We start from the raw sequence: 57671 nt of genomic DNA on the forward strand, positions 1-57671 counted from the left end.
GAGCCTTCCACGTGGCCAAGGTTTCCGACCTGTTGCCGGAACTCCAGGGTCGCCTGCCGATTCAAGTGAACCTGGATTCGCTGACGGAGGAAGATTTCTACCGCATCCTCGTCGAGCCACGCAACTCGCTGATCAAGCAGAATACGGCCCTGCTCGAAACCGAAGAGGTGGAGATCCGATTCACGGAGGACGCCCTGCGGGAAATCTCGCGCATCGCCTTCGAAGCCAACGAGTCTCAAGAGAATATCGGCGCCCGCCGGCTCCATGCGGTCATGGAAAAGGTCTTGGAGGATCTGTTCTACGAGGCCAGCGAGATGCCCGGCCAGGGGGTCGAAATCGACCGGGATTACGTGCTGAAGCAGATCGGCGACGTCACCGGTAACGACATGAAGAAGTACATTCTCTAACCCGAGATAAACGGTGCCCGCGCCGGTTTCGAGCATCTTCGCCAACTCGAATCCGGCGTTCGGGTCGGCCGCCCACATCGGCGGCCGGCCAGCGCGCCGATGCCGCACGGAGGCTTTCATGAAACTGAGCAGTGTCATGGGCAACAGTCAGAAGCTCGACGGTGGCGCCATGTTCGGCAACGCCCCGAAAGCGCTGTGGACCCGCTGGGTCGCGGCGGACGACCTGAACCGCATCGATCTGGCCTGTCGCGCGCTGTTGGTGGAAACCGAAAACCACAAAATCCTGTTCGAAGCCGGGATCGGCGCCTACATGGAACCCAAGTACCGCGATCGTTACGGGGTCCAAGAGTCGGAACACGTGCTGCTGGAATCCCTGGCCAATCTGGGCCTCGGCCACGAGGACATCGACGCGGTCGTGCTCTCGCACCTTCACTTCGATCACGCCGGTGGTTTGATGGCCGCCTATGAACCGAACCAACCGGCCCGCTTGCTGTTTCCCAACGCCCAGTTCTACGCGGGCCGCCAAGCCTGGGCACGGGCCCGCGATCCCCACCCGCGCGATCGCGCCTCCTTCGTCCCGGACTTGAATCGACTGCTCGAGGAGAGCGGACGCCTGAACCTGGTAGACATCTCCGACGTGCTCCACTTCGACGAGCTGTCGGTCCGATTCCACATCAGTGAAGGGCATACCCCGGGCATGCTGCTGGCGGACCTGCGCTGGAGCGATCGGCGCCTGGTCTTCGCCGCCGACCTGATTCCCGGTCGCCCCTGGGTGCACCTGCCGATTACCATGGGATACGACCGTTATCCGGAGCGGCTGATCGACGAGAAGCGCGAACTGCTGACCTCGCTGAACGCCGACGGCGGCTATCTGTACTTCACCCACGACGCCGAAGTCTGCGCCGCCAAGGTCGCCTTCGACGAGACGAAAAAGAAATTTTCACCGGTGGCTCAGGTCACCGCACTGGAGCGCGGGGAGCTGTAGTCTCGCGCAACCTGGTTCCGAAAAGCCCACAAACGGAACAGAGCAAAAAGCACACGAAGACAGTCATCCTGTGATTCGTGTGCTTTTCGCCTATCTAGGACCGAGTTTCCAAAGAGGCCGGTGGCATACCGGTGGAGCGCTCGGCATGGTTGTGGGGCATGTCAGAACTGGAAGCTGACTTGACCCTCGAGCCAGGCGCCACGCTCGAGGACATCCCATGGAAGACGTTCCAAAATCCACCATGCGGGAAGCGTAGGCTGATTGCTGGCCTGAATCTCGATGAGCACGAGCAGTGCACGATCGCGAAAGGGAGAAAGGGTTTGACCGAAAACGAGTTCCGTATAGTCGAACCGGGTCGTGTCACCTTCGTTCTTGCTGTATCGGATCTCTAGAAGTGAACCGTACCGCGCGGAGGTCAACTGATAGGCCACATCGCGGGTGCGGAATTGAGCATTGGACTTGAAAAGGGGGTTGTCGATGGGCTGCACCTGTTCAACATTCCCATCCTGCTGGGACCAGGTGACTTTGCTTTCCCAGGTACCGTGATCCATTCCCACTCGGACCTCGGTGGACCTATTCTCGTTTTTATAGAAGCCCTCGTTGACGTACGCGCTGGAGGGCGTCTGCAGGTATGCTCCAAAAACATCGTGAGACGCGTAGGGCCGGTAATCGAAATCGTCGGCAAACTCCAACTCGATACCGACAACTCCAAAGCGGGCCGAAGCGAAATGCTGCTGTACCACGCCGGAGTGCTGCTCCTCTTCATGAACACCCAACTTGGTCTGAACGGCAAATCGCTGATCTTCACGTTGATGGTCACCGGTGACCCATAACTTCGCCGAGGTGAAATCCCCATTCTCTACGGTGAGATAATCGACCTCCGAAGCCAAACCGAGCATGGCGTTGTCACGATACTTCCAGATCGTGTCAAAACTTGCCTGGCGAGCCAACGGGTTTTGGTTGCGTTGCCAGTCGCCGAAGCGAACCTGGTGGGAAATGACTTGACCGAGGAGATCGTAATCCAACTCCTGCTCAAGCCGTAACTCTCGATGCCGATCGGTGAACGCATGGGTATCGATCAGGGATACCCGCGTATTGGCCACGACCTGATCGCCGAATCGACCTTCCAGATGGAGCCGCTCGGTGCGACCCGGTAAATCTTCCATCTCGTCGCGGATGGTTTCGGCCTCGAGGCCGATCGAAAAATCCTGACCCGCGTAATCGACGCCGGCCATGATTTGGAAGGATTCGGGTAGACCGTCGGCGCGCCGATCGTTTCGTAACGAGGAGTTGACGGAAACGGCATCGGTCACCTGGGTCACCAACATCACGGTGGCGCGCTGTTCGTCGCCGTTCAATCCCTGACGGGCACCGGTGGTGACTTTGGCGGTGAGGCTGTCGTCGACGATCGAGGAACGGGGAATGGGTCCCAACGGACTGCCGGTCTTGACCAGGGCGAGCCCGTCGAGCTCGCGATAGGGATCGCGATTCGCCCGCCGAATCATTCTTTTCAATTTGTGGCGTGTCTGTTCGTTCTCGGAAAGATCCAGCTCGAGGGGTAGGTCGTGGCGCAGGGCGATGGTTTCGCGGTTGTAACGCAGCAGCGCCTTGGTGCGCACCGGCAAATAGCCTTTCTTCAAAACGAAGAGCTGATATTGACCTGGTTCCAGGTTGAACTGGTATTGACCGTTCCGATCGCTGATGCCCCGCTGCACGAGGATGTGTGCCATCTCGTGGAAAATCACGATCTTGGCGCCACTCAACGGGCGTCCTTCCTCGGTTTGGACGAGTCCCGTGATCGTGGCACCGAAACACGGCATCAGGCCGGCAAACGCAATGGCCAACCACTTCAACATGCAACCCCCCGGGATTGTTTGCGCAACCAGTTTGAAGGATAGACTGGATCCAACATTAATATAAATGAAAGGTAAAAAACATGCAAACCCTGGCAACCGTAATGAGCATCTCATTTAGAACGACAGGGTTAGCTTGGATCACCAGGGTTTGGCGGCCCTGGACGACAGGTGTCGATCCGGGTCTCCGGACCCCCCTGAGACTGCCACAACCCTTTTCCGTTCAAGCAGTTGCCGAAACCGTCAGGAATCTCCCAACTTTTTCAGGTTCGCTTTTTCCGCGATGAAGGTTCGAATGCGTTTGTCGCGGAAATGGACACTCACTCGCTGGCTCGAGCCGCGACCCATGACCAACGAAACGGTTCCCACGCCAAAACTGGCGTGTTCCACGATGTCACCGGATTGTAGCGAAACGGTGCCGGAAGAGTCCTGGCCACCGCCGCCGTTCACGACGTTGCTGAAATCGGCCTTGGCGCCCAGGGCACTGAGCTTGGCCTCCATCTTCCCGACCTGATCGTCCAACGAACCCCAGCGACCGCTGGTCCGCGGGCGCCCGGTCGATCTCGCCGGCTCCTGATCGGGATTGACGATGGGTTGTTTGAGAAAGCGCGACTTGATGTTGCGGTTGACCTTGCCATAGGTCTGGCGCGACCGGGCATAGGAGAGGTACAGCCTGCGTTTGGCGCGGGTCACGGCCACGTAGAACAGCCGCCGCTCCTCTTCGAGGGAGTTGGGATTGTCGTCCAACGTGCGCTGGTTGGGAAAGACGCCGTCCTCCAACCCCATCACGAAGACGGTATCGAATTCCAGACCCTTGGCGGCGTGGACCGTCATCAGGTTGACCCGCGGCTGATCGGGATCCACGTCGTCCTGATCGTTGACCAGCGCACTGAAATCCATGAACTGGGACAGGGTCTCGATGCCCTGCTTCTCCTGCTCTTCCATACTGGTCAGCAATTCCTCGAGGTTGTCGATGCGGCTTTCGATGCCGACGTCGTCGAGCCGTTCCAGGTAATCCTTGTAGTCCAGGGCCTTGACCAACTTACCGAGCCAGACGCTGGGTTTGTATTCCTTGGACCAGGCCACCAGGTTGCGGTAGAGCGCCTCGAAGGCCACGAGCCCCTTGTACCCGCGACCGCCGAAGGCCTTGTCCTCGATGGCGCGGGCCATCACCTCGCCAATGTCGAGGCCCGAATTGAAGTAGGTGTAGAGTTTGTCCTGGGATTTGGCGCCGATGCCCCGTGGCGGCACCCCGATGGCCCGTGCGAAACTGGTCCAATCGCGAGGGTTGACGACGATCCGCATGAACGACAGGATGTCCTTGATCTCCTTGCGATCGTAGAACTTCAGCCCACCGATGAGCTGGAACGGGACGCGGTACTTGCGGCAATTTTCTTCCAACATGCGCGACAGCGCGTTGGAACGGAACAGCACGGCGAAGTCGCTGAACTCCAGATCGTGGCGACGGCGAAGTCCCATGATTTCCTGGATGATGTTCTCGGCCTCGATCCCGCCGGAATACTCGTCTCGAATGCGCACCGGCAAACCCGTTTCCTGATCCGTCCACAGCTTTTTGGGTTTGCGCAACTTGTTCTGATTGATCACCGCGTTGGCGTAATCGAGGATCGGCTGGGTACTGCGGTAGTTCTGCTCCAGCTTGAACACGCGCGTGCCGGGATAATGGGTGTCGAAATGGAGAATGTTGGTGATGTCGGCGCCGCGCCAGCCGTAGATGCTCTGGTCTTCGTCGCCCACCACACAGAGATTGCGGTGCTCGCCGAGCAACAGGTTGATCAGCTTGGACTGGATTTGGTTGGTGTCCTGATATTCGTCCACCATGATGAATTCGAAACGGCGCCGATAGCGCTCCTGAACCTCGCCGAAGTTTTCCAGGATCTGACAGGTCAGGTGCAGCAGATCGTCGAAATCCATCGCATTCTGGGCCAACAGCTCTTCCTGATAGGCCCGATAGATATTGTGCTCGATTTCGTTGCTCAGCCGACCTTCCATGTCGCCCGTGTTCTTGATGTAACTGATCTTGCCGCGCATCTTCTGGGCGGGATAGTGTTTCTCTTCGAGGTCCATCGAGCGAATGACGCGCTTGAGACAGGTGGTCTGATCGGAGGTGTCGTAAATCACGAAGCTCGAATCGCGATCCAGATGGGCGATCTCGCGCCGCAGGAACAGCGCGCAAAAGGAGTGGAAGGTCGAAATCGTCAAATCGCGCGCATCGCGACCCACCACCCGTTCGACCCGCGACTTCATTTCCTGGGCGGCCTTGTTCGTAAAGGTCATCGCGAGGATTTGATAGGGGCTCACCCCTTTTTGAATGAGGTGCATGATGCGGGAGGTGATGACCTTGGTCTTTCCGGATCCCGCACCTGCAACCACCAGCACCGGACCGTCGGTCGCCTCGACCGCGTCGCGTTGCTGGGGGTTGAGCTCATCGAGAAGCTGATCCATGTTTCGCTCCGTGGGAAGTGATCAAACGAGCGTAGTCTTCCAGCGCGATATTGCCCCCGGATAAAATGATCACCACCGTTTTATTCTTGAACTGATCGCGGTGACCCATCAGGCAGGCCAGCCCCAGGGCGCCGGAGGGCTCGACGTACTGCTTGGTGAAGGTGGCCAATTCGCGCATGGCCTCGACGATCAGGAATTCGGGCGCGGCCAAACCGCCGTCCACATGGCGTCGAATGATATCCCAATTGAGGTTGCCGAGACAAAGATTGCGGGCGCCGTCGGCGATGGTCTTGGCGTATTCGATACGCTGCAGTTCGCCACTGGCCAAACTGGCGCGGGCATCGGCGGCCAGCTCCGGCTCGCACGCGAAGATCTGGGCGTTCCTTCGCAACGCCTTGAGGGCCAGCGCGTTGCCCGCCAACAATCCACCACCGCCGGTGGGCACCAACAGGGCGTCGAAGGTGGGCAGCTCCTCCACGATTTCCAGTAGGACGGTGCCCTGGCCCGCAATGATGTGCGGGTGATCGAAGGGCGGCACGACGAGGGCGCCGGTTTCCGCGGCAAACGCCTCACAGGCCGCCTGACGGTCATCGCCGGACAGGCCCGCGAAGCGAACTTCGCCGCCGTAACCGCGCACGGCGGCCACCTTGGCCTGGCTCGCGTCTTCCGGCATGAACACGACGGCCTTGCGCTCGAATTGCGATGCGGCCCAGGCCAACGCCTGGCCGTGGTTGCCGGAACTGTAGGTGGTCACGACCGGGTTTCCGGTCTCCTCGCGGGAAAGAAAATGACATACCCCGCGTGCCTTGAACGCGCCTACCTTCTGCAGTGATTCGGCCTTGAAATACAGGTCGCAACCGAGCAATCGGTTCAACTGTCGCGAGCGGAGCAGGGGCGTCTTGTGGACCAGGTGTTTGATACGAATGCGAGCCGCGAGAATATCCTCTAGGATAAGGTTCAAGCGCGTCCTCCGATGGAAAAGGATACCCGCCCGACGGGAATGGGTCTCATCATATCACAGGCCCTCCCGTCAGCCGGGGGACGAGCCGAGACCTTAAAAACGTGGTCGATGGCGCGCTCGAAAGTCGGTATTCGTCGGGGTCGGTTCGGCTCTAGACAGCGTCGGACTCGCGCTCGAGATTTTCGAAATCGGCGGTGTTCGCCAGGTTCAGGCGCTGCACCGCTTCCAAGACAATGTCGGTTTTGAACGGTTTGCGCAGGATGCCCTGCACCCCGGGCCAGTTCAGCATGTTGTATTTGTTGGTGTCCGTGACACGGGTGACCAGAATGATGGGAATGTGATTGGTTTCGGGACGGCGCGCCAGATATTCGCAGATCTTACGGCCCTTGCCTCCGGATATTTCCGGCTCGAGGAAGAGTATGTCCGGCATGATCTGGTTGATCTGACCGCTGATGTCGCGGGCGTGCTTGACATAGAAGACGGTGAAGCCCTCTTTGCCCAGGATCCTCTCCACCATGAAGTGAGTGATGTTTGCGGAATCCGCAACCAGTATCTTTCGCAATCGATGCCCCCCTGTGCATTAGCACCCATTTCCCTACATGTTGTGCCATCCCGGCAAACACATACTATATGTCGAGATGGAAGGACACTAAAAACGCGGTTTCAGTAAAGTGTAAAATGATGACGCCCGATTTCAAAGCATTAATATGCGAAAAAGTGAAAAAAGAAACGGAACCAGGGTTGACATGTAGGATAGAGGCCGTCCCAGAAGGAGACACAACGCGTCAAGATGACCTCGATCGGCACATAATTTCGAACCTTTTGGCATTATCAAAAGGCCGTCCACCGATCGATTGTTTCCACATTCGGTACATCGAACACGTGGTCGGACCCGTGCCTGGGCGGACCCATCCCGGCTATTCGGTAGGTGGGGATGGTCGCTTTTCGCGGTTCACCGAACGCCGGGGATGGTGACCATCCGAGCATTTGGTCGATCGCGGACCATGCCCATCTCCTGCCACGTCCCAGTTACGACTGGGCTCCCATCCGGCATCCGTTCCCAACCCGTATCGGGATTGACCACGCACGCGGACCATCCATCGACGGGTTCGATCCAAACGTAGGCATACGCCCGCGGCATCCGCAAAGCGCGGTCGATTCATTCGATGTTCACCGCCGGAATTCCCGGTGCCGCGCACTGCGCCTCAGTTCGCCTTGAAACGCAGGGTGGCCTTGGTACCCTTGCCCGGTGCCGAATCGATACGCAGGGTACCGCCGTTGTTCTTGATGATCTCGCGCGTGGCGTTGAGGCGAATGCCAGGCAACGACTTGCGGTCGTCGAACACCGGATCCAGGATGCGGTCCAGTTCCTCGGGCGCCATGCCGTTGCCGTTGTCGATGATCTGCACCAGCACTTCCCCATTGGCGAAGTGGGTACCGATCGTCAGCTTGCCGCTGGGCCGGTCCTCGAGCGATTCGATCGAGTTGAGCATCAGGTTCAGCAAGCCCTGTGTGATCTGCTGGCGATCGAGGAGCAGATTGGGCATGGAGGGGAACAGTTGCGCCATCCAGGCCACGTGGCGCTGGGCCATGCGCGCTTCCAAAAGGCTTTTGGCGGTCTCGATCAACTGATTGATGTTGGTGGGTTCCGTCATGTTGGTGAGCGGCTGGGCCAGGCGTCCGTACTCGTCCAGCACCGGCGATACCTCGTCCGGCATCTCCGGCACGTTCTGGCGAATGGTCTTGAGGACATCCGGCAGCAGGTTGACCACACCCTCGTAACGCTGCAAGGCGTACAGCAACGCGTTCATCTTGGTCATGAACGACAGGTCGCGCACGATCGCCGTAAAGGCCACGATCGTGTTGTTCTGGTTCTTGATGGGCGAGAAGGTGATGTTGACCGGAATGACCTCGTTGTTCTGGGCCTTCAGCTTGGTCTCGAAACCCCGAACGACCTTGCCGCTGACCACGAAGGTGAGCACGCGGTTCAGGTCCGCCATCGACTCGTTGGGGAACAGAATGTTGATGTTCTGGTTCAGCACCGCTTCGCGCTGATAGCCGAACAGTTCCTCGGCCGCCTGGTTCCAGTTCTGGATCAGCCAAAGCTCGTTGAACGTGATGATCGCCTCACCGGCGAAATTGACGAGGCTTTCCAGAAAACGCCGAATCTTGAGGTTGTCCGAATTGGACTTTTCCAATTTTTTATAGAGCTGGTTCAGTTCCTCGTTTTTCTTGGCCAGCGCTTCCTTGCTCTTCTTCAGGTCGCCGTAGAGCCGCGCCGTGTCCATGTTGGACGTCAGGGCCTTCTTGAGGAGCTGTTCCTTGCCTTCTTCGTCGTCCTGATCGATGTTGTGCGTGTACTTCAGGACCGTCCGGCCCGTCTTCTCCGCGCCCGTGCTGGCACTGTTGTCCACGTCGGGAATCTGCGGCTTGCTGCGCTTGCCGACCACCTGCTTGGCATTGGAGAGCAACGAGGTCTCCAACTTTTCGATCACACTGTCGATATTCTTGATGCCCTTGGAGAGCTGGTACTTTTCAAAAATGTAGCGAACGGTGAGCTTCACCGTTTCGGAGAATGTCTCCAAAACCCCTTCGCCGCTGATGGCCACGGCTTCGAAGGACGGCACGTTGCGGAAATTGAGCTTCTGGTTCAGTTGGTCGACCGGAGCCGCGTTGGGCAAATCCCGCTTGTTGTACTGCAGGACCAGCGGCACTTCCTTGATGTTCAGCCGGTTGGCCTGCAGGTTGTGGTGCAGGTTGTTGATGCTCTGCACGTTCTCCTGCAACTTGGCAGGATCGGAATCGGCCACGAAGACCACGCCGTCCACGCCGCTCAAGACGATGCGCCGGGTCGAGTCGTAATGAACCTGACCGGGGACCGTGTAGATCTGGAGCTTGATGGAATTCCCGTAAACGTAACCCAGGTCCATCGGTAGCAGATCGAAAAACAACGTGCGATCTTCCATCGTGTTCACGCTGAAGAGATCGGTCCGCTGATTGGGAGTCATCATCTCGTGTAATTTTTGAAGGTTGGTGGTCTTCCCGGAGAGGCCGGGCCCATAAAACACAATTTTGACAAGTATTTCGTTGTCTTTAGTATTGAACTGAACCATGAAGGAACCTTAAAGCTGGAAAAGTTTCTTAACGTGTCGAATCTGTAGCCAATATTCTTAAGGCGTTATCGTGCCAATTCGCGAAAGAAATTGGTGAGAAAAAAAGAATGGCCCTAATCCCCACACGGCGAAACCCACACAACGAGATTCCGGGTGGGTGGATTCGCAAGATTTGGAAGAGGAACAGTTTGGTCTGAACGTGAGCGCCAGATGAAGGATCGATGTACCTGGTAGCGGCAACCATCCAATTTGCCAGTCTTTTGCATTTGAGTCAAGTAGATATCAGCTCCGTCGAGACACTCGTGAGCGGCGGTGCGAAACCGACGAAAACGCGACATTTGGTCAAGGCATCGTCGCAACCGGTCCCAAACGCGAGCAAACCGACCGACACGCCTGACCGCATCGGCCGCCGCCTCCACAAGTAAACCAATCACGGGCCGTGAGAGCAAGCGGGTTCTGGTCACAAAGCGCTCACGCGTTGGTCGAAATGCGCTCATGACACCCAGATCTTTTTCCTCTATAATGGCACGCCAATTTAACCCGCCGCGCCCGAACGAAGAATCGGGGCGAGCGACGGGCCGCGCCAGAAGAGCCGAGGCATCTGAAATCAATGGGGATATTGCCTTCGAAAACTTTCGCGCGAACCGTGGTTCGAACGTGATTTTCCGGGCTTGGCGGCCGGATCGCGACGACAACGAGGGGGAGTCGGCGCGATCGATCTTCCCGAACATAAAAGAAGGTGATCCATGCAAAAGGATTGGCATCTGGATTCGTGGCGCGACTTTGCCGCCGCACAACAACCCGAGTACCCGGATCCGAAAGAAGTCGAGGCCGTACTCGCGGAGCTTCGCCAGCAACCCCCACTGGTGTTTGCCGGCGAATGTCGCAAATTGAAGGCGAAACTGGCTCGCGTCGCTGCCGGCGAGGCGTTCCTGCTGCAAGGCGGCGATTGCGCCGAGCAGTTCAGTCAAAACCACGCCAAGATCATTCGTGAAAAACTTCGCATTCTGCTGCAGATGGCCGTGGTTCTGACCTACGGCTCCCTGAAACCGGTCGTCAAGGTCGGCCGCATCGCCGGCCAATACGCCAAGCCGCGGTCCAGCCCGACGGAGCGGATCGGCGGCGTGGAAATGGCTTCCTACAAGGGTGATTCGGTGAATTCCTTCGAACCCACGCCGCAGGAACGCATGCCGGATCCCAACCGCCTGTTGCGGGCCTACCACCAATCGGCCTCGACCCTGAACCTGCTGCGGGCCTTCACCCACGGCGGTTATGCCGACCTGAACATGGTCAACGCCTGGAACCTGCAATTCGTCAAGAACAGCCCGCTGGGTCTCGATTACGAGGATCTCGCCACCGAAATCCACCGCACCCTGAAGTTCATCGAAGCCTGCGGCATCGATTCGCGCCGCTTTCCGCAACTCAACCAGGTGGATCTGTACACCTCTCACGAGGGCCTGCTGCTTGGGTACGAGTCCGCCCTGACCCGTTGCGACTCGCTCACCGGCGATTGGTACAACGTCGGCGCCCACATGGTGTGGATCGGCGATAGGACCCGTCAGTTGGACGGCGCGCACGTGGAATACTTCCGCGGCATCAACAATCCCATCGGCCTCAAGGTGGGTCCCACCACCGATGGACCCACGCTGGTGGAGCTGATCAAGGTCCTCAATCCGGAAAACGAGGCGGGACGCCTGGTCCTGATCACTCGCTTCGGCGCCGCCAAGATCGAGGAGCTGCTTCCGCCCCTGATTCGCGTGGTCAAAGACAACGGCTTCCAAGTGGTCTGGTGCTGCGATCCGATGCACGGCAACACCTACAAGGCCGACACGGGCCACAAGACGCGCCACTTCTCGGACATCCTCCAGGAATTGACGCTGTTCTTCGCTATCCATCGCCAGGAAGGGACCGTTCCCGGTGGCGTGCACTTCGAGCTGACCGGCGCCAACGTGACCGAATGCCTCGGTGGTGCGGCGGACCTCAAGGAAGAGCATCTCGCCGAGAGCTACGAAACGGCGTGCGATCCCCGTCTCAACGCGGCCCAAAGCCTCGAGATGGCGTTCAAGATCGCCCACATGCTCCGTCAGGACGAATCCTGACAGGACGACCTCGCCCCAAACATCCCCAAAAACGGATGTCCGGCGAGCGTAAATGCCCGGCCACCGCGCCGGGCATTTTCGTTTCTCGGCGGGTGCGTCGCGATCGTCATCGCGTAGCCCGCACCAGCCTAGGGTAAAGAAAAAGAGAGAAGAAAAAAGAACCTTACCGAACCGTGATCGGGCGCCTGATGGCCGCCACACGAGCACCGAATCGCGCCGAGAGTTGTGCCTTACTCCCGCCCTACATGGGTGCTAGAATACCGCCGTACCCAATCCATCATCCAGGGAGTGACGACCATGTCGATTCAGCAGGATCTAGTGGCGCGTGCCGCCAAAGCCAACAAGAGTGTGGCCTTTCCCGAGGGAGACGATCCGCGTGTGGTCACGGCCGCCTACGCGCTCGCCAAGTCGGGCACCGTGCGACCCGTCCTGCTCGCCAAACCCGAATCGTTCGACGAAGTGCGCCGCGACCTGGGCCTGGCTGAACCCGACTTCGAAGTGGTCGATCCCAACCACGAGCAGGATCGCTACGTGGACCTGTTGCTCGAGATCCGCAAGAAGAAGGGCCTGGAGCGGCAACAGGCCCTCGACATCGCGGCCGATCCGCTGTTCAAGGCGGCCCTGATGGTGCGAACCGGGGCGGTGGATACCTGTGTCGGCGGCGCGGTGCGCACCACGGCCGACACCGTCAGGGCCGCGATCCAGTGCATCGGCCCGCGCGACAAAATGGTCTCCAGTTTCTTCTTCATGATCCTCGATGCCGGTCGTCGCGCCCTGCTGTACGCCGACTGCGGCGTGATTCCCTTGCCCGATGCGGCCCAACTCGCCGATATCGCCGTGTCTTCGGCGCAGAGCTGGCGCCAACTGACCGGCACGGAACCCAAGGTGGCCATGCTGTCCTTCTCCACCTACGGCAGCGCCCGCCACGAAAGCATCGATGTCGTGCTGGAAGCGCTGTCGCTGGTCCGCGAACGGGAACCCCACCTGGCGATCGACGGCGATCTCCAGGCCGACGCCGCCCTGGTCCCCTCGATCGGGATCCGCAAGGCGCCCGGATCCCCCGTGGCAGGTACGGCCAACGTGCTGATCTTCCCCAACCTTCACGCGGGCAACATCGCCTACAAGATCACCGAGCGACTGGCCGGCGCCACCGCACTCGGCCCCATTCTCCAGGGCCTCCAGAAACCGGTCAACGATCTGTCGCGGGGATGCAAATCCGAAGATATCGAACTCGTTTCCGCCATTTCGGCCATTCAATGCGGATGAGTGCGCCCACCTCCACGCGTCATTGGGATCCCCTACCGGCCGATTTCTACCGCGGAACCACCCTGGAAACCGCCCGCGACCTGCTCGGCCGCGTCCTGGTCCACCGCCATGAAGACGGGCTCTTGGCCGGCCGCATCGTGGAGGTGGAAGCCTATCATCAGGACGGCGACCAGGCGGCCCACAGCTACGGCGGCCCCACCAACCGCAACCGTGTCATGTTCGGCCCGCCGGGACACCTCTACGTCTACCTCATTTACGGTATCCATTTCTGCATGAACGTGGTCACCGAAACGGACGGCACCGGCGCGGCGGTCCTGATCCGGGCCCTGGAGCCCTTGGAGGGCGAGGCCCGTATGCAGCAGTTTCGAGGCGCTCGAGTGACCCGACGCAATTTGACCAACGGTCCCGGCAAATGTTGTCAGGCCTTCGCCATCGATCGCCGCTTCGACGGCATCGATCTGCGACGAGGTCCGATCGAACTCCTACAGGGCGAGCCCGTTCCCGACTCGGCGATCACCTCCGGTCCCCGCATCGGGATCACCAAGAGCGCCGACCTCCCCTGGCGCTTTTGGTTGGAAGGCAACCCCTTCGTTTCGCGTTGATCAAACAGAGTCGCAGCTCAGGCCGAGATCCGGATTGTAGGTATTCGGATTGCCGAACCACCGGCCGCTGGGTCTCAGGTCAGGGACTAATCGAAGCTGGTCGCTTGGGAGCTCCCGCATTCGCGAGAGGGACGTCATGCCAGGCAGGTGTGCGGCCTTACCGACCCTGCCCGCCGCACATTCCGAAGCTCCTGTTTCATTTGTCCGAACAACTCAATAATGTGCTTCCCTTTTTCAAGCTCCGTATCTGCGCAGAATGAATCACTTCGGCAAGTTCATCCGGCGGGCTTACCGCCCCTGATGCCCCTACCTGGCACGACGAATCTCTTGGCATTCGGGCACTCCATGCGAATCTGTTTCAAGAGAGTTCGACCCGACAAATTCGGCCCCGCACGAGGCGGGCGAAACTACCCGAGACGTACCGGTCGGCCAAATCACAAAATCCACATTCCCACCATCGGGAATCTCAAGATTACGAGCCCGAAGCCGTTGGATAGAGTAACGGTATTGCATAGGATCGCAGCGAAGACGGATCGTTGACGTTCCCGCCAACTGCGATCAGGGTGAACCTCTGGGGGGCAACCGCAATGGGGATCAGCGACGCCTGGAAAGCGGCTCAACAAGGGGACCAGCCGCCAAACGACAGGGATGGAGATCATCTTTCCGACGACCCCGGCTTCGAGGAACGAGGACAATTGGTCGGCGGCCGTTACGTCATCGAACGCGTGTTGCAGGAAGGTGGCATGGGTCGTATCTACATGGCCCATTACAAGCACACGCCCAAAAAGGTGGTCATCAAGACCGTCATGATGGAAGATCTGGGTCCCGACCGCGAGTACCTGATGACGCGATTTCGGCGCGAGGCCAAGGGACTGTTACAGTTCAGCCACCCCAACATCGTCGAGATCCTCGACTACAATCTCGAAGCCGAAACGCCCTATATCGTGTTCGAGTTCATCGAAGGCGCCACCCTGCGCGAGTACCTCGAAGACTATCCCCAGGGGTTGCCGGTCACCGTAGGGCTTTCCTTCATGGCCCAGCTCTGCGGCGCGCTCGGCACCATTCACCAGAGGGGCATCGTTCACCGCGACATCAAACCCACCAACATCATGGTGATCGACGACCCGGTCAACCCCACCGTCAAGATCTTGGACTTCGGCCTGGTTTTCTTCGAGCAGGTCATCAGCGAAACGTTCAAGGCCAAGCTCACCCGCAAAGGGCAGCTCGTCGGCACACCGGCCTACATGTCACCGGAACAATGTGTGGGTCGTTCGGTCACCCACCACTCCGACATCTACAACCTCGGGCTGATCGCGTTTGAAATGATGACCGGCCGACCGGCCTTCGAGAGCCGCAACCTGCAAAAACTGCTGCTCAAGCAATTGAAGGAAAAGCCGGCCCACGTTCATCTGTTGCGCACCGAGGTGCCGCGCCACATCAGTTACGCCATCAATCGAGCCCTGCAAAAGGATCCGCTGCAACGGTTCGAATCGACCAACGACTTCTGGAAAAGCCTGCGCGGCAATCCCTGAGCGGCATCCGTTACGCAAACCCTGCGACCGACCCACCCACAGGCACCGACGACCCGGAATTACCGATGCCGGACCCTTGGCCCCATCGACCGCCTTCCGGCCCATTTCCCGACGGCCTTCCGCCCGTGAAGACAGACGCGGGTTTCTCACGAGACCGATACGATCAAATGCTTTAATGCATACTATCCGGGTTGGACGATCGAGTGACCACCATCGTTTCTGCTCGAGGAAGGGGCGTTGGCCAAAGAACGGCCCCTTTTGCGCGGGTCGCTTCCGGATGTCCGCCCGAGCGTTCGCTCGCGTCAAACCACAGCATCCTCGATTTCGAGGCGAGGGAGATCCAACGTGAAGCAGACAATCAAAGATTATGTGGCCGCTTCGGGGCTCGGCACCTATGTGGATGGCGTTTCCCTCAAGGGCGATTTACCGATGGCCGGCTTGAGCAATCCCTGCCTCGTTCTCAGTCATCGCGGCCTGTTTCTCGTGGCGACCAAGGTCGGCATGCACGGCTGGCATCACCAAATCCAGGAAGGCGAGTTGCGCTTGGAAGAACGCCTGCTGGGCGACCAGATCCACTGGAACGGGAACACCTATGCCATCCCGCGCGGTTCCGGCGACAAAGTCAAACACCTGGTCGCAACCGCGCGTCTGGGTACCGTGCATCGACCGCCGCTCCCCCCACAACCACCGCTACGACACGTAGGCGCCATCTCGGCCATCGCCAAAACCTGGCTACAAACCTGGCTGGAACCCGGGGAAACGATTCTGGTCTGGCTGGAGAGCGCCGATGCGCACAAGTTTTCCGAGGGCCCGCTGCCCGAGACTTCCCACTACTGGCATTTCCTGCTGACGGATCGTCGCTCGGCGCGGGTGGCCCTTTCCAGTGTCGGCGATGTGGCGGTTCACCTTCTGCCACCGCTGGCACTGGAGGTGGCGGACGGCATCCGAAATCCCGAAGTGCGATGTGGTTCCGAGTCGTGGCCCGCGAGTCTCAACAATGCCGGGCTCCATCGCGAGATCGCCAACCTCCCGCTCCACGGTCCGGCCTCGCGCCGTTACGAGATCGCACGCCTCAACAAGGTACTCGGCAGCAAAAAAGAGCGCCACGCCGCCACCGAAATGCTTGCCTCGGCCTACACCGGTGGAGAGCCGCGAGCCGGCCTGGCCCTGTTCCTCCTCGACGAGCAGGAAGATCGACGCCCACCGGTTTCCGATTGGTTGGCGCAGCTTCCGAATACCGACCCGGAGGGTCTGGGCCTGATCACCTTCAGCGAGCTGTGGCAACTCGACCTGGACCAACAACTCCTTCTGCTGGATACCCTGCTGGCCAACGAGCATCTGCCCAAGATCTGGTCTCTCCCCTTTCACCGCCACGTGCACGAGGCAGACTTGGCCAGGGAAAAGGAACCCTTCCGCCAGGCTGCGCTGGATATCGCGTTCGGCGCGCACCTGATCCAGGCGGGTCTCGCCGTGGAGGCCGGTCCCTTGCTCGAACGCAGGTTGGCCGAACTTCCCAGTGAAGAGTTGGCCGAGCTGTTGCCCCCTCACGAGGAAGGTGCGCGTCAGACCTTTCGCGTTCGGATCCTCGAACTGCTGTTGAAGATTCATCGCGAAAACCGGGAGCGACATCTCGCACTGACCCAGCGACTCGTGACGCTTCAACCGCTGGATCGCGCGCGCCTGCACATCCTCGCCGAGCCATCGTCCAGCCCGGCCTCGCACATGGCGCAAAACGTTTTGGCCCTGCTGCAGAAAGGCGGATTGTCCCGCCAGCCGGAAAAAGAAGCGCCCCCGGCCGAGGCGCCACAGCCCCTGGAAGAGGAGGTGTGCCTGAACGTCCTGCAGCATCCGCTGGTGCGCGAAGGAGGCACCCTCAACAGGCTGCAGAGCGCGCTGGCCAAGATCGAGGTGCCGGATCGCAGTGCTCTCCGCGATTATTGTGAACGGTTGCGCCAGGTTCGGGTGCCGGCCGTGGAGGCTCTTCAAAGTGCGGTCAGCGACGCGGCGCTCATGATGGGCGTGCCGGGCCTGGAAGTCTATGTGTCGCGGGGCGAGAAAAGCATCGGCCTGCGGTCCTTCGAAGGTAAGCCGCCTTTCCTGTTGGTGGGCGGGGATCACGTGGATCCCGATTCCGACCTGTTCATGTCGGCTGACGAGATGCGATTCGCGATCGGCTCCGAAGTGGCCCATATCCGCTTCGGACACAGCCGAATCACCGCCTCGGACGTCTGGGCCGGCGCTTGGGACAAGGGCAAGACAGGCGTCGACATGCTCCTGAGCCTGTTGCCCATGTTCAAGAGCGTGGACATCCTGAACAAGTTCCGCAAGGTGGTGACCAAAGCGCAAGCCGGCCGTATCGGCAAGGTGCTGGGTGCGGTCGGCATGGCCGAAACGGCCGTGACCAAAATTCATGAGACCGGCCTCCTGAACCGCGGGGAAACTCCCAAACAGGACTTGTCTCCCGAAAACGCCGAGCTCTTGGCCGCCCATCGCGTCTTCCAGTTGACGGCCGACCGCGCCGGCCTCCTCCTCTGCGACGATCCACGAGCGGCCATCCGGGCCATGTTCCTGGTGCGATCCGACACCCATGCCGAGTTACCGCTATTGGAGCGGCACGGTCTGGAATCCTTTTTCTCGCGTCGCGACGAGAAAGGCGAACTGTTTCACGCCGACTTGGCCGTCAGGGTGGCCGCCCTGCTTTCGTTTTACCTGTCCGACGATTATCGGACCTTGCGTTCGGCCGTCTCGTGCGAGGCCGTGGAGATCACGAACCTCGAATCGCGTACCACATGACGAAAAGGGGCCCGACACCTTTCCAGCCTTCGTGGAAGGATAGGTGCCGAGCCCCGGTGCCGAACCAGAATCCGTGGGAACTCAGAGAAAAATGGGAATCCAGTCGCTGTATTCGGAGGAACCACAGTCGCTTACGGCGCGAGCCCGCACGTATTGGTAACCACTGTAACCTTGAACGAGGAAGTTGGTCTGACGAGATTCGCCCAAATCGGCCCAGGTACTGCCGGTCCAGATCTGGACTTCGTAGCGCGTGGCCCCGGTCACGGGCCGCCAGTACAATCGCGCCGAACCGCGCCCCGCTCCCTGATAGTAGAGACCGGTGGGTTTGTCCAGATCACCGGTGCAAGCGGATTCGAGTACCACTTCCAACCAGGAACTGTAACTCCCCGCGCCGCAGGCATTGACGGCACGCACCTGGACGTATTGGGTACTGCCGGTATTCAGCCCGGTGAAGCTGAAGCGAGGGGTCGTGGCGGTGCCGGCATCGGACCAGCCGTACCCGTTCCAAAGTTGTAGCGCATATCTCTCGGCACCGTCGACCGCACCCCAGGTGAGATCGAACGAAGTCCGCGAGACATTTTCGGCGCGCAAGGCGGTAGGTGTGCCGGGCGCACCGCTGCAACCACCGTCGAGCACCACATGGATGTAGTCGCTGTAGGTAGAGGCGCCGCAGGCGTTTTCGGCGCGGACCCGAGGCCATTGCTCGCTACCCGCTTCGAGCCCGGTGAAGGTGAAACGTGCGGCGGTGCTGGTGCCCGCCTCGACCCATTCGCCTCGAGGATCGCTCCAGAGCTGGAGCCGGTAGCCGGTGGCCCCCGTCACGGCGTTCCAGGCCAGGTCGAACGACGTCGATCCCACGTCGCTCGCCTCGAGGCCGCCAACCGTGGCCGGTGCGCCGTCGCAGCCGTCGTCGTCCAGTTTGACATAAAGGTCGTCGCTATACTCCGATTGGCCACAGGCGTTTTCGGCGCGCACCCGGACCCACTGCTCGCTGCCCGTTTCGAGGCCGGTGAAGGTAAAATCGGCAGTGGTACTGGTACCGGCTTCCACCCAATCGTCTTGGCTGCGACCCCACAACTGGAGCCGGTAGCCGGTGGCCCCGGCGACGGCGGTCCACGCGATGCTGAAGGACGTGGTTCCGTGGCTCGTTTCGGCTAGTCCGCTCGGTTTGACCAGGTTCGGGTCGCAATCGTCGCCGAGCCGTACTTCGAGCGCGGCGCTGAAAGGGCTGGCCCCGCGATCGTTGAGCGCGCGAACCCGCACGCGTTGGGTGCTGCCCTCGGGAAGCCCCGAAAAGGCATGGTGCGTTTCGGTGGTGCGCGCCTCTTGGCGCCACTGCCCGTCGACCTCGCGTTCGACCTCATAACGATCGGCACGGTCGGCGGTCCGCCATTCGAGAGTGAATGCGGAGGCGGAAATATCCCGAGCGCTCAAACCCTGCGGAGTTTCCGGCTCCTGTGGATCTCCGCCACCACCGCCGTGGACCACGACGGTCCAGCTCACGCTCGCCTTCAGGTCGTCGTTCGGATCCAGGCGAACCTTCTCGGTGAGGTCGGCGGCTTCGGCCAGGAGGCTGTGATTCCCCTCGGACAGACCCTGGGCGGTCAGATCGAACGAAGTGCCGGTGCCGCGCTCGAGGCCATCCACCAGCCAGCGAACCTGAATGGTGTCGCCCCGAGTCCCTGGCACCTCGACGGCGAACCTCATGGTCTCGCCGTCATTCAACTCCACCTGATTCCGATCCGGCGTGCGGCCCGTTATCGGCTGAATGAACTGGTACATGCGCAGAATCAACGCTTCTTCGTTGACCGCGTGGAACGGGCGCCCCAGGGTGCGCATCATCGAGTTGTCCGTGGGCCGGTATATGCCGGTCGTACAGTAACGGCCTCCTTGGAACAGCCCAACTTCGGCGCCGCGGTCCCCGGTCGTCGGGATCGGCGTGGAGGCGTCGATCCAATGGTTCCACTTGATGGCATCGCGACGGGTTTGTGCGGTGACGTTGCGCTCCGAGGGCTCGCGTCGGTCACAACGCTCGGAGTTGTAGGTGTATTCGTCGGCCAGCCGGCCGAAGCTGTGGCCGATCTCGTGAAGGGCCAGATCGACAGTCTGGCCATTGGTGGAGATGACCGAGACGGCGCCGCCGGACCCACCGTACTCGTCGTCGTTGACGATCACGATCAAGGTGTCGCGAGCGTCGGCCGCCAATACCCGGCCGGCCACGGATTGGACCTCGTTGGTGTCGACACAGATCAAGCGTTGGACACCGCCGCAGTTGTAGGTGCCTTCGAAAGCGGTGTCGCGGTACTGGCCGAGTTCGGGATGGTCGACTCCCGACTGATTGCTCACCGCATCAACCCGCAGCACATTGAAGAAGTCGCGATAGCTGCGATAGGGCTCCGTGTCGAAGTAGCTCTGGATGACGGTATCCACGTCGCGGGCATAGTCGCCCAACTCGGCACGGGTGTAGCCATCGCCGAAAAACACGATATCGATGCGATCCGAGGAGTCGCCGTTATCGATCACGCGAACCACGTCCGGATCCGCTTTGCCGAGATCCATGCGATCTCGCGTGGGCTCCCGATTCAGATCGTAGGTGCGGACATGCTCGAGCTGGTACGCGTCGCCCTCGAATCTGGGGCGATAGACCACCAGGTGATCCAGACTTTCTTCGTCGGGCAGCACCAGCGTCAATTGCCCGCCGGTTCGCGTTACCGTGCGACGCGTGACGAAGGCACCGGTTTGCGGATCGAACAGTTCGCCCCGCACCAGATTGGGGTCGGCCACCACCTGGCGGTGTATTTCGCGGCCTTCCGCATCGACCGCCACGACGACCAACTCCGCTTCGGAGATGGGTTCGGTGGGCCGGACCAAGGGCCCGCCACCGCGTATGATATTGCGCTGCAGAATGGCACCGGCTTGGGTTTTGTTCAGGCTCGGGCCGGGCAACTCGAGAACGAGTTCCAACCGGTCGGCCGCAAAGGCTGTGATGAACGACAAGAGACAGCCAAGGAATGCGATGTGTTTGAGACGCATCTCTCCCCCTAGTTCCAAAAACATTTTTCTGAGGTGTGAAGAACCGCCGAGAACACAGCTCGAAAAACCTGCCAGAAGGATGAGGAAGCGAGATGGGATCGAAAAAACGCCCAATCGAGGCAATAAAACGCGGGCCCGTCGCATGGAGAGGACGTGCGGTGGACCATGGCCTCCTTCATCCATCACACCCAACAGAATGGTCGATGACGTACGCATTTTCTTTTACATATCGTTTACAATAAAATCACACTAAAACCCTTGATAAAAAGGCTTTATACCCAAAACACCAATACGTATCCAATTACATCTTTTCACAAATGCGACAGACATCACATTCCGGAGGCGTCGTTCCAAGCCCGCATTGCGTGGCTGAAGGTGCGACCGGACGTCGCTGCGTGGCTGAAGGTGCAACCGGACGTCGTCGATGGAAAGGGATTGCGTCAGGAATCGGATGTCCGATGGGACCCTACCCCGGAACGCGACGTGGCACGGGACGGGCTCCTGCCCCGGGTCGCGCTGAAGGTGCGACCGGACGTCGCTATGGACCACAGCTTATTTAGAACGCGGGCCTTTGGCCCGCCACCAGCAGGCACCCCAAAGGGGTGAAACAATACAGCGAAGGGTGAGGTGCCGAAGAGGCACCGTAACCCTGGTTGTTCGGGGTTCCCGAACCCCAGCCCTGAAGGGGCGGCTCCGCGAAGGGTCCACCGAATGTGACGTGAACTCCGCAATCGACCACGGCAGTGACGTCAATTTGGGGGGCCTTCGTAGTCCCGTCCCTCCAGGGCAGGATGCTGGAACCCCAGACAACCAGGGTTGCGTCGCCTCCGGCTCCTTAACCGGACCGCCTTCGCTGTAATGTGTGACCCTTACAGGGTCCCTGCAGGTGGCGCGCCTTCGGCCCGCGTTTTAAATTTTTTGTGGTCCAAACATGGGTTTGGCCATCCCTCCAGGATTGGCCCGGGACGGCGTTCATGTAAACATGGGATCCATCACCAACAGCGGTCATCCCAACCCTAGGGTATGCCTGGATGTGCCTCGTCCGCCGCGAATCGAAAGCCTGAATGGTCACCGACGCGGCCAATCCTGAAGGATAAGTCCCGTACATGGCCACCCTTCGAGCCTGGCGCCGAAACATCCCAAAGCGATATCAGCGCACCACTCGGTGCTTCAGGTATGCACCAACATGAAATTGCGGTCGGGCACGATCGGCGTTTCGGGATAGGTCAGGGTCACGTCCCCGATCCAGTGATGGCGCCGGCGATCCAGGCGGGTCTCCAGATCTTCCCGACTGTAATCGGCCTGTACGATGTTGGCGCTCGTCGCGCAAAATCCTTCCAACGTGTTGGCGTTGATCACCGCATAGTGTTCTTCGTCGATGGTGCTGGTGACGAAGGGGGCGACACCACAGCGGCCGCAGAGGTAGAAGTCGGAAGTGTTGGTACCGAAGCGGTATAGCCGAATCGCGTCGGCATCGTAGACCTCGGCGATCAGGACACCTTCGGGGTGCGCGGCATAGCGACTGCCGTTCTTGGTGCAGAAGCGACATTTACAGGCGCAGGCGGTCAGCGCTTCCAAGGGCTCCGGCGAATAGTAGCGGTAGTGGATATTCCCGCAATGGCAACAACCGTCGAGTTTGTAGAAATGATCCATGATGCCTTCTCACGTTCTGACCCAAAGGGCACGTTCAGAAAATGGGGGTTGTAAGGGTTGGCGCAGGCGTGGATCGAATAGGGCCTTGGTAACGGGATTTTGCGCGAAAACTGAGACCGCGGCGACTGAGGTTGCGAGGATCGGCGACGAGCCTGAACCCCCGGGAGAAGTGGGACGTGACAAAGGACCGGCGTCACCCACTGAAAAATCCCCGGCGTCAGGGAACAGGGCCATCGTCCAAGAAGAGACGGTGTGCTTTCTTCATCATCCAGTGTTGATCGAACACCCCAATCTTAAAATGGAACGCCGCGTTGAGACAACTGAATATTGGTCCAGTTTTCTTCGAACGACAGATATCATAATTTCGTGGCCGGAAACGGTCGTCCTGCCGGCATGACGAACAGCGCCACACCACCGTTTCGCCCATTCGGCTTGATCGGATGCGGGCGAAGTGTTGTGATAGGTACCTCACCTCCGATATTCAATCGCCACGGCCGGCTCCGCGAGCCTACCGCCGAGCCCTTCTCGGATCCCTCTCCGGAACGGTGTTTTTTCGCGTTTGATGTCAAGCGGTTGACCAAATCACACACAAGGACGGACCACATGAGTGAACACGAGGCACCGAAAGTCGGCAGCATCGGTTGGATCGATCTGACCGTCGACAACGCGGACGAGGTTCGCGACTTCTACAAGGAGGTCGTCGGTTACAAGACATCGGAAGTCAGCATGGGCGATTACGCCGACTATTGCCTGAACGTACCGGAGACCAACACCCCGGTGGCAGGCGTTTGCCACGCGCGCGGGGAAAATGCGAATCTTCCCGCCCAATGGCTGATCTACATGACCGTGGCCGACCTGGACGCCAGTCTGGCCGCGGTAGAGGCACGCGGCGGCAAGATCGTCGTACCGGCAAAAGGCTTGGCGGGCGGTCGCTTCGCGGTGATCACCGACCCCGCGGGCGCCATCTCGGCGCTCTACCAACCCCCCTCATCCTGACCAAGCGAACTCGGCTGTGGATTCCGGAAAGGAGCCAATCGGCCGAGTTCATCCGATTCCCTTTCGACAAACGCTTGAAGCACTGGCACATGGGTCGGGTTTCGTGGAGAATGGAGTGATCAAGCTTGCAGGAGCTGTTGGGGCATGCTGGACTCGTTATTCGTCAAAAATTTTCGTATTTTCGAAAAGCTCGAGATCGAAAAGCTCGGCCGAATCAACTTGATCGTCGGTCGCAACAACACGGGCAAGAGCTGCCTGCTCGAGGCCCTGCACATTTATGCCCAACGCGCCGATTTGGGTCTGCTGGCCTCCTTGAACCGTATCCGCGAGGAGGACTGGCTGTTCAGATTTTCCCCAGAAGAATCCCAGGGTCTTTTCGTGGAGGATCATCCGTTTCGATTTTTCTTTCACGGTGCAGACTTGACGGCTCCTCGCAACCATATCGAAATCGGCGAGATCAAAAATCATCAGGCCCGGCTCAAGCTGAGCATCGTTGATTCCACTCGTTCCGGGCAGGGCTCTCTGCCCTTGGAGAGTTCCGACTCGATTGCCGATCGAGCCAAGAGAAAGAGATCTGCCTTGATGATGAAGGTAGATTTCGGTGGCATAACGGTATATCCCTTCGACCTGATTCAAGATTTCGAGCGGCGTCTCCTTGCAGAGCGTCCTGCGAATCGATTCCTTTTCAATCGCACGCACATGTCTGATGTCCAGGTTAGCCAATTGGTGTTCACCGGCGATCTGAATGTCAAAACCGTGCAGACTTGGTGGGATCAAGTGAATTTGTCACCGGAGCATCGGGAGCGCGTGTTCGAAATGCTTCGTTTGATCGAGCCGGACCTCCGGGAAGTGGTGTTTGTAGGGCACCTCCGCCAACCGACCGCCATGGCACTGCTGGGAAAAGAAAACCGCCACTTGCCACTAAAATCCTTCGGCGACGGAATGAACCATCTCTTCCACATCGCGTTGGCTATGGTCAACAGTCGCGGCGGTTTCCTGCTCATCGACGAATTCGAAAACGGACTGCATTATGCCGTCCAACCCGAGATATGGCGGGCGATATTTACTTTTGCCGAAGCGTTCGACGTTCAGGTTTTCGCTACAACCCACAGCATGGACTGCATTTCGGCTTTCAGAAGCGCTTCTCGAGAACGCGAGGACGCCTTGCTGTTCCATTTGGGAAGAAGCCGTAAAAAAAGTGAAAAAGGTCGCATTGTCGTCGCATCTTACGACCACGAGGAACTGGCACTCACCGATTTGGCGGAAATGGAAGTGCGCTGATGACGAAAAAAGCGGTTCTTTTGGTGGAAGGTCAAGGGGATGTGCTTTTTTTCCAAGCTCTTCTGCGCAGAGAAGGACTCCTCGACGTCGTCGATATCGAACCGCCTCGTTCCTTTGGATTCCCAAGTGACTCGGTCTCGCTGTTTCCCAAGCTCATTGAGATCCTAGTTGGCAAACGCATGAGCACCGGCAATCTCGATTATCTGGGCGTTGTCGCAGACGCCGATCACACCAGCGGTGGGGGCGTCGATTCCAGGTGGTCGGCAATCACCGAAGCACTAAAGAAACAGCGCTATCGAATTCCGAAAAATATGCCCAAACTGGCGAACACCGGAAGCATCTTCAAGAACACCGATGGATTACCGCCAGTAGGTCTGTGGCTCATGCCCAACCACGCAAACAACGGGATGCTGGAGGACCTGATTCTCGGTGCCGCCGATCGGGAGAACCCCGAGCAATCATCCCTGCTGAACTACGCAGACCGGGTAGTGACGGATTTACCAACTCGATTGTTCGGATCGACCCACGAAAGCAAAGCGAAGACCTATAGCTGGCTGGCCTGGCAGAAACGGCCGGGTCAGACTTTGGATGTGGCGATCAACGGCGAATTGCTGGACGCCGAAAACACATCGCTGAAAGGCCTCGTCGCATGGCTCCACCAGGTGTTCCCGGGGCTGAGCAGAAACAAACGACCATGAACCTGAAACAGGTCGAGAAAACCAGACGGCGTTCCTGCCGCCTGGTCGATTTCGATGGTTACATGCTGTCGTTTTTCAACGGGAACAGGGCGGACATGATGTTGCCGGTGCGGTTGCGCCAACTGGTCCAGTCCGTGCCCTCGGGCACTTCCTTTTTGGTCACCTTGTAACCCTTGCCTTCCAGGAACTTGGCCATTTCGCGATTGGCTCGCGACAGGTCCCAGGCCTCGTCGGGGTTGCGGAGATCGTAGGCACTCCAACCAAGGTGGAACTCGAACTTGGCATCCGCCGCCTGAGCCAATTGGGGCGTGACCATGCCGTAGACGTAGTCCATGAACATGCCCGATTCGGTGCCTACCTTGGCAAATTGCTTGGGGTGCCCCAAGGTGATCATCAGCGCGTTCAAGCCCGTTACCCCGAATCCGATGTTGGCTCGCTGGTCGGGCTCGGATCGGGTGCGGTACTTTTCGTCGACGAAGGTGCACAGTTCCTCGGCGATCATGGGCCCATACTGGCGGGCCTCGAACGACGGGAACATGTCGACCAGGACCACGATGGTCGGTGCCACGGAGTCGCCGATCAGGTGGTTCAGCGCCTGGGGCCACTTGCCCTTTTCACGCGTCGCCTTGCCGCCGTGCACGATGGCCAGCGGATAGCGCTCTTCGCCCTTGTCGTACCCGGCCGGCAGGTACACGTCGAACGCGACCTTGGCTTTCAACTTGGCGCTTTCGATCTCGTGGCGTTCGAGCTTGCCGCGACGCTCGGGCGCGGCCTCTTTGACCAGGTATTCGGGCGACTGCCATTTGGGCATCGACAGGACGCTCATCGGCACGGCTTCGCCGGTGAAGCTCATCTCCATGTCTTTGCCGACCATGGTCGTCACGGTCTTGTTCGGGTTGCGCGGATCATCGACCATTTCACCGTAGTTGACGATGAACAGGTAGGCGACCATGGCGTCGAGCGGCAATTGCATCGAGTAGTAGAACAGGTCGGTGCCGGCCAGATGGTGCATGGCGCGTTCCTGACGAGCGCCGAACATGTCGCCGGCCAGAGCCACGTCCTTGGCCGATCCACGATACAGGAAGTGCACCCAACCGTCGGATTCGACGATCGGCATGGTTTTGTGCTTGGCCAGGAAGGCGTCCACCAGCTTGGTCTTTTTGGCCGACGACTTGGCGCGACGGACCTTCGCCAGGAATTTGCCGAAGTCCGTGCCCTCGGCACGTTCGGTCGCTTGATCGAGACTGACCGCCATTTCGGGTTCGACGACATCGAGGCGCGCCAATTGGCCGAAACTGCGGGTGATGATGCTCCCGGCCGCGAAGCCGGGCGGGCTCCAGGACTGTTTGGAGAACGGCTCGAGGCGCGCCTTCTCGCGAAACGCTTCGGGCGACGCCTCGGCCACGTGCACACTGCCCTGTTTGGTCTGCAGGACCAGGTGACCGTCGACCAAAATCAGGAACCCGTCACCGGGAGGCCGGGAACGCCATTTGGGCTTGCCGTCGGCGACGTCGACACAGGTGAGAAAGCGGCTGGAGTAGGCGTAGAGGTGTCCCTCGTGGTAGATGGGCACGTTGTAACTGTTGCGAATGGCCCGGGTTTCCCATACCTGTTCGAGTTGGGGCTTGCCGTCCACGGTCTTGATTTCCACCAAGGTGGAGGCATCGTCCTGGTGGGCCAGGAAAATGCGCGACTTGCCGCACGGCACGGGGATCAGACTGGTGGCACCGCGGCCGCCATTTCCGTTGTGCGCCAATTCGAACAACAACTCGCCCTTCTTGGGATCGATGGCGAACAGCTTGGTGTCTCCGGCGGCCAACAGAACGTCGCGATCCTGGTAACGCCAGGGTACCAATCCCTGGTAGTTGATGCGATCACTGCCAACCATCCACAATTTTTCACCGGTCTTGGGATCGAAGCCGCCAATGGCGGTGCCTTCCCCACCCAGCAGCATGACCAGCACGCCATCGGTCACCAGCGGCGAGGCCCCGAAACCGTACCAGGGTTTGGGAATTTTGTGGGTTTCCTGTACGTCGACCTGCCACAGTTCCTTACCGGTCTTCAACTCGCGGGCGAACAGTTTACCCTGGGCACTGATGCTGAAGACGTGGCCGTCGTGGATGGCAGGGGTCGCGATCGGTCCGTCGTGGGAGCCGTCGTGACCCTTGTACATGGGGCCGATCTCGGCGCGCCACAGCTCCTTGCCGCTGTCCATCGCAAAGCCGGCGACGAGGTCGTTGGTTCCATCGGTGAACATGGTGACGACGACGCCCTCATCGGCGACGCATCCGGAATAGCCGCTGCCGAGCGGTGCGGTCCAACGGGTTTCGAGCGCCAAATGACGCTTGCCCTGAAAGACGCCCTGCTCCTTGGAGACACCATCGACGGCGGCGCCGCGGAAGGCGGGCCAGGACTCGGCGTTGCCGGCGATGAGCGACAGGGGAAGCAGAATCAAGGGGAGCACGAACGAAAGGGGTAGAACGAATCGGAAACGCCGACGGAAGAGCGACGGCGCCTGGCGGGGGTAGATGATCTTCGCAGACATGATGCTTTTCTCTCCATCTGAAAATCGACGCCTTTTCCCGCCCTCGCAAAACATGGGGACATGGCGGTCACCACCTGAGTGTTCCGCATCCAACGGGCCCAGCGAGCGTCTGACTGGTTTCCTCCTAACAGTGAGTCGGGGGTGGTTGCACGGGCTGGTATCGCATCCGCGGATTCGGCCTGGACGCACGAGAAAGGACAGGCTCCGCGGGCTGTTGCCGGCAATCGGGATCGAATGCAAATTAGGGCCACCTCCCAAAGAACGGATCATGGATATCTGAGATGGACCGAGGGTTCCTGGGCTCCATGCGTGACGCAACACATCGAGGTTCACGATCAGGTCGAGGTCGACCGGGCGCCATCCGGAACCGGAAAGAGGCTCCGCATTCCGGACGAGTCGAGGGTGGGTACGGCGTCAGGTCACGGCAACCAGGTTGAAAAAGCAACCTACATCTGCACACCCGGCTGTGCCCGAGCCCTGACAACCGATACCCTAGGACCGGGTACGACTCGCCGATGGCGGCGCGCCATTCCCGGAACGTCATTTCGAGATGAACACCAAACTATAACACTTCGCCGGGAAGATGAGGCAAGCCGTGCTTCGTGCATGGGAGATCTTCGCCGAGGCGCGGATGGCGAACCGAGGTTCGGGCTCGCCGGAATAGGCACCGACTCCGAAATGTTCCCCACCCGAAGAATGCCCTTTCTGCAACACACTCCAGGTCGGACCCGCATTGAACACCCCGCTCCTCCACAGAAAAGACCCAGTTAAACCTGCCACCCGCCTGTTCTCTTTGTTAAAATCCAGGCGCGATTCCTCCTACCGTCTTTTCGCGATTCCGGCAGGCTCGTGCGAGCCGGCCAGGGTTGCCGTTCACCCTGTCGAGATGCCGCACCAGGCCCCGCCGCTGCGGGATGTCTCGAGGCCGACCTCGAGGATCAACCTATGAATTCGGAGGCCATCAAGCCATGAAGCGTTCGAGCTTCCCCTCCAGCCGGCTCATCCCGGGCTGCATCTGCATCATGTTCCTGATTCTGACTCCCTGCGCCTGGGCCCAACAGGCCGGGATGGAAATCACCGTGTTGACCCATCCCGAAAAATCGGCCCAAGCAGGGATCGTCGTCGAAATCGTCAACGAACACATCGGATGGCAGCGATCGTTGTCCACCAACGACCTTGGCAAGGTCCGCCTCGACGGACTGTCCACTTCCGGATTCTATCGGGTCTCGGTACCCGGCGATGCGGCCTATCACCCCGTCGAAACCGATCCCCTGACCCTGCGCACCAATTTCGTCCACAGCGTCACGCTGCTGCGCATTCCCATCCAGAGCCGGCACGAGGAACTCACGGTCACGCGTGGGTTCACCGCGGTCAACGGGATCAATGGCGAAATTTCCTCGACGCTGCGCGAAGAGGAAATCGAACAGCTCCCGATCGAAGGCCGCGACATCACCCGCGCCCTCTACCGGCTGCCGAACGTGAGCCAGGCCACCGGCTTCTTTCCCGAGGCCCCCACCGTGAGCATCAACGGCGCCAACTCCCTGTACACCAATTACATGATCGACGGCATGGACAACAACGAGAATTTCCTGGGCGGCCAGAAGTTCCCGATCCCCGTCGGCTTCGCCCGCAGCATCACGGTCCTCACCAACAACTACTCGGCGGAGTTCGGCCGCACAGGCAACGGGATCTTCAACATCACCAGCAAGAGCGGCGGCAATCAGGTGGAGGGCGAATTGTTCTACGGCAGCCGGCCGGGTCCTTCGCTGGACGCCGATTCGCCACATGCCCAGCGCGACCTCTCCGGTAACCAGGTGAAGGACGGGTTCCGCCGCGATCAGTTCGGTTTCGCCATCGGCGGCCCCATCGCCAGCGGGCGCACGTTTTACTTCGCGAACCTGGAACACACCCGCGACCGCAAGGATAATTTGCTCACCTCACCCTCGCTGGGCGTGAACGACACGGTGCCCGGCGAGAACCAGTTCACCTACCTGAGCACCAAGATCGACCACCACTGGTCGCAGTCCTGGAGCTCCGCGTTTCGAACCAACGTGGGCCTGGTCGAGCTGGAACGCCAGGGCGGCGGGCTGGAGGGCGGCGTCACCTTCCCTTCGGCCGCCAATCGCCAGGATCGCAACGCGGCCCTGGTCGCGTTGAGCAACAGCTACGTGGGCGACGGTTTGACCTACGAAACCAACCTGCAATTCTCGCGCTTCCGCTGGGACTACGCCGAGCCGTTGGACGGTCCGGGCCCGCAGATCACAGTGCTGGATCCACAGGGTTTGACCGCCGGCGTGCTGGGTCATCCGGGTTTCGTGTTCGACAGCCTTGAAAAGACCTGGCAACTTCAGCAAAAGCTCACTTTCGCGCGCGGCGCACACCTGATTCGGGTGGGCTACGACCTGATAGGTGCCGATTTCGAGCTGGAGGGTGGCGGCAACGTCAACGGTAACTACCTGGTTCAACTGACCCAGAGCCAGCAGGACGCCTTGATCGCCAACCAGAACGGCGCGGCGCTGCGACCCGAGGACCTGCCCGCCGATGTGGCCGTGCTGGACTACGGGGTCGAACTTCAACCGGCCTCGTTCGGAAAACGCCAGCTATTGCACGGCTTTTACGTGGAAGACCAATTCGCCGTCAACAGCCGGCTGGACATCACCCTCGGCCTGCGTTACGACTACGACAACCTCACCAAAGGCGGCGGCACCAAGGCCGACGACGACAACTTCGCACCGCGTTTCAGTTTCAACTACGCCTTGGACGAGCGCGCCGTCGTTCGCGGCGGGGCGGGCCTGTTCTACGAGAAGCTGCCCTACGCGATCTACAGCGACGCACTCCAGCAGAACTCCACCTCGGAAGGCTTTCGCAATCAGCTCCAACAATTGATCGAGCTGGGTATCCTCCCCGCCGACACCGACCTGGATCGCGTGACCTTCGATGGCAACCTGACCGTGAATCCCACCGACGTGACCTACCTGAACGGTCCCACACCGGCCGACAGCCAGGACTTGCGCGCCACGACGTTCAGCAACGAACGCCGCATCCTCAACCCCAACGGCTACGAGAACCCCCGTACCTTACAGCTCTCGCTGGGCTATCAGCGCCAACTTCGCGAGGACATGCTGTTCTACGTCGACTTGATGTACACGCGCTCGGAGAACCTGGTGCTGCTGCGCGACCTCAACGCGCCGGCACCCTACAGCATTTCACGCGAACAGGCGGACACCCTGAGCCCGGCGGAGTTGGCCGCGTTGGTACGCTCGCCCGAAGCGGCCGACGCCACCCGCCCGGTCGCACCGGTGACGGGTGGCGCCCGCAACATCGTGATCTCGGAAACCTCGGGTGAATCGCGCTACAAGGCCGCCAACCTGAACCTGATCAAGGATCGCGGCAACGATCGCTACGCCTACCGGATTTCCTACACCCTCTCCGAGCTCCGCAACAACACCGAGGACATCAACTTCCGAGCGGAGGACAGCAACCTGTTCGACGACGAGTGGGGCCCCTCGATCAACGACCGCACCCACGTGATCAATCTGATGGGCTCCTACCAACCTCTGCCCGCGCTGACCCTGAGCCTGGCCGGGCTGATCCAGAGCGGTCAACCGATCAACCGCATCCCCGATGCCTCGATTTACGGTACCACCGACCTGAATGGCGACGGACGCTCCTTCGGCGACGCCTATGTGGGCAACAGTGACCGCTATCCGGGCGAATCCCGCAACAGCGATCGCCTGCCCTGGTCGCGCACCTTCGACCTGGGGATCCGCTACGATCTGGGCGTGGCCAACCACCGTCTGGAGCTGCGGGCCGACGTGTTCAACCTGTTGAACGCCACCAACTTGAGCGGATACGCCAACAACGCCACGCAGAGCAACCAGATTCAGGCGGGTCCCATTGGAACCCCGTTGGTGCGCCGCAATGCAGCGCCTCCCCGCCAGTTTCAATTCAGCCTGCGTTATTTGTTTTAAGTGATTTGCTTTAATATGAATGAATTCTGACGATTGAAAGGGCTGCGTGACACGGACCAGTCCCCTGCCCGGCTCCGTTCTCGCGGAGCTGCGGGACGGGCCTGCGCGCTGCGGCCCTGGTACGAGGTTTGTGGATGAGTTCTTTTCTCTCGAGGCCTTTCGGCCGCGTGGTTCCGGCCCTCCTGGCGGGAACGCTGTTGTGGCTCGCGATGGCCTGTGGCCGCCAAGAAGCCCCCGCTCCGGATCCGATCACGATGGAATGGTCGGCGATCGAAACCGCCGCGCGCGGTCAGGCGGTGACCATGGCCATGTGGATGGGCGACCCGTACATCAACAGCTACATGCGGGATTACGTGGCCGTGGAGCTGGAAAAGCGGTACGGGGTGCGCCTCAACATCGTCGGCGCTCAGGGCGGCCAAATCGTTTCGGCGATCATGACCGAAAAAGAGGCGGGCACGGCCACGGGCGCCTACGACCTGGTTTGGATCAACGGCGAAACCTTCTACCAGCTTCGCCAGATCGAAGGTCTCTACGGACCCTTCACCGAGAAACTGCCCAACGCGGCCTACATCGATTTCGACAACCCCTTCATCGGCATCGATTTCCAGCAGCCGATCGACGGCTACGAATGCCCCTGGGGCAACGTGCAAATGGCCCTGATCTACAACAGCGAACGGGTGGCCGAGCCTCCACGTACGCGCGCAGCCCTGGCCGAATGGGTGGCCGCCCATCCGGGACGGTTCACCTTCGACAGCTCCTTCACCGGGATGACCCTGCTGAAGTCCTGGATGATCGATCTGGCCGGGGGCCCGGAGCATCTCGCCGGCCCCTTCAGCGAGGAACGGTACCGCGAACATTCGGCCAAATTGTGGGCCTTCGTCAACGAGATCAAGCCCAACTTCTGGCGCGAAGGCCGCAGCTTCCCCTCCTCCGTGGCCCAGATGCACCAAATGTTCGCCAACGGCGAGCTGGACTTCACGATGAGCAACAACGACGGCGAAGTGGACAACAAGGTCCTCCAGGGCCTGTTTCCCGAAACGGCGCGGGCCTTCGTCTTCGAAGGCGGCACCATTCAGAATTCCCACTACCTGGGCATCGTGGCCAACGCACCGAACAAGGCTGGCGCCCTGACGGTCATCAACTTCATGATCTCTCCGGAAGCCCAGCTCGAGAAACAGGATCCGGCGATCTGGGGCGACGGCACCGTCCTGGCCCTCGACCGACTGCCACAGCCCTGGCCGGAACGGTTCCTCAGCCTGCCGAATCGCCGCTTCGCGCCGCCGCGTGCGGAGATTCAGGACAAGGCGCTGATGGAGCTCGCCCCCGAGTACATGATCCGCCTCTACGACGATTTCCGCCGTGAAGTCCTGGGTGAGTGAACGGCTGCGTCATCGCGGTTGGGAGGCGTCGGCCTTTGCGATCTACCTGGTCGTGGGCGTTCTGCCGATCGCGGCCGGGTTGATCTACGCGCTGGCCTACTCGGTCGGCCTGGCGGGCTTGCTGGGCAAGGGCTTCACCCTCGCCCACTGGACCAGCCTGGCGGGTCAGGCCGAAGTCTGGCTCTCGCTTCTGACGAGCGCCCTGATCGCCGCCGCCACGATGTTCCTCACCCTTCTGGCCGGCGCCTGCTTCGCCCTGGGTCTGCGCACCCGGTTGCGCCAGGGTGTCGTGGCCTACGTGGTTTATTTTCCCCTGGCCCTGCCCGCCACCGTCGCCGCGTTCTTCGTTTTTCAGGCGCTGTCCGATGCCGGCCTTCTCGCTCGCGTTTTCCACGCTTTGGGGTTCATTCGACGACCGGGCGAATTCCCCGCCATGATCCACGATTCCTGGAGCCTGGGCGTGATCGCGGCCTTTCTCATCCTGAGCGTCCCTTATTTCACCCTTTTCTTTTCCCAAGTCTACCGCACCGAGCACTTGGAAGAGCTGTGCCGCCTGACCCTCACGTTGGGCGGCAAGCGCCGCGACTGCCTGCGCCGGGTTATCGGGCCCATTTTTTGGCGGCGGGGCCGCAGCCACATCGTGCTCTGGTTCATCGCGATGTTCGGCGGTTACGAGATCCCGCTGTTGTTGGGCCGTCAAACCCCACAGATGATTTCGGTTTTGACCATGCGCAAATACCAGATGTTCGACCTCGCCAGCAAACCGCAGGCATTCATCGCGGCATTGCTGTACTTCGCCATCGTAAGCCTGTTGATGCTTTGGGCCTTTCGCGATGAACGGCTGGATCGCGATGTTTGAGGCGCGCGGTGTTCGTGGCGCCCTGCTCGGCGCGTCACTGGTCGCCTTCTGTGCGGCGCCGTTCGTGCTCATGCCGTTGTTGTCCCTGGCCGGAGACTGGTCTTTCCCGGACCTGGCTCCGGGCACGCTGAGCCCCCGCGCCTGGCTCGATTTCCTGGGCGGCAACAACCCGGTCGGCCGCGTCTTGCTGCGCTCCAGCCTGATTTCGTTGGTGGTCGCCGCCTCCTGCACGCCCATCGGGTTTCTGGCCGCGCGTTTCGTGGCCTACGATCGCGGCCGCAAACGGTGGTTGCTGTTGGCCTACGCGCCCTACGCCTTTTCCCCGGTCATCCTGGGAACCTGTCTGCTGTTCCTGTACCTGCGCCTGAACCTGGCCGGCACCCTGACCGGCGTGATCCTGGCTCAGTCGATGTTCGCACTGGCCTTTGCGATCGTGTTTTTCGTGCCCTTCTGGAACCGCCGAGTCCTGGCGATGGAGGAACTGGTCTACACCCTGGGCGGCACGCGGTTGCAGGCCTTCACCCGCGTCCTGTTGCCGCTTTCGCGGGAGTTGCTGTTGATCTGCTTCTTCCAGTGCTTTCTGATTTCCTGGACCCAATACGGCCTGACGCTTCTGATCGGTGCGGGCAAGGTCCAGACCCTGCCGTTGATGGTATTCGAGTACGTCAACGAAGCCAATCCGTACTACGCGGCCCTGGCCTCGAGCCTGCTGATCCTGCCACCCGCGTTGTTCATCGTCTTCAACCGTCGCCTGGTTTTCACCCGCGAGCGCCCGGCCGGCTGAGCGACGGGAAGCGCGCCATCGGGCGGGAGTGCCCGCATTTCCAGAGGTGAATCAGGCCTGTAGGTTGGCCTGCCAGGCCGACGCTTCGAAGTAACCCAAGCAACAGCAATCAATTGCACCAAAGAGCGAAGCCGATCATTCTCCTCACGCCCCCAATCGGAAACCGTAAAGTCCAAGGTCCCCGCATCGTGAGAGGGGCGTCGCGCCTGTAGGTTGAGCCGGGCCGCGCAGGCAGCTTGCTCAACCAATCGAAGTTACCCATCTCTACCATTCTAATGGGCTTATGAGCGAAGCACGGATCTCGGAAGTATCTTTTTCGACGAAGTACCAATCTGTAGAGTTCCCACATGTGGAGAGGGGCGATATGGCGGTAGGTGCCGGGCCCGCCCAGGGTCCGGGCCGACAGAATTAACGCCTCTCAAAACATACGGGCTCTCCGCAGGTTGAAACTTCAATAGGGAGGATGCTGCCAGGGTAGGTGCTTCGTTCTTGAAGTGTATGGTTTAATGCCAATTGCGTTGCTTCGATTGGTGGAGCAAGCTGCTCCACCTACAGGCCTGACGCCTCTCTCAGCTTGCGGGCACCGCCAACTTGGGTGCCTCGATGAACGCGTGGCTGCCAACGCAAGACGCTTCGCTCCTCGGCGTAACCCACTTCCGTTGCATATGTTGCTTCGATGTGTCGGCCCAGCGGGCCAACCTCCAAACCTGACGGCTCTCTCGCCATGCGGGAACTGCCCACCAGAGCGCTTCGAAGGGAAGTTCAGCGTGCGGGGCTGGGGGCTTCGACGCAGGACAACACCCACTCCGTGAAGGCCGTCATGTAGTGGTCCAGGTGACGGATCTGGTCGACGCCGTACTCGACGATCGGATCCTTGGTACTCGCGAACAAGGTGCCGCCGAAGGCCGAGGTCTGCCAGGTGATCGCCTCGCCGGAAGCCGTCCGCTGAATGACCCAGGCATCGTCAGGCACGGCCGTGTAGACCCCGTGGTGGTGCCAAGCCCCGTGCCGCGACGCCAGCCCACCGTAGAGCGGATGGCTGCGGTCGGTGGCGGCGATCGGCGGGCGCGTCGGGTCCGTCTTCCACCAATAATTGTCGATGGGTCGATCTTCCCATGTCGCCGGCAACAGATCCCCGGGGTTGTCGCCGAACACGGCCAGCACCCGACCATCGGTCAACCAGTCGAAAATCAGGTGGCGGCAGGCGGAAAGCGCTTGCCGATTCGATTGGAACGGCACCACCAACACCTCGAACGGGGCCAGGCGTTCGGCCGTAAGCCCATGGGTATACACCAGCTCGTAATTGTCTCGGTAGGGCTCGGTCTCAGCGAACCGGTGTTGGCTCCAAACGCCATTGAACATCAAGCCGATCGGTTTCTGCATGGACCCACTCCTCTTTCGCAGGGATTCAATTCACGGTTGCGGATGATCTCTTCATGCCGGGACCCGACTGCGTGCAAGCAGCCTCAAGGCGTTTTCGTAAAGTGCGGTCAAGCCGTTGGCGCCGCCGTATTCCCGGTAATGACCCAGCGGCCCGCTTGCGGTGAGAAACAGCGTTCCCTGCGTAGAGCGATCGTCCCAGACCACGACCGCCCGATTCCAGGTATCGCGCAACACGACCTGCGCCGAGGGCGCCGGATCGATGTACCCGCAGGCCCACCAACCGCTGATGCCGTTCATGAAGATCAAATCGTCGAGATTCACATCGTCCATCAAGCCTTCCGGGGCATGATCCACGAGGTACCGCACCTCGCGCGTCGGCTTCTGGGTGTCGCAAATCCAGGTATGGCCCGGTACCCAATCGGTGAACCAGCCATCGAAACAGAACAGGGCCCCGCCCCGCTCGAGAAAACCGCGAACGGCATCGCGAATGGCGAACATGGCCACGTGATCGGACCCGTTGGGCACGACCAACAGGTCGTAAGGGTCGAGATCGGGACGGAAATCCGCGCCCACGGGCAGCGCCGTGTATTCGATATAGGATTGATTGGGGAAGGCATCCGCCAATCCATGAATGCCGTTGTCGATATAAGCCGCACGAAGTGGTGGGGTTGTCGTCATGGAACACTCCTGGTCCGAGCGAAAATTCGAGAAAACGCGAGATCGGAATCGGTACGGGAGGGAGTCAAACCTCTATCGGGCCCTGAACGGAAGAGGCATCATTGTGGTGCTGCGAAAAAAATTCGTCGCACCACAGGCAGACGTTTTGAAGTGCCTCGGCGCGGCGTCGCCCGAACGACGCGTCCAAGCCGAGAGCAGCGCCCATGGCGTAGGGGTTGCCGCGGTTCAACGCCCGCCAGACGGGCGAAGCGGCCGCCTGGGCCAGCACGTCGGCGACCCGTTCGGTGCGCGCATCGCCAAGCGGGCGATGGGTGCCGGGGCAACAGGGATTGATGCGCCAAAGTTGAATCGAAATCTCTTGCGGCAGCTCGGTGCCGCCGAGGAACCCGCGCGCGCCGGACAGGATGGCGCAGAAGTTGTGCCCGCCGTCGCGTTTCCAAATGTCTTTTTCCAGAGCGCGACCCCGGGCCCAGTTGCCACCCAGCCACATGTCTTCGGTGGCACCCCAGAACCCGAAGCTGGCTTCCGATTTCAAGTAGTTGTCCTTGTCGATGAGCGGGTCCTGCTCGTCGCCGCGCATGCCGCGCGAACGAAACAGGTCCTCGAGTTCCTGGCGGCGATGGCCCTGGTGCTTGTGGTAGCGATCGATGGAGGCGATGTCGATGCGCGACACACCCAATTCGAGAATGCGGTCCAGGCGTTCCGGTGTCAGCAGATCGCCGTTGGTTTGAAGCATCACCTGGGTGGCCTGGCCATAGCGCTTCCGAAGCGCTTCCAGGATCGCATACAACTTCTTGCGATCGGCCAGCGGCTCGCCGCCGGAGAGGATGATGCGGTCGCAACGAGCCGGGAGGTGATCCACGATGGCCAGGCACTCTTCCAGGCTGATCACCGCGCCGCGTGGTCCGGACAGGTTGTAGCAGTGATCACACTCGTCGTTACAACGCTGGGTGAAGACCCAGTAGACGGATTCGCAATGCTCGAAGTCGGTGTTGATGACGGGCTCGACGGCTTCGGCCGCGTGGGGCGCAGTCATGATTCGGAAGCCTCCAAAAAAGTGCTGGGGGATCGGCGGTGATGCCGTGGTGGCCCATGGAGGGCGAAGATCGACCGATCGCATCATCCACCTCGACACCCATGAAAACCACGTCGGATACGTGCCTCCATTCTACAACAGGCGTCGCGCTCCGGTTCTTCCGAGGCGATCGCCATCGGGGAGGCCGGGTGGAATCGACCGAAGTCGACGGGAGTGTGATAGGGTGAGGATCCAATCCGGGTGCTCGCGTCGGATTTACCGTGGAATGACCGAGCCCGAATCGTCGTTGATATCGCGCAGCCCAAACTCGTTCGGAGGACGCATGACGCCCCAACCCGATTCCCACGCGACGCACACGACGTCGTCAGAGAAGACGCCGATCCTACAAGTGGAGGGTGTGGCGAGACGGTTTGGCGGCGAATCGGTCCTTCGCGACGTAGCGTTGCGGCTCCACGACAAGGAGACGCTGGCGGTGTTGGGTCGCTCGGGCTGCGGCAAGACGACCCTGCTGAAAATCCTGGCCGGATTGACCGAACTGGACGCGGGTCGCATCTGGCTCGAAGGCCGAGAGATCACCCACCTGCCGCCGCAAAAGCGCGATATCGTCTACCTTTACCAGGAGCCCCTGCTGCTGCCCCACTTGAATCTTTTCGAGAACATCGCGTTCGGCTTGCGATTGCGTCATCTGCCCCAGGCTGAAATCTCATCGCGGGTGACCCGATTGATCGAAGAGCTGCAACTCAGCGATCACACCCGCAAAATGCCGCACCAGCTCTCGGGCGGACAGCGTCAGCGGGTGGCGTTCGGGCGGGCGTTGATCGTGCAGCCCAGCCTGTTGTTGCTGGACGAGCCCTTCAGCAATCTGGACGTGGAGATTCGGGCCCATATGCAGACGTTGTTCAAGAAGATCGCGGCCGATTTCGGGATACCGTCGCTCTTCGTGACCCACGACCTCAAGGAAGCGCTGTTGATGGGCGATCGTTGGGCGCACATGCGCGACGGGGTGCTGTGTACCTATCCCAACCGCCAAGCCTTCGTGGAGGATCCGGCGGTGGGCGTCCTGCGCGAGATCGAGTTCTGGTCGGGCCTCGCCGACGAAGGTGCGGAGCCGCGGTGAGCCCGGAAGCCGAGAGAGGCGTCGTGCCTGTAGGTTGGCCCGCTGGGCCGACACATCGAAGCAACCCGAGCAACTACAATCAATTGCGCCAAAGAGCGAAGCCAATCACTCCCCTGGCCGCGCGCCAACGAAGCCACAAAGCCCACAGTTCCCGCATTGCGAGAGAGGCGAAAGGCCTGTAGGTGGAGCAGCTTGCTCCACCAAACGGAGCACATAACCTCCAAAGAATCAGTGTTTTCAAGAGCGAAGCACGCATGTTTGCCGTAACTTCTTCATCGAAGAACGGAACTTCGGGGAGCCCCCATTTCGAGAGAGGCGTCAGGCCTGTAGGTGGAGCAGCTTGCTCCACCAATCGAAGCAACTCATCTTTTTCATTCCAAAGGGTTTATGAGCGAGACACATGCCTCTGCGGCAAATTTTTCATCGAAGGTCCAGCCTGAAGAGAGCCCGCGTGTTTTGAGAGGCGTTCATGCTGTAGGTGCCGGGCCTGTCCGGGGCGCTGGGCCCACGCCTCTCTCGAGATACGGGTTTTCAGGGATTGGACACTTCGAAGAGTCGGCCCGGCGGGCATACCGCCCGTGACGAACCTACCGCCATGACGCCCCTCTCCACATGCGGGAACTCCGCAGATGGGCGCTTCGTTGAAAAAGATACTTCCGAGATCCGCGCTTCGCTCATAAGATTTTCAGAACAAGGTAGATGAAAGGCTTCGATTGGTGGAGCTGGCAGCTCCACCTACAGGCTTGACGGCCCTCTCACGATGCGGGAACTTTGGACTTCATGGCTTCGGATTGGGGAGGTGAGGGGAATGATCTGCTTCGCTCTTTGGCGCATCTGATTGCTGTTGCTTGGGTAGCTTCGATTGGTGGAGCTGGCAGCTCCACCTACCGGCCCGACGAATCTCTCGACTTGCGGGCTCCTTGGACGATCGTTCTTCGATGAACGGAGACAAGCAGTCATCGACACTCAATTCTGAAACCGATGAGCACCGCCGAAAGACCGAGGCCGCCCGGCGGTTGCTACATTAATATATGGAAGCACCGTCCATTTTGACGTCGGTCTCGACGTCCATCAGGTCGAGGATCGAGGGGCACATGTCGGCCATTTCCGGGCTTTCCTTTTTCATCGGGATCGAGCTGAACAAGATCCCCTGGACGTCGGCCGGCGCCAGCGAGCAGTGATCCCCGGACCAGTTCTTGGGGTTGATCTCGGTGATCTTGCTGGGAAGACCCCCCAGGGTGGTGTCCCAGGACACGCGCCACAGCGGCGCGGTCGCCACCCGCAGGTCGGGCGTCTCGCCCGGGTCGTAGTCGCTGTACATCTCGTCGCGGGTGAACACCTTGCGCACGGGGTGCAGGCCCGTCTCCTCGTCGACGAAGGCCTCCAATTTCTCGATCAGTTCGCGACACACGGCGTCGTACTCTTCCGCCTTCACCGAACCCTCCGGCTCACGGCCCTCCAGGTTGATGAAAATCATGCCCAACCCCAGGGCGTAGGCCTTGGTGTTTTCCCAATCCACGTAGTTGAACGGCGTCTGGGCATTCTGCAAATCATCCAACTTCATGGTGGTCCCCAGCACGTTTTTCTTCAGCTTAAGATAGCCGTTGGCGTGCAGCCAGGTGTTGAAGTGGAACTGGTAGCGGAACGACGCGAAACCGTGGTCCGAGCACACGATGAGGGCGGTCTTCTCGAAATCGATCTTGCCCATGGCGTTGCCGACGATGCTGTCCATGCGCCGGTAGGTCTCGCGTAACGCCTCCTGGTAGCGGGGACCCACGTCCGGTTCGTAGAGCGGGTGACCCTCGTCCCAGTAGCGCCACAGAATGTGACCCACGCGATCGGTGAAACTGAAGACCTGCACGAACAGATCTCGGTCGTTTTGGTCCAGGAACGTTTCCATCATCTTCTCGAAGCGGGTCACGGTCAGATCCACATCCTCGAGAAAGTGTTCTTCATCCATCAGGGCTCCGCCGATGGACCAGGTATCCAGCGCCCAGCCCTGGGTTTTGTAGGGCTCCTCGGCCCAGATCTTCTTGGCGAGATCGGCCGGATAACTCAGCGGCAGCGGGGCCTCGGGGTGCAGGTTCACGGGCGTCAGGTACAGTTTGAAGATACCGTCGGCCTTGAGGTAATCCAGGTAGAAGCGGCCGAACCCCTTGAGCGTGATGATCGGATTCACCACGAACTCGAATTCGATGAAGTTGGACCACTCCCCTTCTTTGAGAGAAAAGGACTTGCCGCCCACGTCGACGGTCAGGGTATCACCGGAAACGCCGATGTCGGCGCGCAGCTCGAAATCCTTGGGCACCTCGTAGGGCTTGCCGGCGCGCTTGGCCTCGATCTCGGCCTGGGCATCGTAGAACAGCTTGTTGGGTGCGCCCAGGATACGCGTCTGGTAGGGCGAGGTGCCTTCGAGCCGGTTGATGATGACCGAGAACTGGTTCTCACCGGGATCGAAGGTCGCATCGTTGGTGAACAGCGAGGGTCGGCCGATGGTGCCGCGAATGTCGGGAACCGCCAGACCCGCAATCATTTCGCCGTTGAGCGGTTCGGCCGGAAAGGTCACCGGCAGGCGAACGATGCTGGCGGTCTTGCCCTTTTCTTCGAGCATGGTCCAAATGGGCTTGCCCTTGCGGACGGTCTCCACGCCGGGAATCTCCGACGGTAGCCAGGCCGTCACGGCGAAAAAGACCGGCACGGCCAATGCCAGGCCACCGATGGCCGCGATCACGACCCGCTTGACGATGCGCGCACGGAAGAACAGCAGGAAGAGGAGCCAAAAGGCGACGATGTCGGCGATTGCGGCCAGGATGACGGGATTGTTCTCTCCGAACAGCACCGCCTCGCGCGTTTCACCGCGCAGGGCGAAGTCGGGAATGTAGGTGCCGTCCTTGCGGCGCAGGAAATCGAAGATCCCGGTACGGCCGGGGTTGATGCCCGTGGCGAACGTCGACCAGGAAACGGGTGTCTGCGGCGGATTGGTCGGGGTGAGTGGTTGGTAGCCCCCCATGTCGCGCAGCTTGGTCAGATTGGGAAGCTCACCTTGCGCCATCATGTCGCTGACGAGCTTGTGGTCGGCACCGTCGAAACCGAGGACCACGACCTTCTTGGGTCCGGTCTGGGCCAGGGCCATGCCGGCGCCGAACATCGACATCAAACCCAGCATGCACAACATTCTGCCAAGTCGGGCGGCCCGAAATCCAATTGCAGCAGCCATCTCTCAACCATCCTTTTCTCGTCCTCGACCCGCGAGGAACGGCTTTATCCTATATCTGCGGTTCCCGACGCGCGCCGAGAGCTTCGGTCACGCCTCCACATCCGGCGGATGGGGCAGGAACGTCAAATCCTGTTCGTTGCCGATCACCTGGTTCATGTGCCATTCGTTGCGAAACAGGGCGACCGGGCGCTGGGCTTCGTCTTCCATCAAGGTGAAGGTGAAGGCTTCGGGCGAGTCGAAGTCGCCGACAATCCACCGGGAAGCGGTGTAGTCGAGACGCTCAAAGCGAACCTCACAGCGATACTCTTCCTTCATGCGCTCCTTGAAGACTTCCAACTGCAGCTCACCCACAGCCGCCAGGACCGGGGTTCGCGAGTAGGAACGCGGATCGTAGAAAACCTGCACGACGCCTTCCTCTCCCAACTGCTCCATGCCCTTGCGAAACGACTTGTTGTGGGTCTGATCCGCCAAATGGACGCGGCAGAACAATTCGGGTGCGAACCGCGGGAAGGAAGGGATGCGATAGGGTTTGCCGGCGGTCAGCAGGTCGCCGGACCGAAACAGGCCGGGATTGACCAGGCCGACGATGTCGCCGGGATAGGCCTCCTCGATGATTTCCCGCTTCTGGCCGAACAGGCGGTAGGGGAAGCTCAGCTTGACCTTTTTCCCGGAACGCAAATGCTTGACGGACATGTTCTTCTGGAACTTCCCGGTAGCGACGCGCATGAAGGCCACGCGATCGCGATGGGCCTTGTTCATGTTGGCCTGGATCTTATACACGAAGCCCGAGAACTCCTCCGTCTCGGGAGGCACTTCGCCTTCCACCGTCTTCAGGGCACCGGGACTGGGGGCCAACTCGGTGAAGTGGTCCAGGAAGTTGTCGAGCCCGAAGTTGTTGATCGCACAGGCGAAAAAGACCGGGGTCATTTCCCCTTCGTGGAACAGGTCGACGTCGAAGGGATGAATCAGGCCCTCGACCATCTCCAGCTCTTCATCGAGCAGGTTGCGATCGTGCTCGTCGACCATTTCGGCGAAGTGGGGATCTTCCAGGCCGGCGGTGGCGACCGGCGCCTTCCACTGTCCGCCGGAGGTGCGTTCGTAGAGGTGGACCTTGCGGTTGGGACGCTCGTAGACGCCCTTGAAATCGCCCGGTTCGCCAATCGGCCAAGTCATCGGTACCGCCAGAATGCCCAGCACCTTTTCCACCTCGTCCAACAGCTCGAACGGGTTGAGGCTGGGGCGGTCCATCTTGTTGATGATCGTGAAAATCGGGATGCCCCGCTCGCGGCAGACCTTGAACAGCTTGATCGTCTGGGGCTCGACGCCCTTGGCCGCGTCCAAAAGCATGATGGCACTGTCCACGGCCATCAGGGTGCGATAGGTGTCTTCGGAGAAATCTTGGTGGCCCGGGGTATCCAACAGGTTGTAACAAATGTTGTTGTAATCGAATTGAAGCGCGGTGGAGGTGACCGAGATACCGCGTCGCTGTTCCATTTCCATCCAGTCGGACACGGTTTGGTGGCGGTTGGCCTTTTGGGTGACCATGCCGGCGCGCTGGATCGCACCGCCGTAGAGCAGCAATTTCTCGGTGAGCGTGGTTTTGCCGGCATCGGGGTGGGAAATGATGGCGAAGGTGCGCCGGCGATCGATTTCTTGCTTGAGTTCGGCCTGAAAGCCGCTGGGATCGGTGGACATGAACAAACCTCATTCGTGTGGCCCGCCCGCAGGCGCGGCCGTGAAACCAATGATTCTATCACGTCTGTGAACGCGGTGTACGTGACGGCGCGGATCCCGACGGATGGGGACCGGGCTGGCGCCGAAAGTCAGGCTCTGTTAACATTGCAGGCGCCGCGCGACCCAGCACCCCGCAAATGCGGAAACGCCCGTCGGTTTTCCGGCTCGAGCCCGTCCCCAGATACGGGTGGTCCCCGCAAAACGCGCCAAGGAAGCCAGGCACCAACCCAGCCGATGGGTGCGGCCCAACGATTCCGATACCGCGTGCTTCCAGCGCCGTCCCGAGCATGCCGATCCCGTTCGATCGGGCTCGGATCCGGCCGCAGGCTGCACCCGTTCTTGTGAGGCAGTTCATGATCAATCTCATCAACATCGTCAAACGCTACGGCACCCGGGTTCTTTTCGAAGACGTCAACCTGCGTTTCGATCCCGGTAAACGCTACGGAATCGTGGGGGCGAACGGCGCAGGCAAATCGACGCTGTTGCGCGTGGTCACCGGTGAAGAAACCGCCGACGGTGGCGACGTCACCATGCCCACCCGCATCAACCTGGGCACCCTGACCCAGGACCACTTCGCCTTCGAGGACGTGCCGATCGTGCAAGTGGTCATGAAGGGCAAGCCGGTGCTGTCCAACGCCTTCGAAGAAAAAGAAGTCCTGTTGGACGATCCCGATTCCGACATTCACCGCATCGCGGAACTGGAAGAGATCATCGCCGATCACGACGGCTATGCCGCCGAAGCGCGCATCGCCGAGATGCTGGAAGGCCTCGGCATTCCCACCGAAAAACACTACCAGCCCATGAAGGTGCTCTCCGGTGGTTACAAGCTGCGCGTCCTGTTGGCCCAGTGCCTGTTCGGCGACCCCGACGCGCTGTTGCTGGACGAGCCCACCAACCACTTGGACATCTACTCCATCAAATGGCTGGAGGACTATCTCAATACCTGTCGCGCGGTGGTGTTGGTGGTCTCCCACGATCGCGAGTTCCTGAATGCGGTCTGCACCCACATGGTCGACGTGGATTACGGCACCACCAAGCTCTACACCGGTAACTACGACCAGTTCCTGGAGCAGAAGGCGCTTGACGAAGAAATGCGCCAGATCGAAACGGAAAAGCGGGAAAAACGCATCGACGAACTGAACGCGTTCGTGACGCGCTTCAAGGCCAAGGCCTCCAAGGCCCGCCAGGCGTCGAGCAAGGCCAAGCAGATCGAACGCATGGAAAAGACGATCGAGGCGCCCCGGTACAGCTCGCGCGTCTTTCCGCGCATCCAGTTCACCCCTTGCCGACCTCCTGGCAAACAGGTCCTGGAAATCAAGGATTTAGGCAAGAGCTTCGGCGACAAAGAGGTCTTGCGCAACGTCACGTTCGACGTCTACCGCAACGACAAGATCGCCATCCTGGGCCCCAACGGCGTAGGCAAGTCGACGCTCCTGAAAATCCTGGTGGGCGAGTTGGAGGCCAGCGTGGGCCACGTCGAGTGGGGTCACGAAACCTACCCGCAGTACTTCTCCCAGGATCACGGCGAGGCCCTGGACAAAAACACTTCGCTCTACGAGTGGCTGTACAGCTTCGCGCCCGGCGAGACGATCGGCGCCATTCGCGGCACGCTCGGCAACCTGCTGTTCTCCGGCGACGACGTGCACAAACAGACCTCGGCCCTGTCCGGCGGCGAAGCGGCCCGCCTGGTGATCTCCAAGCTAGTACTGCTGAAGGGCAACGTCCTGATCTTGGACGAACCGACCAACCACCTGGACATGGAGGCGATCGAGTCGTTGGTCGAAGCGATCGAGTCCTTCGACGGCACCGTCCTGCTGGTCAGCCACAACCGCTACGTCGTGGACCGGCTGGCCACCAAGATTCTCGAGATTCGTCCCGAGGGCATCGATCTCTTCGACGGCACCTATGCCGAGTTCCTCGAGAAGGTCGGCGCCGATTACCTGAGTTACCAGGTGGACCTGCGCGCCGAGAAGAAGGCCGAAAAGCGCGAGAAGAAGAAAAAGTCGACGGGCGACGCCAACCGCAAAAAACGGTCGGACAATCGCAAGGTGTTCAATGCCGAAGCCAAGCCCTTGAAAGAGAAGAACAAGGCGATCGAAGCCGAGGTCGAGGGCCTCGAAGAACAACTCGAAGCCATCAAGGACCTGTTTTCGGATCCCAACTATTTCGCCAAGACCGATCCCGCCGAAGTTCGCGGCAAGGACCAGGAAAAGCGGAACCTCGAATCGGCGTTGGAGGCCAAATACGCGGCCTGGGAAGAGATCAACACGGCGCTGGAAGCCCTGAAGGAAAAGCACGGCGTGGAGGAGTGAGTCCGGCTCACGACGTGCCACGGGACAGGCTCCCGCTCCGGGCCAACCCGATGCTTGGTCGGTCGTTGTTCGCGACCAACCGGAGGCCCGCAACTGTAATCCTTCACCATCGACCAAATGCTTGGATGGTCACCGTTCGCGGCCAATCCTGGAGGGATGGCCAGCCCTGTGTTGGGATCATTACTAGATAAAAACGCGTGCCGTAGGCACGCCACCAGCGGGCACCCAGAAGGGGTGAAACAATACAGCGAAGGGTGAGGTGCCGGAGGCACCGTAACCCTGGTTGTTCGGGGTTCCTGGACCCCAGCCCCAACGGGGCGGCTCCGCCAAGGGCTTCGAAGGTAAAGGGAACTCGGCGAGGGACGCTTCGTAGTCCCGCCCCGTTGGGGCTGGGGTTCGGGCACTCCAAAGAACCAGGGTTGCGTCGGCGCTGCCTCCTTAACCCTTCGCTGTAATGTGTCGTCCCTACAGGACGCCTGCTGGTGGCGTGCCTACGGCACGCGTTTTTATGAATGGTGGCCCAAACATGGATTTGGCCATCCCTTCAGGATTGGCCCGGGACGACATCCATCCGTGGATGGGTTGGGGTGGAAGGTTTGCCATCCCTTCAGGATTGGCCCGGGACGATCGACCATCCATGGATGGGTTGACAGGAAAGGTGGCCATCCCGCCTGGATTGCCCGCGACCACCCTTCGCCGGCGCATGGCCCCGCCCAAGATTGGCCTCAAAGGCATTTTGGCGGAACCGATCACCCGGCCTCGTCCTCGGACTCCTCCTCCACTGGGGTCGCGCCCTTGGCGTATACGCCGATGTGCACGCGGCCGTACTTCCGGCTCTTGACCAGCTCGAAGACGCCGGCCTTCTCGACGAACTTGAGGGTCTCCTGCTCGGCCACGTAGAGCGAACCCTCGTGTACCTGTGCGCATTCCGACAGGCGCTTCATCATCTTTTCGTGGAAACGCTTCACCTGATAGGGCGGATCGGCATACAACACCCAGGCGCCGTCCGGTAGGCCGCGCCGCGCCAACCGCTGGGCGTCCTGGCGCTGTAGGACCACCTTGGCATCCAGCGATTCCGCCTGGTCGCGCAGCATGGCGATGACCTCGGCCTGCTGATCGAGCAGCCACACCGGATCGAATCCGAGGCTCCAGGCCTCGAAACCCATGGCGCCGGACCCCGCGCACAGGTCCACGAACCCGTGGGTCTCGGCATAATCGGCCAGGATGTTGAACACCGCCTCGCGCACGCGCGACAACGTGGGCCGCACACCGGGATACTCGGCGAATTTCAGGTATCGCCCGCGCAAAGTACCGCGATTGATACGCAAGCGACCATGCGACACCTTGTCCTTCTTGCTCATGGAACCCTCCCCGCGCCAGTGCTTGGACCGCGCGCCAAAAAACAAAAAGGGCCCGCCAGAGCGGACCCCATTGCCTGAATTAAGACGATTCGCCGGCGGTCAGATCACTTCTGATAACCGGCCCTTTTCAAAAACTGCTTGGCCAACTCCGATTCCTGGGTGCCGGGATGCTGTTCGATCAGCTCCTGTAACATCAGAATGGCCTTCGAGTGGCTGTTGCGGTAGTAGTAGCATTGGCCGAGGTAGTACATCGCCTGGCGTACATAGTTGCCGTTGCCGTACTTGCGCCGAACCGTCTCGAAACTGTCGATGGCCTGGACCCAATCTTTGGTATCGAAATAGGCGCGACCAAGGTAGTACTGGGCACTTTCGGCGAACGGCGACTGGCTGAACTGTTCGACGATTTCGCGGAAGGCGTCGATCGCCACGGTGAACTTGCCGCGGTCGAGATCGAGACGGGCCTGGTTGAACATGCTCTCCAGGTCTTCGCCAGGCACGACTTCCGGAGCCTCGGTACCGGGCTCACCGGTGTCGGTGGTCGGTTCCGTGGCCGTATCGCCACCGGCGACCACGTCCGTGGAAGCCCGCCGCAGTTGCGTCAACTTGTATTCCAGATCGTTGATGCGCGCCTCGTATTGGGCCATGCCGTCTTTGATGGTGAACAACTGGTCCTGGAATTCTGCCTGGGAACTGCGGTCCTCGACTTTCTTCTTCAGTTCGACCACAACCTGGTCCAGCTCCTCGCGGGCCTTGGCCTGGTTGCGTTCCAGCGCGTAGATCTGTTCCTGCAGATCCGCAATGTCGCGCTTCATCTTGAGGCGTTCCTCTTCCCCGCCACATGCCACCATCAGCAATATCGGCAGGGCGATCCATAAACGTCTGTACACCGGAGATACCTCCAACGTGGAAAGAGACGGAATCCGTATCCGTCTCTTACGCTTCCAAAGGAATGTATGATCGATCAGATGAGGTCCGTGGTGGCAGGGGCCCACCACGGGGGACATCGATTATCGAGAAAGCTTGAAATGGGCGCGACGATTGAGAGCCCAAGCTTCTTCGTTGTGGCCCGGGTTCTGGGGTCGCATCTCGCCGTAACTGATGGTTTTCAGACGGCTGGAGTCGATACCGAGCGAAACCAGGTAGTCGCGAACTCGCGAGGCACGACGTTCGCCGAGGCCCATGTTGTACTCTTCGGTGCCACGCTCGTCACAGTGACCTTCGATCAGGACCTTGACGTCGCCGTTGGCTTTGAGAACCTCCGCGTAACGGGTCAAAGCTTCACGAGAGTCAGACCGCAGGTCGAATTTGTCGAAGTCAAAATAGACATCCTGCAAGTTCAGCGAAGAAGGATCGATTTGATTGATCTCTTCGGGCTCCTCGGTGACGTGAACCTCCGGCTTCGGTTGTTCGGAAATGGTTTCAGCCTTTTCCTCAACCTGGGGGGGGGCTTCGGTCGGAGTGGGGATGTCGTCATTTTTCTTGGAACAGGCAATCATGGATAACAAAAGGGTTGCAATCAGAACAATGGATAAACAGCGCTTCATTGAGTCTTTTCCCTCCCGGCTATTTGCACTCTGAATTATTCGCTTCACGCATCGCCAAAATATGGAAACATATCTGTAAGAGCCTAGAAGGAATTGCTAGACGCGTCAACAGTTTTTCCCAGGTTCGGCGCCGTGTTGACCGCCCTGTGACAGAGCCCAAGTGTGAACAAAAAAAGAGAAGTTCGGCGAGCCCGGCCACAATCCGGCGGTCACGATCGATGGTACGTACCGCATGCCGGATCTCCCCCACATGCGGCAGGTCGCGACCGACCCTTGGGCCGATCGCACACAGGGAACCTCAATCGCCGGCAACCCAAACGGGACTGCGGTTGTCCCCCTCGCGGGTGATCTGCCGCAGATTCATGCCGTTGAGATTGACGGCATAGATCTGCCACTGCCCGGTACGGTTGGAGGCAAACGCCAGTTGCTCGCCATCGGGCGACCAGCAGGGCTCTTCGTTACTGCCCTGGCGGCTGGTGACCCGATAGTTGCTACCGGTCTTGAGGTCCATGATGAAAATGTCGAAATCGTTGTCGAACCGGCTCACGTAGGCGATGTAGTCGTGAACCGGGTTCCAGGACGCACTGTCGTTGTACGGGTTCTCCCGCGTGATGCGCTGGTTGTTGAGCCCGTCGGCATCCATGCGATAGATCTGCGGGGTCCCGGTGCGGTCCGAGGTGTAGAGGATGGCGTGGCCGCCCGGTGACCAGGTGGGATTGGTGTCCACTCCGGGATGGCGGGTGAGCCGGTAGGCGTCGGTTCCGTCCAGGCCCATGACGTAGATGTCCACGTTGCCGTCGGTCGCCATGGAAAAGGCGATGCGCGAGCCATCGGGCGACAGGGCCGGCGAGGATGCGCGCCGGTTTTCCTCGCGAAACAGGGCCCTGGGTCGGCTTGCGAGGGTCGGCTTCAACGCGATGCCGTAGGTGGCATCGATGGTGCCGGGCCGCTCGAACACGCTGTAGGCCAGCAGGGTGTCGCGTCCCTTGCGAATCGCGGACGGGGCGAAGGAGATGCCGCGCTTGGTGAGCGGCAAGGCGTTCTCGCCGTCGTAATCCATGATGTAGAGCTCTTTGAGGATACGGTGGTTGACGCTGTTGGATGCCTCACGGGCGTAGATCAACTTGGAGGTGGCGTAGCGCCGACCCTTCAGCAGGTACATGATCTCGTCGGCGATGACGTGTGCCATCTTGCGGGACAGGCGGGGCTTGCCGCGATAGGCTTTGGCCAGGATCTGGCCCTGGGACGAGATCTCGTAGAGGCGGACCTCGACGCGCATTTCACCGTCATCGCCGCGCTTCACCCTGCCGGTGACCAGAAACTGGGCCTGGATGCTCAACCATTCGTCGAACTTGATCGGCCCCGCGTGGGGATCGCCCACCAGTGCCATGCGCTCCGGAGCCAGCATGCGAAATACGCCGGAATTCTCCAGGTCGTCGCGCAGCACCCGTTCCAACGTCTGGACCGCTTTGGCGTAGTCGGGATCGTTGGACTCCAGGCGGAAATCGGGAACCGCCATGTTTTCGGTCTTGACCGTCTCACCGGTGAGCCGTATGACGATTTCCTTGTCCTGACCGAAGGCCGCGCTACACAGCAACAGGCACAGGGTGCCCATCCACAACCGTTTCATATTCATACTCCTCGAAATCACTTCCATCGATTGACCTGGTCTTCCGATGCCCGATCCACGACGCCGGATACGGCGTGCGCTTCACGCGCCTCACTTGTTACCTAATTCACGGATTGGATCTTCCATACGGGGATACACTCACTCGTTCGTGTAATCGAAATCGATATTGATGATCAGTCGATCGCCGCGAAACCCTTGGGGCAGGGGCGGCAATCCCTCGACGCGCTGAACGGCGCGTTTGGCTCGGCTGTCCAAATAGGAACGACCCGACGTCATGACCACGTCGATGCCTTCGATCGAACCGTCCTTACGGATATGGAACCGAACCCGCGTCACCCCGGCCCGCACCGAACCGCGCGACCAGGCCCGCGACACCTGGGTGTAGACGTTGCGGTAGTACGCCTGCCACTCCATGTCGGAGGTGTCGACCTGCTCGGTGTTGCCCACCTCGAACGAGAGACCGCTCTTGTCGTCGCCACCGAAACCACCGCGCGCGATGGGCGCCTTGTCCTTGGGCTGTTCCACCGGTGCCGGCTTGGGATCGGGCTTGCGTCGCGATTGCTTGGCATTGCTCTCGGTACTGGTCTTGGGCTTTTTCTCGGCGGTTTTTTTCTTTTTGGGCTTGTCGCGGTTCAGGCCCACGTCGGTGGGTTTGGCGACACTTTTCTTGGCCGGGGCCTTGGGCTTGGGTTTGGGCGCCTTTTTCTGGGTTTTGGGTTTGCTGCGCGTGCGACCGGCAACCGGTGCCTTGCTCTTCTTTCCGGAACTGGCGGCGGGTCGTCCCGCCAACTGGACCGTCATCGCGTTGGTCGGCTTGAAGCGTTCCTCGGCCGTTTGGCTGAGTACCACCAGGCCGCCCAATCCCAGCACGTGCAACACGATCGAAACAATCACGCCGATCTTGAGGCCGTAATTGGATCGGTCGACCTTGTAGTAACCGAGGATCGGGTTGGCATCGGACATGACGTTATTTCCCGGATTCGAGAGGTTCGGTAATCAGGCTGACCCGCTCGATTCCCGATTCGCGCAACTTCGACAGCATCTCCACGACGTCGCCGTACTTGATGCTCTTGTCGGCTTCGATGTAGACGGTTTTGTTCTTGGCGAGTTCCACCGCGGCCTTGACCTTGTCCATGATCAGCTCCGGATGGAGCCGTTCCTCGTTGAGATAGGTCTTGCCGTCGCTCTTGATGCTGAGAATCAGGTTGTTCTCGTCGACTTCCAGCTCCAGGTTCCCCCGCGGCAGATCGATTTCCACCCCGGTGTGCAGCAGCGGCGCGGAGATCATGAAGATGATCAGCAACACCAACATGACGTCGACCAACGGCGTCACGTTGATTTCGTTCATCGACTCCTTGGGGCCTTTCCCCGACGAAAATGCCAAGACCGTCTCTCCTCGAGATGAATCAGGTGAAGTTCTTCTCTACGATGCCGAGGAACTCGAGACAAAAATCTTCCATCTCTCCCGACACCAGGCGAACTTTATTGATGAAGTAGTTGTAGGCCATGACGGCGGGAATGGCGGCGAACAGGCCGACGGCGGTCGCGATCAGGGCCTCGGCGATCCCCGGCGCCACGACGGTCAGGGAGGCGGACTTCTGTTCACCGATGTCGCTGAAGGCCTCGATGATGCCCCAGACGGTGCCCAACAGCCCGACAAAGGGAGCGACCGACGCGGTGGTCGCCAGGATGTTGAGGTTCTTTTCCAACTTGGTGAGTTCCACGAAGCTGGCGCGCTGAAGCACGCGGTTGATGGATTCCAGATTGCGAACCTTGGGTTGGCTGCCCTTATCGCCCGCGGGCTGGTGCTTCAACTGGAACTGCAATTCGCTGAAGCCCGCGAGAAACAGGCCGACCTGCGGGGAAAAGGGATACTTGGAGCAGGCGGATTTCACTTCGGAGAAGCGGGCCGAGTTGCGAAACAGCCCCAAAAAGTGCTCGGTATCCTTGTGTGTCTTGGTCAACAGGATTTTTTTCTGAACGATCAAAACCCAACACGAGATGGAAAAGAAAATCAACGCCACCAACACGAGCTTGGAGATGAAACTCGCCTCGAGTAATAGTTCCAGGTAATTCATCGATCCTCCGAACCCAACACCGGTTCGCCTTTGAATTTCTTTTTCAACGCCTCGTCGATGAGCGGCGGGACCAGGGTCCCGATATCACCACCCAACCGGGCGACCTCTTTCACCATGCGGCTGCTCAAGTAGGAGTAGACGGTTTTGGGCATGAGAAAGACGGTTTCAATCTCGTCGTTCAGTTGGCGATTCATCATCGCCATCTGCAATTCGTACTCAAAATCGGAAACCGCGCGCAATCCGCGCACGATGACGCTGGCCTTGCGCTTCTCGGCAAAATCCACCAGCAACCCCTCGAAACTGGCCACTTCCACGCGATCCGAATCGATGCAGCGACGGATCAGGGTCAGCCGCTCCTCGATGGTGAAAAGGGGATTTTTTTTTGCGGAATTCATCAAAACGGCCACGATGACCCGATCGAACATTTTCTGGGCACGTTCGATGATGTCGATGTGGCCGTTGGTAATGGGATCGAACGATCCAGGGAAAATCGCAAGCGCCATGTTAGCCTCAGTTCGCCTCAAATAATCTCAATCCATGAATCTCGACGTATCGCATTCGCGGATGTTCTACAAAGTACGGGTGCTTTTTTGCGGCGACAAACGCGACCTTCTCGAACGGGCACATCGCCGGTCGACATTTCTTCGTGGCGCCCGACCACCGTGGGTGACTGCGATTCGAAAAAACCGAATGGCGCCGATCCATCACCGCAAAATGCCGATCAAAGAAATCATCACCAACTTTCAAGCACCGCATGTTAACACAGCCGTCCAAGGATTCGCATCTGATTCAGGTCACGCCCCGCCGGTGCCTCACACGTTTTGGGCCATCAACTGTCGGGCGTGATCGCGCAGGCTTTCGGCGTTGGCGTCGCCGCCCATGAGGCGTGCCAATTCGGCCACTCGCTGTTCGTAATCACACATCACGAGAGCGGTGAAGGTGCGTCCCTCTTTCACGGTTTTCTCCAGTTTGATCTGCTCGTCGGCGAAGCGGGCCACCTGGGCGAAGTGGGTCACGCACATGACCTGATGGTTTTTGCCGAGCGACGCCAGCTTGGCGCCGACGGCGTGCACGGTCTCGCCGCCGAGACCGGCGTCGATTTCGTCGAAGACCAACAGCAGGCCCTGGCGACGGCGGAAAGAATGGATCAGGGCCAGCATGACGCGCGAGAGTTCGCCGCCCGAGGCGACCTTGGAAAGCGATTTGGGCGGCTCGCCGGGGTTGGCGGAAAACAGGAAACGGAACCGAAGGCCGGGCAGGGCCACATCGCGCGCTTCGGACAGCTCCTCGGGCCACTCGTCCCAATGGTTGTCCACCAGGAAGCCGGCCCCCTTGAGATGCAATTCGGCCAGTTCCCTGGCGATAGTGGCACTGAACGTCGTCGCGGCCTTGTCCCTGGTGGCCTGCAACCGTCGTTTGGCTTCGTGCAGTTCGCGGTAATCCGCGACCAGGGTCTTCCAGCGATCGTCGAGACCCTCGGTGTTGTTGCGCAGGCTCTCCAATTCGCCACGCAGCCGCGCCAGTTCCGCCAACACTTCGGGAACGTCGCGGCCGTACTTCATGAACAACCGGTTCAGGGCCGATTCGCGGTCTTCCAGTTCCGCCAACGAATCGTCGCTCGACCAGTCCCCGGCGGTATCGCCGTGAAGGTCCTGGAGCGTGTAGGAAAGCGACTCGATCTGCTCCAGGTAGGGCTTCAGGGTCGGTTCGTATTCGGTGAGATGATCGATCAGGCGTTGGGCCTTGCGCAGGCCGGGCACCAGGTCGTCGCCCAACAGGGAATTCAGGGCGTATCGATCGGCGCGGATCTGTTCCTGGTTGCGCGCCACCTTGAGCCGCTGATCCAGATCCAGATCGTCCTCGTTGGGATTGACCGCTTCGATTTCCTTGATCTGAAGCTTCAGGAAATCCATCTCGCGCAGCCGCTGGGCTTCGCCGTCGCGCAGCTCCCAGTAGGTTTTCAGGTTCTTGCGAAACGCGGCAAACCGGCGGTCGAAGGCCTGAGCCTGCTCGCCGAGCCCGGTCTGGGCGTCGAAAATGTCGAGATGGTATTTTTCCTTGAGCAGGCGTTGCTGGCCGTGTTGGCCGTGGATCTCGAAAGCCAGGCGGCTATATTTCTGAAGTACCGCATTGGGCACCAGGGTACCGTTGACGAAGGATCGCGATTTGCCTTCCTTACTGATCTCGCGGCGCAGGAAGAGCTGGGATCCGTCGAGCAGATCCAGATCGTCCTGTGGCGTATCGACCTCGAACTCGGCTTCGACCACGGCTTTCGCGAAACCGGTACGCACCAGATCGCTGGAGGCGCGGCCACCGCCCAGCAACAACAGCGCGTCGATGATGACCGATTTACCCGCGCCCGATTCGCCGGTCAGGCAGATGAATCCATCGCCCAACTCGAGTTCGGCCTGGTTGATGACCGCCAGGTTTTCGATCTTCAGAAATCGCAGCATGCGCCACCTCTAGCCTTGTGCCCATCCAAAGGCGAGTCATTCTAGCACGAGCGGAACCAAACCAGAGCCACGGGCGCGGAGTACGAAGCCAAGCCCCTCTCACGACACGAGATCTACAACACCGGCAGTGCTCGGTTCGCGGGATTCACCTGTGGCTCCGGTTGCGATCAGCGGGGCTTTTTTTGGCATTTGGGACAGAAATGGGTCGACCGTTGACCCACGACGATACGTTCGATGGTGGTGCCGCACACTTTGCAGGGTTGGTGGGTGCGACCATAGGCCCAAAAGTGCTTTTGACTCTCGCCCTGGCTTCCGTCGGGTTTGCGATACCAACTGATGCTGGCCCCCTCGTAGTTGATGGCCGCATCCAAGACCTCGCGAATGGTCTGCCCCAGGCGCCGGGCCCGGTTGTGGGGAATCCGGTCGACCGGCGTCAAGGGATGAATGCCCGCCCGCAACAGGGCCTCGTCGGCGTAGATGTTGCCGATCCCGGCAATTTTGCTTTGATCCAACAGAAAGGTCTTGATGGCCCGGGTGGAGCCGCGAAACAGGTTGGAAAACGCATCGTCGCTCATCTCCAAGGGTTCCGGACCCAACTTGCGTTCGAGAAAATCGAGAGAGTCACACAGGCTGACGCGCCCGAACTTGCGCGAGTCGGAAAAAGCCAGGTAGCGGTCGTCGTCGAGGCCGAGCGAAACATGAACCCAACGGTCGTCACCCGAGCGGTTCGGACTCAGGTACAGGCGTCCGGTCATGCGCAGATGGACCACGACGTAGATACCGCCGAAATCGAGACAGATGTATTTGGCTCGTCGAAAGATGCGCTGCAGCGGGCGACCGTCCAGGGCCGATTCCATGAGATGGGGCTCGCTTCCGTCGAGCGCACGGGGCCAGTCGGTCCAAACCGAAACCACTTTTCGACCGATCAGGTCGGGAGCCAGGCCACGGACGACGGTTTCGACTTCGGGCAATTCGGGCATGAGTTCCTCCAGGATGGGGCGTTCGAACAGGGAGCCGGCGACGGGTACCGCCGAAGCGAGGCGTCGTGGCGAGCCGAATCAGGGTTGGGGCAGGCGCTCGCCCTGAAAAAAGCGATCGTCCACACGGGTCCCCACCCGCTTCAGCCAGGCTTCGGGCGTCCAGGTGCCGTCTCCGCGATAGACCACGAAATGGGCCAGCTTGCCTTGCTGCAGATAGGGCTCATCGTAGCCCAGCAGTTGCGGTGTATGGCGATAGCAGGCCACCAACATGTCGCTCACCGGCAGGCCCAACGCCGCCCAGGTGTCCAGTTCGGCGCGCACGTCGCCGGAAAAGGCGAACAGGTGGCCCCCGCCGGAGCCGACGGCCAGCTTGCCGCCCTCCTTCTGCCAACGACGCACCCAATCGAGCACCTGCTCGCGCCGTTCGCGCCAAATGCCGCAGCGGTCGGCGATGCGGCGGTACACCTCGTCGAGCCGGCCGTGGACCCGAGCGAGCACGGCGGCGTCATACAACCCGTATTCGCCCAGCAGCGGCAGCCGCTCCTCCAGCAAGGCGGCACAGTAGCGGCGATCGTTCAAACCGGCCAGCGGCAGCCAGACTGCCGAACCCATCGCCGTCAGATCGCTGGAGGAAAGTCGGTCCGGGATGCCCTCGTAGAAATCGAAGGGCAGCGTCAGGGCCACCTGAAGGTCCGGGGCGGCCGCGTCCTGGATATAGGCACCCACCTTGCGGCCCTGTGCGCGAAAAAATGCGATCAGCCGTTCCGCCCGCTCGAGCCCGGCGACCCAGGGGACGGGGGCGTCGGTACCGGCCTGGGACCACCACAGGGTCACCGGACCGGAGGCCGGAAGGCGCGCGGCGACGTCCTCCGGCC

The 57671-nt window shown here is 60.3% G+C and carries 40 protein-coding genes (2 of these 40 only partly in view); 16 read left to right on the plus strand and 24 right to left on the minus strand.

Going from position 1 to position 57671, the window contains the following annotated elements; all coding sequences use genetic code 11:
- Positions 1-407: the end of an ATP-dependent protease ATPase subunit HslU gene (gene hslU / locus J3U87_RS09110; RefSeq protein WP_237382730.1), read on the plus strand. It extends 979 nt beyond the left edge of the window; 407 of the gene's 1386 nt are visible here — the last part of the coding sequence; its start codon lies beyond the left edge, outside the window; its stop codon occupies positions 405-407.
- 118 nt (positions 408-525) lie between these two features.
- Positions 526-1392: an MBL fold metallo-hydrolase gene (locus J3U87_RS09115; RefSeq protein ID WP_237382731.1), complete on the plus strand. Its 867-nt coding sequence runs from the start codon at positions 526-528 to the stop codon at positions 1390-1392.
- 161 nt (positions 1393-1553) lie between these two features.
- On the opposite strand, the gene J3U87_RS09120 is transcribed toward J3U87_RS09115, so the two are convergent.
- The 5 genes from J3U87_RS09120 to J3U87_RS09140 form a co-directional block, all read right to left on the minus strand.
- Positions 1554-3248 carry a carboxypeptidase-like regulatory domain-containing protein gene (locus J3U87_RS09120; RefSeq protein ID WP_237382732.1) on the minus strand — a complete coding sequence of 565 codons (1695 nt, stop codon included), beginning with the start codon at positions 3246-3248 and terminating at the stop codon, positions 1554-1556.
- A 240-nt stretch (positions 3249-3488) separates the two neighbouring features.
- Positions 3489-5708: an ATP-dependent helicase gene (locus J3U87_RS09125; protein ID WP_237382733.1), complete on the minus strand. Its 2220-nt coding sequence runs from the start codon at positions 5706-5708 to the stop codon at positions 3489-3491.
- On the minus strand, positions 5689-6669 hold the full coding sequence (locus J3U87_RS09130) for a threonine ammonia-lyase (protein WP_237382734.1): 981 nt from the start codon (positions 6667-6669) through the stop codon (positions 5689-5691). The genes J3U87_RS09125 and J3U87_RS09130 overlap by 20 nt, the downstream gene beginning before the upstream one ends.
- A 151-nt stretch (positions 6670-6820) precedes the next feature.
- Positions 6821-7231: a response regulator gene (locus J3U87_RS09135; RefSeq protein WP_237382735.1), complete on the minus strand. Its 411-nt coding sequence runs from the start codon at positions 7229-7231 to the stop codon at positions 6821-6823.
- A gap of 643 nt (positions 7232-7874) precedes the next feature.
- On the minus strand, positions 7875-9782 hold the full coding sequence (locus tag J3U87_RS09140; protein WP_237382736.1) for a PAS domain-containing protein: 1908 nt from the start codon (positions 9780-9782) through the stop codon (positions 7875-7877).
- A 746-nt stretch (positions 9783-10528) separates the two neighbouring features.
- On the opposite strand from J3U87_RS09140, the gene J3U87_RS09145 reads away from it, so the two are divergent.
- The 5 genes from J3U87_RS09145 (at position 10529) to J3U87_RS09165 (ending at position 18074) form a co-directional block, all read left to right on the plus strand.
- Positions 10529-11881, plus strand: a complete 1353-nt coding sequence (locus J3U87_RS09145) for a class II 3-deoxy-7-phosphoheptulonate synthase (RefSeq protein ID WP_237382737.1) — start codon at positions 10529-10531, stop codon at positions 11879-11881.
- A 297-nt stretch (positions 11882-12178) separates the two neighbouring features.
- Positions 12179-13147 (plus strand): phosphate acetyltransferase, encoded by a 969-nt coding sequence (gene pta / locus J3U87_RS09150; protein WP_237382738.1) that lies wholly within the window; start codon positions 12179-12181, stop codon positions 13145-13147.
- Entirely contained in the window at positions 13144-13749 is a 606-nt protein-coding gene (locus J3U87_RS09155; protein WP_237382739.1) for a DNA-3-methyladenine glycosylase, read from the plus strand. The genes pta and J3U87_RS09155 overlap by 4 nt, the downstream gene beginning before the upstream one ends.
- A gap of 587 nt (positions 13750-14336) precedes the next feature.
- Entirely contained in the window at positions 14337-15281 is a 945-nt protein-coding gene (locus J3U87_RS09160; protein WP_237382740.1) for a serine/threonine protein kinase, read from the plus strand.
- 345 nt (positions 15282-15626) lie between these two features.
- Complete coding sequence (locus J3U87_RS09165; protein ID WP_237382741.1) at positions 15627-18074, plus strand: M48 family metalloprotease; 2448 nt, start codon at positions 15627-15629, stop codon at positions 18072-18074.
- An 81-nt stretch (positions 18075-18155) separates the two neighbouring features.
- Here the strand turns inward: J3U87_RS09165 and J3U87_RS09170 are convergent, their stop codons facing one another.
- Positions 18156-21107 carry a M64 family metallopeptidase gene (locus J3U87_RS09170; RefSeq protein WP_237382742.1) on the minus strand — a complete coding sequence of 984 codons (2952 nt, stop codon included), beginning with the start codon at positions 21105-21107 and terminating at the stop codon, positions 18156-18158.
- 1170 nt (positions 21108-22277) lie between these two features.
- Positions 22278-22760, minus strand: coding sequence for a GFA family protein (locus tag J3U87_RS09175; protein ID WP_237382743.1), 483 nt, complete (start codon positions 22758-22760; stop codon positions 22278-22280).
- 603 nt (positions 22761-23363) lie between these two features.
- Between J3U87_RS09175 and J3U87_RS09180 the strand changes: the two genes are divergently transcribed.
- The 3 genes from J3U87_RS09180 to J3U87_RS09190 all read left to right on the plus strand — a co-directional run bounded on the left by J3U87_RS09180 (position 23364) and on the right by J3U87_RS09190 (position 25735).
- Entirely contained in the window at positions 23364-23756 is a 393-nt protein-coding gene (locus tag J3U87_RS09180; protein ID WP_237382744.1) for a VOC family protein, read from the plus strand.
- Between the two features lie 144 nt (positions 23757-23900).
- Positions 23901-25037, plus strand: a complete 1137-nt coding sequence (locus J3U87_RS09185) for an AAA family ATPase (protein WP_237382745.1) — start codon at positions 23901-23903, stop codon at positions 25035-25037.
- Positions 25037-25735 (plus strand): DUF3226 domain-containing protein, encoded by a 699-nt coding sequence (locus J3U87_RS09190; RefSeq protein WP_237382746.1) that lies wholly within the window; start codon positions 25037-25039, stop codon positions 25733-25735. The genes J3U87_RS09185 and J3U87_RS09190 overlap by 1 nt, the downstream gene beginning before the upstream one ends.
- Before the next feature lie 58 nt (positions 25736-25793).
- Here the strand turns inward: J3U87_RS09190 and J3U87_RS09195 are convergent, their stop codons facing one another.
- Positions 25794-28280 (minus strand): outer membrane protein assembly factor BamB family protein, encoded by a 2487-nt coding sequence (locus J3U87_RS09195; protein ID WP_237382747.1) that lies wholly within the window; start codon positions 28278-28280, stop codon positions 25794-25796.
- A gap of 968 nt (positions 28281-29248) precedes the next feature.
- Here J3U87_RS09195 and J3U87_RS09200 point away from each other — a divergent pair.
- The 4 genes from J3U87_RS09200 to J3U87_RS09215 all read left to right on the plus strand — a co-directional run bounded on the left by J3U87_RS09200 (position 29249) and on the right by J3U87_RS09215 (position 35273).
- A complete protein-coding gene (locus J3U87_RS09200) occupies positions 29249-32251 on the plus strand; it encodes a TonB-dependent receptor plug domain-containing protein (protein ID WP_237382748.1) in 3003 nt (1000 codons plus the stop codon).
- Positions 32252-32385: 134 nt separating this feature from the next.
- Positions 32386-33630: an ABC transporter substrate-binding protein gene (locus J3U87_RS09205; protein WP_237382749.1), complete on the plus strand. Its 1245-nt coding sequence runs from the start codon at positions 32386-32388 to the stop codon at positions 33628-33630.
- Entirely contained in the window at positions 33611-34489 is an 879-nt protein-coding gene (locus tag J3U87_RS09210; RefSeq protein WP_237382750.1) for a hypothetical protein, read from the plus strand. Before J3U87_RS09205 ends, J3U87_RS09210 begins: the two co-directional genes overlap by 20 nt.
- Positions 34482-35273 (plus strand): ABC transporter permease, encoded by a 792-nt coding sequence (locus J3U87_RS09215; RefSeq protein WP_237382751.1) that lies wholly within the window; start codon positions 34482-34484, stop codon positions 35271-35273. Before J3U87_RS09210 ends, J3U87_RS09215 begins: the two co-directional genes overlap by 8 nt.
- A 762-nt stretch (positions 35274-36035) precedes the next feature.
- On the opposite strand, the gene J3U87_RS09220 is transcribed toward J3U87_RS09215, so the two are convergent.
- From J3U87_RS09220 to J3U87_RS09230, 3 genes are all read right to left on the minus strand, one after another.
- Positions 36036-36656: a hypothetical protein gene (locus tag J3U87_RS09220; protein WP_237382752.1), complete on the minus strand. Its 621-nt coding sequence runs from the start codon at positions 36654-36656 to the stop codon at positions 36036-36038.
- A 51-nt stretch (positions 36657-36707) separates the two neighbouring features.
- Positions 36708-37334 (minus strand): hypothetical protein, encoded by a 627-nt coding sequence (locus J3U87_RS09225; RefSeq protein WP_237382753.1) that lies wholly within the window; start codon positions 37332-37334, stop codon positions 36708-36710.
- Positions 37335-37398: 64 nt separating this feature from the next.
- On the minus strand, positions 37399-38370 hold the full coding sequence (locus J3U87_RS09230; protein ID WP_237382754.1) for a radical SAM protein: 972 nt from the start codon (positions 38368-38370) through the stop codon (positions 37399-37401).
- A gap of 322 nt (positions 38371-38692) precedes the next feature.
- Here J3U87_RS09230 and J3U87_RS09235 point away from each other — a divergent pair, with 322 nt between their 5' ends.
- Positions 38693-39487, plus strand: a complete 795-nt coding sequence (locus J3U87_RS09235) for an ABC transporter ATP-binding protein (RefSeq protein ID WP_237382755.1) — start codon at positions 38693-38695, stop codon at positions 39485-39487.
- Between the two features lie 1024 nt (positions 39488-40511).
- On the opposite strand, the gene J3U87_RS09240 is transcribed toward J3U87_RS09235, so the two are convergent.
- Both J3U87_RS09240 and J3U87_RS09245 read right to left on the minus strand, forming a co-directional pair.
- On the minus strand, positions 40512-42704 hold the full coding sequence (locus J3U87_RS09240) for an alkaline phosphatase family protein (protein ID WP_237382756.1): 2193 nt from the start codon (positions 42702-42704) through the stop codon (positions 40512-40514).
- A gap of 87 nt (positions 42705-42791) precedes the next feature.
- A complete protein-coding gene (locus J3U87_RS09245; protein ID WP_237382757.1) occupies positions 42792-44399 on the minus strand; it encodes a peptide chain release factor 3 in 1608 nt (535 codons plus the stop codon).
- A 392-nt stretch (positions 44400-44791) separates the two neighbouring features.
- Between J3U87_RS09245 and J3U87_RS09250 the strand changes: the two genes are divergently transcribed.
- Positions 44792-46750, plus strand: coding sequence for an ABC-F family ATP-binding cassette domain-containing protein (locus J3U87_RS09250; RefSeq protein ID WP_237382758.1), 1959 nt, complete (start codon positions 44792-44794; stop codon positions 46748-46750).
- A gap of 749 nt (positions 46751-47499) precedes the next feature.
- Here J3U87_RS09250 and J3U87_RS09255 read toward each other — a convergent pair.
- From J3U87_RS09255 to J3U87_RS09305, 11 genes are all read right to left on the minus strand, one after another.
- The gene (locus tag J3U87_RS09255) at positions 47500-48111 is read right to left on the minus strand and encodes an RsmD family RNA methyltransferase (protein ID WP_237382759.1); all 612 of its coding nucleotides are present in this window, start codon (positions 48109-48111) and stop codon (positions 47500-47502) included.
- Positions 48112-48215: 104 nt separating this feature from the next.
- Positions 48216-48998, minus strand: coding sequence for a tetratricopeptide repeat protein (locus J3U87_RS09260; RefSeq protein WP_237382760.1), 783 nt, complete (start codon positions 48996-48998; stop codon positions 48216-48218).
- 120 nt (positions 48999-49118) lie between these two features.
- The gene (gene pal, locus J3U87_RS09265; RefSeq protein ID WP_237382761.1) at positions 49119-49703 is read right to left on the minus strand and encodes a peptidoglycan-associated lipoprotein Pal; all 585 of its coding nucleotides are present in this window, start codon (positions 49701-49703) and stop codon (positions 49119-49121) included.
- Positions 49704-49953: 250 nt separating this feature from the next.
- Positions 49954-51285 carry a hypothetical protein gene (locus J3U87_RS09270; protein ID WP_237382762.1) on the minus strand — a complete coding sequence of 444 codons (1332 nt, stop codon included), beginning with the start codon at positions 51283-51285 and terminating at the stop codon, positions 49954-49956.
- 138 nt (positions 51286-51423) lie between these two features.
- On the minus strand, positions 51424-52248 hold the full coding sequence (locus J3U87_RS09275; protein WP_237382763.1) for a TonB family protein: 825 nt from the start codon (positions 52246-52248) through the stop codon (positions 51424-51426).
- A 4-nt stretch (positions 52249-52252) separates the two neighbouring features.
- Complete coding sequence (locus tag J3U87_RS09280) at positions 52253-52669, minus strand: ExbD/TolR family protein (protein WP_237382764.1); 417 nt, start codon at positions 52667-52669, stop codon at positions 52253-52255.
- A 22-nt stretch (positions 52670-52691) separates the two neighbouring features.
- Positions 52692-53363, minus strand: coding sequence for a MotA/TolQ/ExbB proton channel family protein (locus J3U87_RS09285; RefSeq protein ID WP_237382765.1), 672 nt, complete (start codon positions 53361-53363; stop codon positions 52692-52694).
- Positions 53360-53866 (minus strand): pantetheine-phosphate adenylyltransferase, encoded by a 507-nt coding sequence (gene coaD / locus J3U87_RS09290; RefSeq protein WP_237382766.1) that lies wholly within the window; start codon positions 53864-53866, stop codon positions 53360-53362. Before coaD ends, J3U87_RS09285 begins: the two co-directional genes overlap by 4 nt.
- Positions 53867-54175: 309 nt before the next feature.
- Positions 54176-55816 (minus strand): DNA repair protein RecN, encoded by a 1641-nt coding sequence (locus tag J3U87_RS09295; protein ID WP_237382767.1) that lies wholly within the window; start codon positions 55814-55816, stop codon positions 54176-54178.
- Between the two features lie 167 nt (positions 55817-55983).
- Positions 55984-56796 carry a bifunctional DNA-formamidopyrimidine glycosylase/DNA-(apurinic or apyrimidinic site) lyase gene (gene mutM / locus J3U87_RS09300; protein ID WP_237382768.1) on the minus strand — a complete coding sequence of 271 codons (813 nt, stop codon included), beginning with the start codon at positions 56794-56796 and terminating at the stop codon, positions 55984-55986.
- 78 nt (positions 56797-56874) lie between these two features.
- Positions 56875-57671: the 3' portion of a hypothetical protein gene (locus J3U87_RS09305; protein WP_237382769.1), read on the minus strand. It continues 568 nt past the right edge of the window; 797 of the gene's 1365 nt are visible here — the last part of the coding sequence; its start codon lies beyond the right edge, outside the window; the stop codon is at positions 56875-56877.

Origin of the sequence: Sulfidibacter corallicola, assembly GCF_017498545.1 — a bacterium.
Taxonomy (GTDB): Bacteria; Acidobacteriota; Holophagae; order Acanthopleuribacterales; family Acanthopleuribacteraceae; genus Sulfidibacter; species Sulfidibacter corallicola.

Coding starts and splice junctions, on each gene's coding strand:
- J3U87_RS09120 (WP_237382732.1), bottom strand. CDS start 3,248: ATGTTGAAGTGGTTGGCCATTGCGTTTGCCGGCCTGATGCCGTGTTTC.
- J3U87_RS09215 (WP_237382751.1), top strand. CDS start 34,482: ATGTTTGAGGCGCGCGGTGTTCGTGGCGCCCTGCTCGGCGCGTCACTG.
- J3U87_RS09115 (WP_237382731.1), top strand. CDS start 526: ATGAAACTGAGCAGTGTCATGGGCAACAGTCAGAAGCTCGACGGTGGC.
- J3U87_RS09270 (WP_237382762.1), bottom strand. CDS start 51,285: ATGAAACGGTTGTGGATGGGCACCCTGTGCCTGTTGCTGTGTAGCGCG.
- J3U87_RS09175 (WP_237382743.1), bottom strand. CDS start 22,760: ATGGATCATTTCTACAAACTCGACGGTTGTTGCCATTGCGGGAATATC.
- J3U87_RS09195 (WP_237382747.1), bottom strand. CDS start 28,280: ATGTCTGCGAAGATCATCTACCCCCGCCAGGCGCCGTCGCTCTTCCGT.
- coaD (WP_237382766.1), bottom strand. CDS start 53,866: ATGGCGCTTGCGATTTTCCCTGGATCGTTCGATCCCATTACCAACGGC.
- J3U87_RS09240 (WP_237382756.1), bottom strand. CDS start 42,704: ATGGCTGCTGCAATTGGATTTCGGGCCGCCCGACTTGGCAGAATGTTG.
- J3U87_RS09190 (WP_237382746.1), top strand. CDS start 25,037: ATGACGAAAAAAGCGGTTCTTTTGGTGGAAGGTCAAGGGGATGTGCTT.
- J3U87_RS09200 (WP_237382748.1), top strand. CDS start 29,249: ATGAAGCGTTCGAGCTTCCCCTCCAGCCGGCTCATCCCGGGCTGCATC.
- J3U87_RS09185 (WP_237382745.1), top strand. CDS start 23,901: ATGCTGGACTCGTTATTCGTCAAAAATTTTCGTATTTTCGAAAAGCTC.
- J3U87_RS09275 (WP_237382763.1), bottom strand. CDS start 52,248: ATGTCCGATGCCAACCCGATCCTCGGTTACTACAAGGTCGACCGATCC.
- J3U87_RS09245 (WP_237382757.1), bottom strand. CDS start 44,399: ATGTCCACCGATCCCAGCGGCTTTCAGGCCGAACTCAAGCAAGAAATC.
- J3U87_RS09235 (WP_237382755.1), top strand. CDS start 38,693: ATGACGCCCCAACCCGATTCCCACGCGACGCACACGACGTCGTCAGAG.
- J3U87_RS09295 (WP_237382767.1), bottom strand. CDS start 55,816: ATGCTGCGATTTCTGAAGATCGAAAACCTGGCGGTCATCAACCAGGCC.
- J3U87_RS09205 (WP_237382749.1), top strand. CDS start 32,386: ATGAGTTCTTTTCTCTCGAGGCCTTTCGGCCGCGTGGTTCCGGCCCTC.
- J3U87_RS09140 (WP_237382736.1), bottom strand. CDS start 9,782: ATGGTTCAGTTCAATACTAAAGACAACGAAATACTTGTCAAAATTGTG.
- J3U87_RS09180 (WP_237382744.1), top strand. CDS start 23,364: ATGAGTGAACACGAGGCACCGAAAGTCGGCAGCATCGGTTGGATCGAT.
- J3U87_RS09230 (WP_237382754.1), bottom strand. CDS start 38,370: ATGACTGCGCCCCACGCGGCCGAAGCCGTCGAGCCCGTCATCAACACC.
- J3U87_RS09125 (WP_237382733.1), bottom strand. CDS start 5,708: ATGGATCAGCTTCTCGATGAGCTCAACCCCCAGCAACGCGACGCGGTC.
- J3U87_RS09170 (WP_237382742.1), bottom strand. CDS start 21,107: ATGCGTCTCAAACACATCGCATTCCTTGGCTGTCTCTTGTCGTTCATC.
- J3U87_RS09220 (WP_237382752.1), bottom strand. CDS start 36,656: ATGCAGAAACCGATCGGCTTGATGTTCAATGGCGTTTGGAGCCAACAC.
- mutM (WP_237382768.1), bottom strand. CDS start 56,796: ATGCCCGAATTGCCCGAAGTCGAAACCGTCGTCCGTGGCCTGGCTCCC.
- J3U87_RS09155 (WP_237382739.1), top strand. CDS start 13,144: ATGAGTGCGCCCACCTCCACGCGTCATTGGGATCCCCTACCGGCCGAT.
- J3U87_RS09255 (WP_237382759.1), bottom strand. CDS start 48,111: ATGAGCAAGAAGGACAAGGTGTCGCATGGTCGCTTGCGTATCAATCGC.
- J3U87_RS09285 (WP_237382765.1), bottom strand. CDS start 53,363: ATGAATTACCTGGAACTATTACTCGAGGCGAGTTTCATCTCCAAGCTC.
- J3U87_RS09145 (WP_237382737.1), top strand. CDS start 10,529: ATGCAAAAGGATTGGCATCTGGATTCGTGGCGCGACTTTGCCGCCGCA.
- pta (WP_237382738.1), top strand. CDS start 12,179: ATGTCGATTCAGCAGGATCTAGTGGCGCGTGCCGCCAAAGCCAACAAG.
- J3U87_RS09250 (WP_237382758.1), top strand. CDS start 44,792: ATGATCAATCTCATCAACATCGTCAAACGCTACGGCACCCGGGTTCTT.
- J3U87_RS09225 (WP_237382753.1), bottom strand. CDS start 37,334: ATGACGACAACCCCACCACTTCGTGCGGCTTATATCGACAACGGCATT.
- J3U87_RS09160 (WP_237382740.1), top strand. CDS start 14,337: ATGGGGATCAGCGACGCCTGGAAAGCGGCTCAACAAGGGGACCAGCCG.